Source organism: Rania fehmarnensis (genome assembly GCF_056494185.1).
This window is the reverse complement of sequence record NZ_CM151398.1, coordinates 2076174-2133844: the sequence shown is the minus strand read 5'-3', so window position 1 is coordinate 2133844 and position 57671 is coordinate 2076174. Positions and strand designations below refer to the sequence as shown.

General features: G+C 55.6%; 42 protein-coding genes (2 of these 42 cut by a window edge). 17 read left to right on the top strand and 25 right to left on the bottom strand.

Translation table 11 applies throughout. From position 1 onward, the window contains the following. Nucleotides 1-750: the 5' portion of a cupredoxin domain-containing protein gene (locus SH573x_RS06950; protein ID WP_479353622.1), read on the bottom strand. The gene continues 30 nt to the left of window position 1, outside the view; 750 of the gene's 780 nt are visible here — the first part of the coding sequence; the start codon lies at nt 748-750; its stop codon lies off the left edge, out of view. Between the two features lie 164 nt (nt 751-914). Between SH573x_RS06950 and SH573x_RS06945 the strand changes: the two genes are divergently transcribed. Further along, nucleotides 915-2180 (top strand): alkaline phosphatase family protein, encoded by a 1266-nt coding sequence (locus tag SH573x_RS06945; RefSeq protein ID WP_479353620.1) that lies wholly within the window; start codon nt 915-917, stop codon nt 2178-2180. Nucleotides 2181-2327: 147 nt separating this feature from the next. On the opposite strand, the gene SH573x_RS06940 is transcribed toward SH573x_RS06945, so the two are convergent. After that, the gene (locus SH573x_RS06940) at nt 2328-2639 is read right to left on the bottom strand and encodes a hypothetical protein (RefSeq protein ID WP_479353618.1); all 312 of its coding nucleotides are present in this window, start codon (nt 2637-2639) and stop codon (nt 2328-2330) included. Between the two features lie 148 nt (nt 2640-2787). On the opposite strand from SH573x_RS06940, the gene SH573x_RS06935 reads away from it, so the two are divergent. Continuing rightward, complete coding sequence (locus SH573x_RS06935; RefSeq protein ID WP_479353616.1) at nt 2788-4518, top strand: ATP-binding protein; 1731 nt, start codon at nt 2788-2790, stop codon at nt 4516-4518. Between the two features lie 58 nt (nt 4519-4576). On the opposite strand, the gene SH573x_RS06930 is transcribed toward SH573x_RS06935, so the two are convergent. The 4 genes from SH573x_RS06930 to SH573x_RS06915 all read right to left on the bottom strand — a co-directional run bounded on the left by SH573x_RS06930 (nt 4577) and on the right by SH573x_RS06915 (nt 13271). Continuing rightward, nucleotides 4577-6481: a sigma-54 interaction domain-containing protein gene (locus SH573x_RS06930; protein ID WP_479353614.1), complete on the bottom strand. Its 1905-nt coding sequence runs from the start codon at nt 6479-6481 to the stop codon at nt 4577-4579. Continuing rightward, a complete protein-coding gene (locus SH573x_RS06925) occupies nt 6481-7962 on the bottom strand; it encodes an MFS transporter (RefSeq protein WP_479353612.1) in 1482 nt (493 codons plus the stop codon). The genes SH573x_RS06930 and SH573x_RS06925 overlap by 1 nt, the downstream gene beginning before the upstream one ends. Nucleotides 7963-8655: 693 nt before the next feature. Beyond that, nucleotides 8656-10074 carry a DUF1501 domain-containing protein gene (locus SH573x_RS06920; RefSeq protein WP_479353610.1) on the bottom strand — a complete coding sequence of 473 codons (1419 nt, stop codon included), beginning with the start codon at nt 10072-10074 and terminating at the stop codon, nt 8656-8658. An 8-nt stretch (nt 10075-10082) separates the two neighbouring features. Beyond that, nucleotides 10083-13271: a PSD1 and planctomycete cytochrome C domain-containing protein gene (locus tag SH573x_RS06915; protein WP_479353609.1), complete on the bottom strand. Its 3189-nt coding sequence runs from the start codon at nt 13269-13271 to the stop codon at nt 10083-10085. A 402-nt stretch (nt 13272-13673) separates the two neighbouring features. Here SH573x_RS06915 and SH573x_RS06910 point away from each other — a divergent pair, with 402 nt between their 5' ends. The 6 genes from SH573x_RS06910 (at nt 13674) to SH573x_RS06885 (ending at nt 23285) form a co-directional block, all read left to right on the top strand. Further along, on the top strand, nt 13674-14657 hold the full coding sequence (locus SH573x_RS06910) for a glycosyltransferase family 2 protein (RefSeq protein ID WP_479353607.1): 984 nt from the start codon (nt 13674-13676) through the stop codon (nt 14655-14657). Nucleotides 14658-14926: 269 nt separating this feature from the next. Further along, entirely contained in the window at nt 14927-16543 is a 1617-nt protein-coding gene (locus SH573x_RS06905; RefSeq protein ID WP_479353606.1) for a hypothetical protein, read from the top strand. Nucleotides 16544-16626: 83 nt separating this feature from the next. Next, the gene (locus SH573x_RS06900) at nt 16627-17181 is read left to right on the top strand and encodes a GNAT family N-acetyltransferase (protein WP_479353604.1); all 555 of its coding nucleotides are present in this window, start codon (nt 16627-16629) and stop codon (nt 17179-17181) included. Between the two features lie 19 nt (nt 17182-17200). Next, nucleotides 17201-18727 (top strand): hypothetical protein, encoded by a 1527-nt coding sequence (locus SH573x_RS06895; RefSeq protein ID WP_479353602.1) that lies wholly within the window; start codon nt 17201-17203, stop codon nt 18725-18727. Nucleotides 18728-18904: 177 nt separating this feature from the next. Then, nucleotides 18905-19582: an ABC transporter ATP-binding protein gene (locus SH573x_RS06890; RefSeq protein WP_479353600.1), complete on the top strand. Its 678-nt coding sequence runs from the start codon at nt 18905-18907 to the stop codon at nt 19580-19582. 28 nt (nt 19583-19610) lie between these two features. Beyond that, nucleotides 19611-23285 carry an FtsX-like permease family protein gene (locus SH573x_RS06885; protein ID WP_479353599.1) on the top strand — a complete coding sequence of 1225 codons (3675 nt, stop codon included), beginning with the start codon at nt 19611-19613 and terminating at the stop codon, nt 23283-23285. Between the two features lie 6 nt (nt 23286-23291). Here the strand turns inward: SH573x_RS06885 and SH573x_RS06880 are convergent, their stop codons facing one another. Further along, on the bottom strand, nt 23292-24098 hold the full coding sequence (locus SH573x_RS06880) for a hypothetical protein (RefSeq protein WP_479353597.1): 807 nt from the start codon (nt 24096-24098) through the stop codon (nt 23292-23294). Between the two features lie 267 nt (nt 24099-24365). Here SH573x_RS06880 and SH573x_RS06875 point away from each other — a divergent pair, with 267 nt between their 5' ends. Next, entirely contained in the window at nt 24366-26936 is a 2571-nt protein-coding gene (locus SH573x_RS06875; protein WP_479353595.1) for a DEAD/DEAH box helicase, read from the top strand. A gap of 531 nt (nt 26937-27467) precedes the next feature. Further along, nucleotides 27468-29000: a trypsin-like peptidase domain-containing protein gene (locus tag SH573x_RS06870; protein WP_479353593.1), complete on the top strand. Its 1533-nt coding sequence runs from the start codon at nt 27468-27470 to the stop codon at nt 28998-29000. 167 nt (nt 29001-29167) lie between these two features. Here the strand turns inward: SH573x_RS06870 and SH573x_RS06865 are convergent, their stop codons facing one another. Together SH573x_RS06865 and larB are read right to left on the bottom strand one after the other, a co-directional pair. Next, nucleotides 29168-30019, bottom strand: coding sequence for an NAD(P)H-hydrate dehydratase (locus SH573x_RS06865; RefSeq protein ID WP_479353591.1), 852 nt, complete (start codon nt 30017-30019; stop codon nt 29168-29170). A gap of 414 nt (nt 30020-30433) precedes the next feature. Continuing rightward, on the bottom strand, nt 30434-31237 hold the full coding sequence (larB, locus tag SH573x_RS06860; protein WP_479353589.1) for a nickel pincer cofactor biosynthesis protein LarB: 804 nt from the start codon (nt 31235-31237) through the stop codon (nt 30434-30436). A 120-nt stretch (nt 31238-31357) separates the two neighbouring features. Here larB and SH573x_RS06855 point away from each other — a divergent pair, with 120 nt between their 5' ends. After that, nucleotides 31358-32596, top strand: a complete 1239-nt coding sequence (locus SH573x_RS06855) for an argininosuccinate synthase (RefSeq protein WP_479353587.1) — start codon at nt 31358-31360, stop codon at nt 32594-32596. Between the two features lie 276 nt (nt 32597-32872). Here the strand turns inward: SH573x_RS06855 and SH573x_RS06850 are convergent, their stop codons facing one another. Then, nucleotides 32873-34291, bottom strand: coding sequence for a transposase (locus tag SH573x_RS06850; RefSeq protein WP_479349103.1), 1419 nt, complete (start codon nt 34289-34291; stop codon nt 32873-32875). 457 nt (nt 34292-34748) lie between these two features. On the opposite strand from SH573x_RS06850, the gene SH573x_RS06845 reads away from it, so the two are divergent. Next, nucleotides 34749-37361 carry a hypothetical protein gene (locus SH573x_RS06845; protein ID WP_479353585.1) on the top strand — a complete coding sequence of 871 codons (2613 nt, stop codon included), beginning with the start codon at nt 34749-34751 and terminating at the stop codon, nt 37359-37361. 41 nt (nt 37362-37402) lie between these two features. On the opposite strand, the gene SH573x_RS06840 is transcribed toward SH573x_RS06845, so the two are convergent. The 15 genes from SH573x_RS06840 to SH573x_RS06770 all read right to left on the bottom strand — a co-directional run bounded on the left by SH573x_RS06840 (nt 37403) and on the right by SH573x_RS06770 (nt 52454). Then, nucleotides 37403-38572: a sulfotransferase family protein gene (locus SH573x_RS06840; protein WP_479353583.1), complete on the bottom strand. Its 1170-nt coding sequence runs from the start codon at nt 38570-38572 to the stop codon at nt 37403-37405. Between the two features lie 277 nt (nt 38573-38849). After that, a complete protein-coding gene (locus SH573x_RS06835; RefSeq protein WP_479353581.1) occupies nt 38850-40589 on the bottom strand; it encodes a flagellar hook-length control protein FliK in 1740 nt (579 codons plus the stop codon). Between the two features lie 50 nt (nt 40590-40639). Further along, entirely contained in the window at nt 40640-41308 is a 669-nt protein-coding gene (locus SH573x_RS06830; protein WP_479353580.1) for a hypothetical protein, read from the bottom strand. Between the two features lie 3 nt (nt 41309-41311). Beyond that, nucleotides 41312-41761, bottom strand: a complete 450-nt coding sequence (gene fliJ, locus SH573x_RS06825) for a flagellar export protein FliJ (RefSeq protein WP_479353579.1) — start codon at nt 41759-41761, stop codon at nt 41312-41314. 72 nt (nt 41762-41833) lie between these two features. Next, entirely contained in the window at nt 41834-43159 is a 1326-nt protein-coding gene (locus SH573x_RS06820) for a FliI/YscN family ATPase (RefSeq protein WP_479353578.1), read from the bottom strand. Continuing rightward, the gene (locus tag SH573x_RS06815) at nt 43156-43830 is read right to left on the bottom strand and encodes a FliH/SctL family protein (RefSeq protein WP_479353577.1); all 675 of its coding nucleotides are present in this window, start codon (nt 43828-43830) and stop codon (nt 43156-43158) included. Before SH573x_RS06815 ends, SH573x_RS06820 begins: the two co-directional genes overlap by 4 nt. Nucleotides 43831-43850: 20 nt before the next feature. After that, nucleotides 43851-45275 (bottom strand): FliG C-terminal domain-containing protein, encoded by a 1425-nt coding sequence (locus SH573x_RS06810; protein WP_479353576.1) that lies wholly within the window; start codon nt 45273-45275, stop codon nt 43851-43853. A gap of 180 nt (nt 45276-45455) precedes the next feature. Then, entirely contained in the window at nt 45456-46910 is a 1455-nt protein-coding gene (locus SH573x_RS06805; protein ID WP_479353575.1) for an MFS transporter, read from the bottom strand. Nucleotides 46911-47139: 229 nt separating this feature from the next. After that, nucleotides 47140-48213 carry an EscU/YscU/HrcU family type III secretion system export apparatus switch protein gene (locus SH573x_RS06800; protein WP_479353574.1) on the bottom strand — a complete coding sequence of 358 codons (1074 nt, stop codon included), beginning with the start codon at nt 48211-48213 and terminating at the stop codon, nt 47140-47142. A 92-nt stretch (nt 48214-48305) separates the two neighbouring features. After that, nucleotides 48306-49085, bottom strand: coding sequence for a flagellar biosynthetic protein FliR (locus tag SH573x_RS06795; protein ID WP_479353573.1), 780 nt, complete (start codon nt 49083-49085; stop codon nt 48306-48308). A 145-nt stretch (nt 49086-49230) separates the two neighbouring features. Further along, nucleotides 49231-49503: a flagellar biosynthesis protein FliQ gene (gene fliQ / locus SH573x_RS06790; RefSeq protein ID WP_479353572.1), complete on the bottom strand. Its 273-nt coding sequence runs from the start codon at nt 49501-49503 to the stop codon at nt 49231-49233. 15 nt (nt 49504-49518) lie between these two features. Next, the gene (gene fliP, locus SH573x_RS06785; RefSeq protein WP_479353571.1) at nt 49519-50463 is read right to left on the bottom strand and encodes a flagellar type III secretion system pore protein FliP; all 945 of its coding nucleotides are present in this window, start codon (nt 50461-50463) and stop codon (nt 49519-49521) included. After that, on the bottom strand, nt 50460-51323 hold the full coding sequence (locus SH573x_RS06780; protein ID WP_479353570.1) for a FliO/MopB family protein: 864 nt from the start codon (nt 51321-51323) through the stop codon (nt 50460-50462). The genes fliP and SH573x_RS06780 overlap by 4 nt, the downstream gene beginning before the upstream one ends. 116 nt (nt 51324-51439) lie before the next feature. Beyond that, a complete protein-coding gene (gene fliN / locus SH573x_RS06775) occupies nt 51440-51871 on the bottom strand; it encodes a flagellar motor switch protein FliN (protein WP_479353569.1) in 432 nt (143 codons plus the stop codon). A gap of 16 nt (nt 51872-51887) precedes the next feature. Then, a complete protein-coding gene (locus SH573x_RS06770; protein WP_479353568.1) occupies nt 51888-52454 on the bottom strand; it encodes a dihydrolipoamide acetyltransferase in 567 nt (188 codons plus the stop codon). A gap of 282 nt (nt 52455-52736) precedes the next feature. Between SH573x_RS06770 and SH573x_RS06765 the strand changes: the two genes are divergently transcribed. The 5 genes from SH573x_RS06765 to pepT form a co-directional block, all read left to right on the top strand. Beyond that, complete coding sequence (locus SH573x_RS06765; protein WP_479353567.1) at nt 52737-53114, top strand: hypothetical protein; 378 nt, start codon at nt 52737-52739, stop codon at nt 53112-53114. Nucleotides 53115-53260: 146 nt separating this feature from the next. Continuing rightward, complete coding sequence (locus SH573x_RS06760) at nt 53261-54079, top strand: class I SAM-dependent methyltransferase (RefSeq protein ID WP_479353566.1); 819 nt, start codon at nt 53261-53263, stop codon at nt 54077-54079. 67 nt (nt 54080-54146) lie between these two features. After that, entirely contained in the window at nt 54147-55967 is a 1821-nt protein-coding gene (locus SH573x_RS06755) for a SulP family inorganic anion transporter (RefSeq protein WP_479353565.1), read from the top strand. Nucleotides 55968-56100: 133 nt separating this feature from the next. Next, nucleotides 56101-56928 (top strand): 3'-5' exonuclease, encoded by an 828-nt coding sequence (locus SH573x_RS06750; protein WP_479353564.1) that lies wholly within the window; start codon nt 56101-56103, stop codon nt 56926-56928. Nucleotides 56929-56949: 21 nt separating this feature from the next. After that, nucleotides 56950-57671 carry the 5' portion of a peptidase T gene (gene pepT, locus SH573x_RS06745; protein WP_479353563.1) on the top strand. 529 nt of this gene lie beyond the right edge of the window, so 722 of the gene's 1251 nt are visible here — the first part of the coding sequence; its start codon is at nt 56950-56952; its stop codon lies beyond the right edge, outside the window.

The window sequence follows — 57671 nt, the reverse complement described above, 5'->3', positions numbered from 1 at the left end:
GACCGTGCCCAGATCATTGGCCCCGGCTTTCAGTTCAAGTTCGATGGCACCCTTCTTGACCGGATAGGCTTTGCCACCGATGGTCAGTTCTTTGAACTTGGCCGCTTCATGATTGATCTTCAACGTGATCGTGCCTACGGGCAGACCTTTAATCTCCAGCACACCATCTTCGTTGCTCACACCCACGAAAGGATGGTCTTGCACAACCACAAAGGCTTTCATCCATGTGTGGCTGCCACATGAAACCGGAATGGCGCTGGGCTCGGACTTCTTTACAGTGAATTTCTGCGAGCCACCGGCAGGGATCTGCTGGTTTTGAGCATCGTTATTGAAGAACGAGAAGGCGGCGTTGTGGCCAGTCTTGTCACTATTGGTGACGGTCAGAGTTTGACCGGTCTGAAGCACCACGACGTGTGGCGAAAATTGGCAGTTCTTGTTGTCCAGGACTGGGTTTTCGTTGGCGACCTTGACGGCCGGATCGGCTGCCTTGGCATCGAATTTTTTGGGATCCGGGAACATGATCACGTCGCGGATGCCGTTGTTCTTTGGATTGATCACCAAAGAATCGGATTCAATCTTCAAAGCCGCGCAAAATGGGTCGGCAACTGCGCCAATGGGTTTGGCAGCCGGTGCTTTGCCTTTATACACAAACGTCAACTTCAGATCAGCGAAATCAGCGCTGGCCGAAGAGGTGAAGCTGCTGGCGATCAACGCTACAGCGATAGCAGTCAGATTTACAAACGTTTTCATAGAAACTGTCTCTCCAGGATGGGGGATGTCCACAACCGCAGGCAGCCATAGATCTGCCTCGGCACATCGCCGTATCAGGTAGGATTGTTCCCTCCCAGGACTGGGGGGCAACGGTGCACATGATTATACTCGGCACTGCTCCAGCTGGTAAGTAAGGAATTGGTATGCTGTGCGTTCTCAATGTGGTGGGCTTGACCCCAAAACTTCTCGCTCATGCCCCGCGCCTGGCAAGCCTCGGACAAGCGCAGGCTTGGCGCAGTCCATTGCCGGCGGTCACTTGCACTTCCCAAGCCACCATGCTCACAGGTTTGGCTCCCAAAGACCACGGCATTGTCGCCAATGGCTGGTACTACCGCGACACTGCCGAGATTCGCTTTTGGCAACAATCCAATTCGCTGATCCAAGGTGAAAAATTTTACGAAGGCATTGAAACCGCCAAGTTGTTCTGGTGGTTTAATCAGCATGCACCCGTGAAATGGAGTGCCACTCCTAAACCCCATTACGGCTGCGACGGCTCCAAGGTTTTTGGTATTCTCGATCAGACCGACTGCCAGTTAGAGGAACGACTGGGCGCGTTTCCTTTCCATGCGTTTTGGGGTCCTAAAGCTGGGCTGCCTTCCAGCCAGTGGATTGCCAAAGCGGCCGCCAGAGTCCTGCGTCAAAACAGACCGCAACTAACACTCGTCTATCTGCCGCACCTGGATTACGACTTCCAACGCTTCACCGAACACGACGCCCAACGGGTCGCCGAAGTTGACGAATGTGCGGGGCACGTGATCGACGCAGCCGAAGAGGTTGGCGCCCGTACGATTGTGGTATCTGAATATGGCTTGGTGCCGGTATCGAATCCGGTATCGCTGAACGTGCACTTGCGCAAAGCCGGTTGGTTGGCCGTGCGTGATGGACCGTTTGGAGAACAGCTCTTACCGGGCGATTCAGCCGCCTTCGCCGTGGCCGATCACCAAGTGGCTCATATCTACGTCCGCGATCGAGCCATGATTGGCGAAGTTGCTGCATTGCTCGAGAGTATCGAAGGCGTCGCCCGCGTAGTTGATCCAGCCGAATTGGAGTTGGATCATCCGCGAAGCGGTGAGCTGATTGCGCTGGCTGCCCCCGATGCATGGTTCACTTATTACTATTGGCTCGACGCGACTCGTGCGCCCGACTTCGCCCCGACGGTCGACATACACCGCAAACCCGGCTATGACCCGGTTGAGCTGTTTATGACGTCGATGCCCAAAGCCATGCTGCGGCTGGCTCAAAAGAAGCTAGGTTTCCGATATCGCATGGACGTCATTCCTCTGGATGCCACGCTGGTACGCGGTAGCCATGGTTTGTATCCATCGCCGGAAGATGGCCCGCTGATCATCGGCCCCTCACCACCGACCGACATGCGCGATTTCAAACAATACGTAAGGGACCTGGTCTAAACCGTAGGCGTTAGCCTCGGTTTGTGACGTTCATGGCCGCTCGACGTAGGAACCGGGGCTAACTAACGCTCTCGGCGTTGGGTCCATTCGGTTTTCGAACGTTTGCGACCGTTGATTTAAATAACCGGGGCTACTAACGCCCTCGGCTTAGATGGCTGGCGTGGCTGTGCCGGGCGAATAACTGGGAGGGTCGCTGGCAGGGAATGATTCATCGATGGATTCATCGATAGCGTCGCGTGTGCCGGCTGGATGATATTCATCCATCTCTTGCCACATACAATTGGGGTCATCTGGGTCACATTGTCCCCATGGGAAACCGTGTTGGGCCATGCGGTAGACTAGATAGCCTACACCCAGTGGAATCAAAACGCGAAACGGTCGGGGAGCCAAAAAACAGGCGGCAGCAGTAGCGGCACTGGCACACCAGAACTGCTGGCCTGTATCGTATCGATTGCGCATGATTGTTCCTTTCAGGTGACTATGATTGGTGGAGGACTAACCCAGCAAACCTCAGGCCAAACCCTGGGCTGGCCAACCGCCTCGGGGCAGTTGACAATACGCACACACTCTTTCCAACTTCCAACTTCAAACTTCAAACTTCACTTCCATGGCATCGTTGTTCGTCATTCGTGGTCGAGATAGCGGGCAGCACTATGAACTGCTGAGCGTTTCGACGACGCTGGGACGCGAATCTACCAACCAGATCCAACTGCACGATACCGAAGTATCGCGTCATCACGCGCGCGTCGACCGCGGCACCGACGGTAGTTGGACGTTGGTCGATCTGGGCAGCAGCAACGGCAGCTTTATCAACAGCCAACGCATTAACTTGCACCCGCTGACCAGTGGCGATCGGGTACAACTGGGCAGCACACTGATGATCTTCAGTGCCACTAGCGATGCCATGACCAGTACGCAACCGGCTACGCATCACGGCGGAGCCCATGATGTGGCCATCGTACGCAACGATGATCGCGATGACCTCTCGCACATTCGCCACACCTTTGCCCCCGAATCGATGCCCGCGCCCCCATTGGTGCCCACGAAAGCAGAACTCGAATTGGACTGCGAAACCACGCCAGCCTTCAGCGGCTGGGACGTGATCTATCGCGTGGGCCAGGCAATCACGCGCACGCTGGATATCGACGAGATGATGCGCCAAGTGCTCGACATGGTCTTTCAATGGACTCAGTGCGACAATGCTTGCGTGCTGCTGATCGATGAAGTCACCAGCCACCTCACTCCCGCGTATCGTCGCAATCGCAAGAACTCGTCCAGTCCCCAGCGGCCACTGGAAATCAGCAAGACCATTGTCGATTACGTCGTCTCCCATCGCGAAGGCGTACTAACCAGCAACGCTCAAGATGACGAACGTTGGTCGGGAGCCGGTAGTATCGTATCGCTGGGAATTCACGAAGCGATGTGTGTACCGATGCAAGGTCGTTACGGAGTCGTCGGCGCCATCTACGTCGACACGACAACCAGCCCCGGCATGGCCGCCGAACGATTGCAAGACCGCGCACCGATTGAATCGTTTACCGATGAAAACTTGAAACTACTAACGGCCATCGCCAACCAGGCTGCTCTGGCCATCGAAGATACCCAGTTCTACCGCGCAACACTCCAAGCTGAACGCATGGCGGCGATGGGACAAACGATTGCCAACCTTTCCCATCACGTCAAGAATATTTTGCAAGGCGTGCGCGGCGGCAGTTACTTAATCGAAACCGGTTTGAACAATCAAGACTTCGAGGTGGCTCGCAAGGGCTGGCGAATGGTCGAGCGCAACCAGGAACGCATTAGTAACCTGGTGATGGACATGCTCTCGTTCAGCAAAGAACGCGTACCCGAACTGCGCGAAGGCGACGTTCGCCACACGATTACCGAAGTGGTTGAACTGATGCAGAGTCGCGCCGAGGAAGTTCATGCTCGCCTGGTCTGGGAACCTCCCACACACTTTCCTGCGGTACGTTTCGATCCCGACGCGCTGCACCGCGCGATTCTGAACGTCGTCACCAACGCCATCGATGCGGTCGAATCACGTGACGCCGGCCAGGTCCGCTTGCATTTGCAAATTGCGCCTGCGTCACAGCTAATCGAACTGGCCATCGAAGACAACGGCGAAGGCATCGCGCCAGAGAATCTCGAACGCATCTTCTCGGTGTTTGAATCTAAGAAAGGCGCGCGTGGTACCGGCCTGGGTCTACCCGTTAGCCGCAAGATCTTGCGCGAACACGGCGGCGATGTCTTAGTGGAAAGCGAACAAGGGCAGGGCACCAAGTTCACCCTGCGCTGGCCGGGCATTACCGAAGGTGTCGACCGCCCCACCATGATCTAGCACGCGCCAGGCAGAGCCTGGTAACCAGGCTGGGGCAACCGAGGCTAACGCCCTCGGTTTAGTCTTCTTCGGGTGTCATCCCTAGCTGGCGCATCTTGCGATAGAGATTGGATCGGTGTAGTCCGAGGCGCTCTGCGGCGTGCGCGATGTTGCCGCCGGCGGCTTCGAGGTGGCGGCGAATGTACTCGGACTGAAACATGTCGGTCGCATCGCCGAGCGTCATTTCGCTCGGCAAATTCTTGGGATCCACCGTGCGAGTCGGGGCCAATACAAAAGCCAGATCGCTTTCTTCGACCTCCGATTCGGCAGCCAGGTAGGCCACACGTTCCATCATGTTGCGCAACTCGCGCACGTTGCCCGGCCAGGCATGCACGCGCAAGCTCTCCTTGGCCTTCTTACTCAAGCTCATTGCTCTGCGGCCAATCTGGGAACCGAACTGTTGCAGGAAATGTTCAGCTAGTACCAAGACATCATCCCCGCGCTCGCGCAAGGGTGGCAGATGCAACGTGACTACATTTAATCGAAAGTACAAATCCTCACGAAACTTCTTTTGTCGCACGAGTTCGGCCAGGTTCTGATTGGTTGCCGCAATCACGCGCACGTCGGTGCGAATTGGCACCGATCCTCCCACGCGAACTACAATCTTTTCTTCAAGCACCCGCAACAGTTTGGCTTGCCCACCAGGACTCATCTCGCCGATTTCATCCAGGAACAGTGTACCGCTGCTTGCCAATTCGAACTTGCCAGCGCGGGCTGCAATGGCGTCGGTGAAAGCGCCTTTCTCGTGACCAAAGAGCTCACTCTCCAGCAGCGTCTCGGCAATCGCTGCACAGTTAACCGCCACAAATGGTTGAGCGTTGCGCTTGCTTTGCAGGTGCAAGCTCCGGCTGACGACCTCTTTGCCCGTGCCATTTTCACCGAGTATCAAGACCGCCAGATCCGTGGGCGCAACACGAGCGATGGTCTGCCGCATTGTTTCCACTGCCGGGCATTGACCCACCAGCGACAGTCCCGCCGAAGCAGATTGAACTAAGCGATCACGTGTGCGAACCAGGTCATCGATGCGCTGTGTGTTTTCTAAAGCCGCCGCAGCGTGTCGCCCTAGTTCAGCGAGGAACACTTCATCGTCGATGGAGAAGCGACCGTCGCGATGATTGAGCACTTCGAACACACCCATCGCGCGACCACGATTGTCCACCAGTTGCACAGCCATCAGCGAGCGCGTGAGATAGCCGAGCTGCTTGCCAACTTTGATGTTGATCGCGTTGGGATCATCGCTCGAATCCCAACGCAGCGGTTGACCATGCTTCAAGACTTGGCCAGCGATGCCTTGATCATCAGGTATCCGCAATGGTTGACCTTCGACGCCCAGCGCTGGATGGCCAACCAATTCCTTGGCGGCTCGATCCCACAGAAAGATACTCGCGCGATCGGCATGCAATACGCGGGCCGCAGCCTTGGCGATGTTATTCAGGAGCTCTGGCAGATCTTGCGTGCGGTGCCAGGTGATGGCCAGTTCCAACAGCGTCTGCAATTGCTCCAGCCTGAGGCTGGCGCGGTGATGCCGCCGCGTCACTATCACGCAAGTCTGGAGCATGCGCACCAGCATGCTCAAATCGTCTTCGTTCATCAGATCGCGAGGACTAATGACCAATGCTTCGGCTTGCTCGGCGCCAGGCAGGGCTTCTAAGCGATCACTGCTCAGCGGAGCAGCACACCATTCACCTTGACTGACAACTTGCCCGCGATCGCAAGCCGTGGCCGCCAGGTCAACGGGCACGCGAGCCAGGGCAGCAGTTGTACCGGCTAGTCCCCACTGCGAACCATTTTGACTGAGCCAGGCAATGCGCCCCTGTGGAAAGTGTCGCATGAGTAACTCAACGACACTCGAACGCAACGAAGCGACCGACGGTGATTCGGTCGTCGCACGCCACAACTCGCCCGCCAGTCGCAAACTGCTCACTATTCGGTGGTCTCCGCTTTCGGCTCAGGCAAAAACATGCCCACGGCCAAGGCAATCACCGCCATCGCAGTAGCCACAATACCTGCCGCTTGAGCCACGATATCGGGCGTTATGGGTTTATCACCCGCCAGCAGCGGCGCCACCGCGCTAGTGGTCACTACCGACATGCTCGTCCCGATCATGCGTCCTCCGACATTTGTTGCGAAACTGCCGCCCGTACCACGCAGGTGCAACGGAAAGACCTTGGGCAAGTATTCACCGAAGTAACTGAACTGGGCCACCGTCACCAGCCCACACACGCCATAGGCAAACATAAAGACGGGGCCGCCTTGGTTGTAGAGCATAAAGTAAGTGAGTGGCAACATGATAAGCGCCGGCACTTGAAAAAGCTTGAGCAGCGTAACACGACTAATGCCCACAATGATAAAGATGGCCAGCAGAATACGACCGATCAAACCACCCATTTCCTGGAACAACTGGACGGCTTCGCCTTTCTCTTTGATTTCACTATCCGGACCTTTTTGCTTGGCCGCCAAGGCTTTCAACTGCGTGACGACTGCGGCCTTCTCTTCTTTAGACGCAGCCTTGTCGAACTGTTCGTTCAGTTTCTTGGCTTCAACTCGCAGTGGTCGCAGTTCATCCGACGCATGTTTCATTTCCGGCAGGCCAGGAGTCACCAGGCGCGGTGTCAATTGCAAGGCACCAAAAGCGATGCCGTAAGCGCAAGCCGATAGCAGCGCGGTGACGATCGTCACGCGAATGTACTCAGGTGCAAAGAGCGCACTGATCTTGGGGCGTTTGAGCGTTCCAGCCGCCCGTCGTTCTTTCCACACACGTGACTCAGGCACGAAAGGTAACATCAGCGCAATGGGAATCGCCGGAAACAGTCCAGTGGCCAGGATGTATCGCCAGGTGCCAACTTCGCCATCGGTGGCTTTCGGAAAACCGATGTCAGGCAACAGTCCACGGTTTCTGCCGATGTAATATGCTACCAGCGTAACCAAAACGCCTCCCAACGAGGCAAAGGCTTGCGTAATACCTAACCACTTCTCGCGCTGCTTCTTGTCTTCAAAGACTTCGGCTAGCCAGGTGATGGCCGCGATGAACTCGACGCACACTCCAATAAAGGTTGTGCTGCGAAAAAAGATAAACCACGGCAACGTCGTGCTGAAGGCTGCCAGGAATGGCGAAAACGAATACAGAAAAATACTCGCCGCCATCACTGTCTTACGACCCAAGCGATCGATCAGCCAACCACCCCACAAACCGAACACCCCACCGCACAGCGCCGAGATCCACAGCAGATTACCCGTCCAGGTCGCCACCGATGGATGGCTAATCGGCACTTTTAGCAGTTCCGCGATCGCCGGCGGAGCCACCAGCGGAGTCATCAGCAGTTCGTAGGTGTCGAACAAAAAACCGATACTGGCGATCGCGATGATCAACCAAGTCTGCATGGAAAATTTGGCGGAAGAGTTCATGGATATGTCGTTCTGGGTGGGATAGGTAGAAGTGCTCGCCGCCAGCGATTGTAATCGAAATCACGCTGCCTGTGGCATAGGCTTCCAGCCTGTGTGTCTCCTACTCCTACTCCTACTCCTACTCCTATTCCTACTCCTATTCCTACGCGACTGTCCTCGTGATGCTCGAGTACGAGTAGGAGTACGAGTACGACTGCGTACTGCGAAATCGGTCAGCGGGTTCAGATTGACCTTGTGCGATCGTAACCACCGCCGCCAAGCGGTGGCTTTCGCTGCCAACCGAGTCTACCGTCTGGCGACCGTGGCTACACAGTGTGAGAACTCCTACTCCTACTCCTACTCCTACTCCTACTCCTACGCGACGGTCCTCGTGATGCTCGAGTACGAGTAGGAGTACGAGTACGACTGCGTACTGCGAAATCGGTCAGCGGGTTCAGATTGACCTTGTGCGATCGTAACCACCGCCGCCAAGCGGTGGCTTTCGCTGCCAACGGAGTCCACCGTCTGGCGACCGTGGCTACACAGTGTGAGAACTCCTACTCCTACTCCTACTCCTACTCCTACTCCAAAACCAATGCGAGTACGAGTAGGACTGCGTACAGCGAAATCGGTCAGCGGGTTCAGATTGAACTGCCACCGCTGCCAGCTGATTCCACCGTCTGGCGACGGTGGCTACACAGTAACGCTGTCCAACTACGCAATCACATCGTGCACAACATGTCCATGGACATCGGTCAAGCGATGATCGCGGCCGCCGAAGCGAAACGTCAAGCGTTCATGATCGATGCCCAGCAGATGTAAGATGGTGGCATGCAGGTCATGCATCTCCAGCGGTTTATCAACCACCTTGTAACCGAATTCATCGGTCTCACCATAAGTTGTTCCGCCACGCACGCCGCCGCCTGCCATCCAAATCGAAAAGGCAAACGGATTGTGATCGCGGCCGTCGGCACCTTGCGCAAACGGAGTGCGCCCAAACTCACCGGCCCATACAACTAGCGTTTCATCCAGCAAACCTCGCGCGGATAAATCTGAGATCAAGCCGGCGATCGGTTGATCGACCGCCACCGCGTTGTCCTGGTGACCCTTGCGCAAGTTGCTGTGCTGGTCCCAACGGTCATGACCCACCGACGGACAAGTTAATTCGATCATGCGAACACCACGTTCGATCAGTCGCCGGGCCATCAAACATTCGCGGCCGAAGGTAGCCGTCGCTCCGTTGGGACTATCGATACCGTAGAGCGCCAACGTGTTGTGACTTTCGCTGGCAAAGTCAGCCGCTTCGGGCACGCTGGCTTGCATCGCATAGGCGAGCTCAAAATTCGCGATCGCGCCTTCGACTTGATCGGCACCGCCAGTGCTGGCTAGATACTGCGCATCGAGCCGACTAAGCAGCCTGCGCTTTTGCAATGCTTGCTCGGCCGAAACGCTGTGCGGCGGAGCCAAATTGGCAATTGGCGTCGCGGTGGGCGAGAAGAGACTGGCCTGATGCGCAGCCGGCAAGAACCCACTGCCAAAGTTATCGAGCCCACCGGGCGGGGTCAGGCCACCATTGATCACGACGTAGTCGGGCAGGTTATCGCTCTCGCTACCTAAACCATACGACAACCACGCACCCATGCTCGGTCGGCCAGCGATACCCAGTCCCGTATGCAAGAAGTAGTTGGCGCTGGTGTGTTCGGAAAATTGACTAGTCATGCTTTTGACCACCGCTAGCCGATCTGCATGCCGTGACAAGTAAGGGAACAATGAACTAATCCACAAACCACTATCGCCAAAGCGCGAAAAGGTCCACGGCGATTGCAGCGTAAGTCCGTTGTTATCGAATTGCGTCGGCTCAGCTTTCATCGGAAAGGGTTGACCATGATACTTCGATAACATGGGCTTGGGGTCGAAGGTGTCCATCTGTGCCGGACCGCCATCCATGTACAAAAAAATCACGCGTTTGGCTTTGGCCGGATGATGCAATTCTGTTAGCAGTCCTGCATGTTTCGCATAGCCGGTCTTGTGCAACAGCGCAGCCAGCCCTAATGAACCAAAGCCGCATGCAGCCTGGCTGAGCCATTGACGGCGCGAGATACATGCGCGAGTGCGACCACACGGATAATTCATTTCACATCTCACTGCAGATATTGAAACTCTTTGGTACACACCAGCACATGGGCGAGCTCTTTGAACTTCTCTATCGTGCCATCGCTAACCAGTTCCGCACACTCCGCTAACTCGTCAGCGTCGGGCTGGCGTGCCAGGGCCGCTACATACATCGCGCGAATGCGATCTTCATTGGTTGAATGCTCCGTCCACAGACGTTGACTCCAACGCTTAGCCATCTCGTGCACCAGCGGCGCGTTCAGCAAGCTGAGAGCTTGCGCGGGCACGTTCGACATGTTGCGTTTACCAACTGTGGTCGCAGGTGGTGGTTGATCGAAGGCGACCAGAAACGGATCGAGAAAGTTACGACGCACTTCCACATAGACGGCGCGGCGACCGTTACCATCCAGTGGGCCACTCTTGCCGGGCCGACCGCGGCCAGTCATTTGATCGGTCAAGTAAACCGGCACACTCTCGCCGCCCTGTGCGTGATCCAGCGAACCACTGATCGCCAGCAACGCATCACGCAACTTCTCGCCGCTTAGACGGCGGACCTGGCGATGACTCAAGTAACGCGAGGTCGGATCCAATTGCTGGTGCGACTCCGATGGTCTACTCGATAGTCGATAGGCGCGACTGCTGCAGATCTCGCCAACCAACCACTTCAGCGACCAATCGTGCTCAATAAACTGCAGCGCGAGATAGTCCAGCAACTCCAAGTTGCTCGGCGCACCACCCAGCAGACCAAAGTTATCCGGTGATTCGACCAGGCCTTGACCAAACAGTTGCATCCACACGCGATTGACCATCACCCGGGCCGTCAGCGGATGGTTGGCGGAAGTTAACCAGCCAGCCAGCTCTACTCGCCCGCTCGAGGCCTGGTCGGTTACGCACTGACCACCCAGCGCTTGCAGGTCGCCGCGCTGAACAGCGGTGCCGCGTTTGTGTGGGTTACCCCGCATAAATTGCACCGCGTCGCGCGGTGTACCTTCATGAATCCCCAACAGTCGCGTTGGAGCCGGCGTACTGGCCGCCATGGCTTCGAGTGGGCTTCGATCCACGGTCGGCACTAGTCCTTGAGGCAAAGCCAACTGACAGCGCGTCGATTCTGCAATCGCACTGCGCATTAGTTCCAATCGTTGCCCAGCGGGTTGCTCCCGTTGCTCGAGCAGCAGCCTGGCCAGATTGTTAATCAGTTCACCGCCCGACTTGGCAGTCTCGGTCCACTCTAGCACGACTGGACCAATTTCGGCCGGTGGCCCCGAGCCGGCCAATCGTACTTGGCTCAGCTCAAACCAACTGTTCTCATCATCTTCGAGGGAGATATAGGCTGGGTGACCCAAGTACTTCTTCAAGTCACCGCCGTGCGTGACCCAGCCAGCATCCAGCGGTTGATCAATTGGCTTCTTCAAGTCGCCAAAGAGCAACGTGTGAAACTCGATCATGAAATAGTTATCTACCAGGATCGTCGATTGACCGCCTTTGCCACGCATGCGCAGGGCGACTACGGGATGCGTGACGTCGAAAGTCGGAGAACGCAAGGCGAGTTGTTGCTGCTTGCCCAACACGTGCGATGCAAACTGTCCAGGTCGCGCAGGCAGCACGCCTAGCGGATCCAGTGCCATCAGTTGCCCAGGTTGCGTACCACGCTCGCCGAGCGCCTCGTCGGCGCTTTCAACGTACCAGCCCGGCGGAAGCCCGTTCGCAAAATCCGCGAGCAGCACGCTCTCGGACTCCCACTTCAACCAGGCCGATCGCGCCTCGCGCAGTGCTTGAACCATCACCGCTTGTTTGGCAGCGAACTCTTGGTCGCTGCTGGCATCCAGCATTAATAGCAGCGGATACAACGGATGAGCGCTAGTAATTTCCTTGCGAGTTTCCTCGGGCTTGGCTTTCCATTGCTCGACCAGTTGCAACAACCACGCTGCCAGTTGGTCTTGCGTTAGCGTCGTGGATTGCCCCTGCACAGCGGTGCTGAGGGAGCGCTGCAATTGTGCGGCGAGTTGCTGATTGTGCTGGGCTATGCGGCCATGCGGATCATCGAGCGTGTAAGTTCGACGTGAACTCTGCAGCACGCCCATCAGGCTAGTGTAATCAGCGGCGCTGAGCGGATCGAATTTGTGATCGTGACAACGCGCACAGGCGACCGTCAGTCCCAAGAACGTTTTGGAATATACGTCGATCTGATTATCCAAACGTGTCGCTTCGTCGCCCCACACGTCCACCGGCGCGTGCAGCCCTTCGCCCATCCACCACCAACTGGTCATGGCCATCGATTGATTAATGTCACTGACGCGATGACGGCGAGGATCGACCAGTACATCGCCGGCCAAGTGTTCCATTACGAAGCGATCGTAAGGCAGATCATCGTTGAGCGCATCGATGACCGCATCGCGATAACGCCAGGCGTATCGAACTGGGTAATCGAATTCATGGCCCAACGTTTCGCAGTACCGCACCAGGTCGAACCAGTTGCGTCCCCAGGTGACTCCGAACTCAGGCGAAGCCAACATATCTTCCAAGACTTGCGCATAGAGCGCGTCAAACTGAGGCGAGCCGACCTTGGGTGCCTGGCTGAACTGTTGCCATTGCTCTTGCGACGGTGGCAGCCCGGTCAAATCATAGGCCACTCGTCGCAGCAGTTGCGTGGGCGTAGCATCATCTGCCGGCTGCAACTGGAGACTTTCCAGCTTGCTTAGTATGAATGCATCCAGCGGTCGCGCTGGCCAATCGGCTTGACGGACCGCGGGCGGAGTAGCTGGCCGCATACTCTGCCAGGCCCAATGCGATTGAGCCCGCTCCTTTAACCAATCGGGACCAACCGCAGGTGATGTCCCTTGGCGCTGCGGCCAGGGTGCACCGATGGCGATCCAACGTTCCAGTGTCGCAATCTCTGGTTTGCTCAACGGTCTGTCCGGCGGCATGCGGTTCATGCCGTCACCGCGCACAGCCATAATCAACAAGCTGTCGGCCGGTTTACCCGGTTCCATCGCGGGGCCACTATCACCGCCGGCCAAAGCCAATTCGCGTTTGTCGAGTTTCAGACTGGCTTTGGGGGCTTCGAGCGTCGAACTATGGCAACTTAAGCAGCGTTCGGCCAGCAGCGGACGCACTTCGCGCTCGAACCACTCGTCAACATCGGGCTCAGCCGCGCCGGCGACAGCCAGCAGGCACCAGCCAACCAAGCCAATCGCGGTGGAGGTGAGTAGATATTTCATTGCAGGCGGGGAGTTTATGGTGGGAATCGATCGAAAAGGGTCAATCGCTATATTCTAGTCGATCCCCCGGCCGCCGGCGCTAGCCTGGGAAGATTAAATGCTGCGGCCCGTCTGTGGCATAGGCTTGTGTGGCATAGGCTTCCAGCCTGTGTGCCATCTCCACTGGGCTAGAAAGCTTTTCGATACACAGGCTAGAAGCCTATGCCACATACAGGCTAGACGCCTATGCCACGTAAATAGATCAACTTTCAAGACGGAATACTTTACATATAAAGCAATTGCAGCAACGCCAGGAGCGGCCTCGCGGTTGAAATCGGGCTCAAACGTGTTACCCTTTTACTTCCTGAAGGTCACCAAAATCTGTTTTTCACTATTGTGCTCCTCGTGAATAAGTCGGGCTAAATGTTATTGTCGATCATCGTCCCGGTATACAACGAGCGCGATTCGTTGCAGGAACTGATCAACCGCATTGCGTCGGTTGCCCAAGAGCAACAGTATTCATTCGAAGTCTGGCTGGTCGACGATGGCTCGCGGGACGGCTCGTGGGAGCAAATCCAAGCTTTGTCCGCCGCCCACAACTATGTATCAGGCCTGAAACTGCGGCGCAATTTTGGCAAAGCCGCCGCGCTGTCGGCTGGGTTTGATCATGCGCAAGGCCAGCGACTGATCACGCTGGATGCGGATCTGCAAGATGACCCAGCTGAAATTCCTGCCCTGCTGAGCAAACTGGACGAAGGCTATGATGTGGTCACCGGTTGGAAGCAAGTCCGGCATGATCCCTGGCACAAGGTTGGCCCAAGTCGAATTTTCAATCGCTTGATCAGTTGGCTAACCGGCGTGCATCTGCACGATCACAACTGCGGCTTGAAAGCTTATCGCCGCGAAGTTATCGATGAAGTCAAGTTGTACGGCGAGATGCATCGCTTCGTGCCCGTGCTAGCCGCGGCCCGCGGGTTCCGCGTGGCCGAAATTCCCGTCAAACATCAAGCCCGCAAGCATGGAGTATCCAAGTATGGATTCGAGCGTTTCATCAAAGGGCTGCTGGATCTGTTTACAGTCTACTTTCTGACTGGATTTCGTAACCGCCCGCAGCATCTACTCGGATCGCTGGGGCTAGCAGCGCTGAGTTTTGGTTCGCTGGGGATCCTAGTACTGACCATCTTGTGGGCTTGGACGCGGATCGTCAATAACTTGCCCGAAGATGATCTGCATCTGCACGAGCGCGCGATCTTCTACTATTGCATCCTGGCTCTGCTGTTGGGCGCCCAACTGCTCTCGGTGGGTTTCATCGCCGAGTTGATCACTGCTCAGAACCGTCCCCACACCAAGCCGTACAGTTTGGCTGAGTCAACCAAACGCGAGTACGGAACCGTAAAAAATAAATGACCGGACTAACAGTGCTCACCAAGAGCGAATTTTCATCGCTAGTATGGACCGTATCGGATCAGGGCGAGACGATTGAAGGAACTGTAGGCCTGATGAGCTTGTAGTAAAATGAGTCGCGATTTAATCGATCGCTTCACAACTCCGGCTTGAAGAGTATTTTTTCGGATAACTATTTGCGTTAGCCGTGAACGTTCGATTTTGTAGGATTGAGATCAAACTAACCTGTTACGATAAGCCCGGTCATTTATTTTTTTACGGTTCCGAAGCCCATGTCCGAACAATCCTCCACAACTTCAACCTGGTGGATAGGCCTGCTGGTTGTGGTAGCCCTGGTGGCTCAAGCCGAGCGCATTCTCACGACGCGCTCGTCCACGGGCGAGACTCCTTTTCATAGCGCAAACGATCGCAGTCGTTGGTGCGGTGTAGCAGCCTTGGGCAACTATGGTCGCTTTGAGATCGACAATATTACCGATCGCAAAGATCCCAAGACGGGCAGAAGAACTTGGGGGACCATCGACAAGGTACGACATCGAGGCCGCGATGGTCGGCAACACTATTACAGTAGCAAGCCGCCACTACTGCTGGCCATGCACGCCAGCGTCTATGGTGTGGTGCGTTTGGCGACCGGTCTGAATATTCTCAACTACCCATTTACAGTGGCACGCATCGTCTTGTTGCTGGTCAACTGGTTGCCACTGGGCCTGTTTTGGTGGATGTGGGCCAGGTATTGGCAGCGACAATCCATGCATTGGTGGACCTTAACCGTCGTCATGCTGCTGATGCTGTGGGGCACTTTCGTCAGTACCTTTGCCAATACGCTGAACAATCATTTGCCCGGTGCACTAGCTGCCGGCGTATCGCTGTGGGCTGTGTTGCAGATCATCTATGAGGGCCAAACCAGCGCCCGCTACTTCGTTCTGGCTCTCTTTGCCGCCGGCATGTGCGCGGTCTGCGAATTGCCTGCCTTGGCCTGGGCTGCGGCCGTCGGCGCGCTGCTGATCCAAGTTGATTGGCGCAAAACGCTCATGGGCATAACCGTGGGCATGGTACCGCTGGCCGTGGCTTTTGCGCTCGTCAATTACTGGGCGCATGGCGATCTGCGGCCACCATATGCCCATCGCACAGTCGGACCATTGGTAACGCAATTGCCACTGGATGATTCTGTTAATGGCTTGTCCGAGATGGAGCGAGTCGCGCAGCAACGTTCGCAGATCGTTAGCATGCTGCAGACGAAGGATTTCAACTTGAGTCCGCAGGCTGAGTTGAAAGCGTCGCGGACCGCGGGAGTTTACGAGCTATGGGACAGCGCGACTCAATTCCGATTCGCGCTGACCATTGCGGACCAGTCGATCAACATCCACCACTGGGATGATTGGTACGATTATCCTAATTCCTACTGGTACCCAGAAAATAAAAAGGGTGTCGACCTGGGCGAGCCCAGTCGTGGGATGTATCTATTGCATGCAACCTTCGGCCATCACGGTTTGTTTTCGCTGACGCCCATGTGGCTGTTCATTCCGCTGGGCGTCGTGGCCATTTGGAAAACTTCCGCTCTGCCGTTTTGGCGACGACTTTTTGATTTGCGCATTCAAGTGATGTTGGCCATCGTCGCGACCAGCCTTGTTTGTTTTGCGTTCTACATGGCCAGGCCGTTGGAGGATCGCAACTACGGCGGAGTAAGCTGTGGATTCCGCTGGATGCATTGGTTCGCGCCGCTATGGTGCTGGTTGGTGGCTCATGGCCTGATGAGACTCCAACCGCGGATCAGCCTGGCGCAGATCATCGTGGTCCTGTGTTTGGTCATCAGTATCTATTCAGCCAATGTGCCTTGGCAGAATCCGTGGACCTCGCCCTGGTTGACTCGTTTTTGGGGTGGCCCGGGCTGAGCATCCGCTCTGCCCAGAGTGCAAACGAAGATCCAGAGCCCACAAAACTTGCCCAGGGGCTGTTTGGCGTGTAGAGTTACGGCATGGGATTGACCTACTTTAAACGTTATAAAATGGAAGCCCGCTTGGGGCAGGTTGAGCTAGACCAACCTGTGTTGGCCGAAGGTTTTGAGTTAAAGCCTTGGTCAGAGAGCCTGACCGGCGAGCATGCGCTGGTAAAGTGGGAAAGCTTTCGCTCAGAAATCGATTCTCACGTCTTTCCCTGTCTTGGCGAACGCGAAGGCTGTGCGCGGCTGATGCGCGAAATTTCTTCGCGTTCCAACTTTGTGCCCGAAGCAACTTGGCTGGCCTGCTACCAAACGCCGACATCATGGCAAGCTTGTGGAACTGTTCAAGGTTTGATGCTCTCGCCACGCGAAGGTGCGATCCAAAACTTGGGTGTGCATCCGGAGTTTCGCGATCGCGGCTTGGGGCGAGCGCTGCTGATTAACGCCTTGCTCGGCTTTCGCTCGGTAGGCTGCACTCATGTTCAATTAGAAGTAACCGTTCAAAATACGGCGGCTGTACGATTATATGAACGCATGGGCTTTCGCCGCATCGAAACGCTCTTCAAAGTCGCTGACGTCATCTACGCGTAAGCTGACCTCTTGTACAACCATGGCACTGCTGGTCTATGCGACTGGTGCCATCTTAGCGCAAGCTCAAGAGCCGGCGATTGCCAACCCGCCCAACCCAACTGTACTGTTCGATAGCTATCACGCCCACAACTTTCTCGATCGCGGCGTTATCCCCGGTGAGCACAGCTACCACCATCTGACCGGCCTGAAGCGCGCGGCGCAACTCCTGCGCGATCGCCAGGTGCCAGTTGGAGAGCTGATCATCGGACCGATCACGCCTCAGCGGCTGAGCGGTGTCAAGCTGGTCATCTTAAACTTGCCCAGTGCCGATCGTCCGCCCTGGTTGGTCAGCGAGATTGAAGCGGTCGTCGACTTCGTGCGTCAGGGTGGCGGAATCATTTTCATCACCGACCATTCGAATTGTTACTACCACCAGTATCACTTGTTGCCGCTGTGGGAACGACTGGGGCTGATCCCTACCTTCGAAACGGTGTGTGAACGCGAGCCCAATAGCCTGCTGACTCCTAGTGGTGAGGGTTGGTTGTTGGTCCGTCATTTCGAGCCGCATCCAGTAACCGAGTCGGTCAAATATCTGGCCATTCAAACCGGAGGTCGCGTCGTTGGGCCATCGATCGTGGCGCGAACGAGCCCGCAAGCCTGGGCCGATGCGGGCGCAACGCCCATGTATGCCGAAGGCCCCATCGGACTATTCGGTGATATGAAGTATTCAGCCAGCGAAGAACAAGGCGCGCAAGGAATCGTACTGGCCAAGCAAGTTGGACAAGGTCGCGTGGTGATCATCAGCGATCAAAATGCGATGGGCGATCTGCTAATCAGCTACGCTGACAATTGGCGACTGTGGTTGAACGCTTGTAGTTGGGCAGGCGGAATAAAGCTGGATCACGTGCTCACATCGCGCTTACCCCGCACAACCACTGCCTCCACAGTTGCCCTCGACCAGCAATCCATCTTTGATCAGATCACTTCCCAGCAGCCCGATCGCAATGCACAGCCCCAGCTGCCACCGGGCACCTGGCAAGTTCAGTGCTGGGAACCATTAACGCGTGGTCAATTTCATTGGGGTGGTACTGACGCAATTCAATATTATTACTTCTGGTGCTGGCTGAATCGTTGGACTTGGATCAGCGCGCATGAAGAAGCTTCGCACCCAGAACCGATGGGTCGCCAATTGCTGCTTGCTGCAGACAACGACATACAAGATCCCCGCCTGATCCAGCGGCAACGCGAGATTCTCTCCAGCGGTGGCAAAATAATTTTGCTGCCTTCCGTGGATCAATCCAGCCCATCAACCGAGCCTACGGAGGTTCAAATTGCCTGGCGCGATCGATGTTTACAACAGTTGAATATCGACGCAGAGCAGCAAGTGCTTTGGCGAAACCAGCCGCTTAACCATTGGCAATTAACTTCGGGACATGGGACGCTTGTGCTGATCCCAGATGCAATTCGCTTGCGCAATGCTGCTTTCGAGCGTCCTGAACGCACGCCCACTGCGCCGCACGCCAAATGGCTGGGCCTTCTTTACCAGTGGTTGTTTGAACAGCCGTAAAGGGTGAAAATAGCGTAGCTCGGTTTTTCTGAAATCGACACGCAGGCTGGCTAACTCTCAGCGGCGAAGGTGGCGCAGCAGTTGCCCTCGTCACCCACGTGAACCGCTGCGGTCAAGTCATCGCCCTATCGAATTCGGAAAGGTCGGCTCTACACCGACTACTACTTAGGAACAAACATGCCACGTCTGGTTGTACAGGACTTGAAGAAACAATTCGTAACCGAAGCGGAAACGTTGGACGTGCTGGATGGAGTGAACTTGACACTCGACGCGGGTGAGAACCTGGCGATCGTAGGGGCCAGTGGATCGGGCAAGTCGACGCTGCTATACATCTTGGGAACGCTCGACACGCCGACCAGCGGGTTAGTTGAAATCGATAACGTCAATCCTTTTGCATTGAGCGCTGCCGGGCTGGCAGATTTTCGCAATCGATCGATTGGGTTTGTCTTTCAGGATCATCACCTGCTACCTCAACTGAGCGTGTTTGAAAATGTTTTGCTGCCAGCGATCGCTCAAGGTCGTCCCAGTCAGGAACTGGCGCAGCGAGCCGAACGCTTGATCGATGAAGTTGGGCTCAGCGGACGCATTAGCCACGTTCCTGGTCGTCTCAGTGGCGGCGAACGACAACGCGTGGCAGTAGCCCGCGCATTGCTCCATCAACCGAAACTCTTACTGGCTGATGAGCCCACAGGCAACCTGGATGCCGACACGGCCGATCGCATTGCAGATCTGCTCTTGGATCTGCCGCGCCGCGAAGGTGCAGCTCTGATCATGGTGACCCACAGTGAGTCGCTCTCGTCGCGCGCAGCACGTTGTTTGAAATTAGTCGACCATCGCCTGGCCACCGTCGCTTGACGAATCCGTAAAAGGGAAGATACGCAGGGTGAGTACCATTTCGTCTGACGATACTAAGAGACAAGTCGCAAGTTTGCGATCACTGCCGGACTTGCAAACGTTGGTATGGAGATCGCTCTCCGCTTTTCGCGCGTTGCATTTGGCACTGGCCTTAGGCATAGCGGCGGCGACGGCAGTGATTCTCGGTGCGCTGGTTGTGGGCGATTCGGTGCGCGGCAGTTTGCAAGACATCATCGTCCAGCGCTGGGGCAATCTTCATAGCGTCATGCTGGCACAACGATTCTTCTCCGATCAATTGCTCGCACCGGAGTCAACCAAACCGCTACCTGGCTACCAATTACTGCCTGCGATTATTCTACCCAGTTCGGCTGCCGAATTGAAACATGCTAGCGGCATGCGCCGCGCAGCCAATGTTCAGGTCTTGGGCGTTACCGACCAGTTCTGGCAATTGGTAGGCAACGACCAGCAGCTCAAATCCATAAAACTCGGGCCCGACGAAGTGGCCCTGAGTGCGGCGTTGGCCGGTGAGTTGGATGCCAAGGTCGGCGACGAACTAACCATTCGCTTACCCAAAGGCACGGGTGTACCAGCCGATAGTCCACTTGGCCGTCGCGACGATGCCTCGGCCAGTCTGCCTCGACAACGCGTGGCCTCTATTCTGCCTGCCCAGACAGTGGCTGACCTCGATTTCCGCGCCAGTCAGCAACCGACGCGTAATATCTTTGTACATATCCCTAGTTTGCAAGATGCGCTCGAACAACCTGAGCGCGTCAACGCTGGTTTGCTGGTCGCCACCGAAAATCTATCACGGCTCAGCAGGCAATCGGTTAGCGATGCCCATCGCGTGTGCGATCAACTGAACGCGCGCATCACGCCCAGCATTAGCGACTATGGCCTCAAACTGACGCGACATACGCGAGTCTTTCCCGACGAATCCATCGGCGAAACTTTTGCACCCGGCGCAGATCCCAAACCGCAAACGATCTTTGATCATTACCAGATCTCGAGCGATCAATTGATCATGGACAACTTGACGATGTCCGTGTTAATGCGCGAATTGCAGATGCCTTCGTACAATCTCAATCCGGCTCGAGTGTTGAGCTACCTGGTCAATGAAATTCGAACCGTAGTTGGACAGAATGCCGAGTCTTCCAAGATGGTTACCTATTCGATCGTCACGGGCCTGGAAGACTGGGAACGTACATTGCCCGTGGTCGATCATGTGAGCGAATTCTGGAAAGAGATGCCCAACGCATGCGCCGTCAGTCCTTGGCTGGCCGAACAACTAGATATCAAACCCGGTAGCACAATTCGGCTGAAATTCTTTGAACCCGAAACAGTCGAAGGTCGCGAAATCGAAACCAGCGTTGACTTGACCGTCAACGCCATTGTCGACATGACCGCGCCTGACAAAGGTTACGTGCGCAATCGTCCGGCAACCTTCGCCCGAGCGCCCACCAAGACAAATGATCCTGGCTTTACGCCGATCGTGCCTGGTATCACGGACCAAGATACGATTTCCGATTGGGACCTGCCGTTTAAACTCACGCGCGAGATTCCCAAAGCGGATGACGATTACTGGCGTGACTATCGACTGACTCCCAAAATTTTCATGCGTTACCCGCAGGCCGTAAGAAGCTTTGGTAGTCGGTTCGGAAACGCCACCGGTATTCGCTTGGAAGTCGATCAGTTGGCCGCCAGTGGATTGGACGAAGCCGAACTGCGCAAGATCATTCAATACTCCATGTTGCGGGCCAAGGCCGGACTAGGCATGCAACTGTTGCCGATGCGGGCCATGCAACTGAAAGCCGCGTCGGGCACAACTCCGTTTGATGGTTTGTTTCTTGCTCTAAGCTTCTTCGTAATCGTATCGGCGCTAATGCTGGTGGCGCTGCTGTTTCGCTTAAGCATCGAGCAGCGTTCGAACCAATGGGGTTTGTTGTTGGCGGTGGGGTTTGAACAATCGCGAGTCAGAGAGCTCTTACTGATTGAATCGGGTTGGGTTATGGCCCTGGGTCTTGTGCTGGGCGCCATGGGCGGATTGGGTTACGCCTGGCTAATGATTGCCGGTCTGCAGAGTTGGTGGGCGGGGGCCATCAGCGGTTCCTTCTTGACTTATCATGTGACGATCAAGAGTCTATTGCTGGGAGCGGCCATTGGCGGCGCGACATCGCTAGCGACGATTTGGTGGAGCCTGCGCCGACTAAAAAGCTCGACGCCTCTAGGCCTGTTGCGTGGACAGTGGGATGCCTTAAGTCTATCCAACGATGCGACGGCCAAAGCAGCGATGGCGCTGGCTGGATTCTTGTTCTTCGGCGCGTTTGGACTGTTAGCCCTGGGCTTTACTTTAACTGGCATGGCGCAAGCCGGCGCGTTCTTTGGCTGCGGGATGTTGATGGTTTGCGCGGCCTTGGCGGCCACCGTTTTTCTGCTGAAAATTCCCGAACCCAAATTGTCGCCTGCGAGCTCTTCTGCTGATCATTCTTCGTCCGCCCAGGCAGCTCGACTCCCGTTTCATGCAGGCTTATGGTCCCTGGCCTGGTCGGCCCTGCGTCGCAATTTGTGGCGCAGCATCTTGACGATTGGACTTCTGGCAGTCGCTAGTTTCTTGATTGCTTCGATGAGTGTCTTTCAGATCGCCCCGACGCTCCAAGGCAGCGGTGGATTTCAATTGATTGGCGAAAGTTCGCTGCCCATCTATCGCGACCCGGGTGCGGTAGTAGCCCGCGAAGAGGTTCTCAGTGCAAATGACTTTAACACCTTGCGCACGGCCACAATCTTGTCGTTTCGCGAGCGTCCGGGCGAAGACGCCAGTTGCAACAACTTGTTCCAAGTTGGCCAACCTACGATCCTGGGCGTGCCAAATGCGCTACATCAACATCAACTTATATTGCCTGAGAGTCAGCGGTTCCAATGGGCTGCTGCCAACACGACCTACGAAAGTCCCTGGCAAGCCCTCAATCAAGTAGGCACTGGTTCAGAGACCGACCCGATTCCCGTGATTCTCGATATGAACACGGCTGCGTGGAGTTTGCATCAAGGTGCATCGCTGGATGCCATCACACGTATTCAGTTGGATGATCGCGTACTGCATTTCCGCACAGTAGGCCTGTTATCCAACAGCATCATGCAAGGCAAACTGCTGATCAGCGATTACAACTTCTCGCTTGTGTTTCCTGAAATCAGCGGCTTCCGATACTTTTTAATTCAAGATGACCAGCAGGATCAACAGCCCGTGGCTACCGCCATCGAGAACGGTTGGAGCGACCAAGGGTTGGACGTAACCTCATCAGCCGAGGTCCTCACGAAGCTGTTGGCCGTGCAGAACACCTACATCTCAGCCTTTCAAGCCATCGGCGCGTTGGGCTTGCTACTGGGCACGATGGGACTGGCCATCGTGCAGATTCGCAGTGTCATTGAACGTCGACGCGAATTAGCCCTGATGCAAGCCATCGGTTTTTCGCGCTGGCGGTTGGCTGCGCTGTTGATGACCGAATCCAGCTTGTTGCTAATCGGCGGTTTGATCATCGGTGTGGGCGCAGCTTTAGTGGCACTGGTGCCGTACATGCTTAGCAATAGTGGCTCGGCCAGTATCGGCCAGCCGCTAATCATGCTCGCGATCGTCCTGGCCGTGGGCTCCACCGCCAGTCTGATCGCCGTCGTAGTTGCGCTCAGGCAACCACTGCTGAAGAATATTCAGTAAACGCGATCACTTCCATTGACTCTGAGTTCCGTAAGGTGGTGGATAGATATCGCGATAGCTGGTTTGCGCGGAATGAATGGGGGCCCAGTTGTTGTAATTCAGCGGTGGCACAGGCGATTGATTGGCTGAAGCAATGTTCCACTGATTGGGCGCTAACTGGGTTGATGGCTCCTGCGTTAATTGGTCCCGTGTTGCTGCATGTTGGAGCGATGGAACTGCTGGGTGGCTACGCACTGGGGATAGTTGGTAAGTGGGCATTGAGTAGGTCGACACCGGTTGAACTGGTTCAGTTCGAGTTGGCTGTGAGTGAACTGGTTGTGGCGAAGTCGAAGGCACGCTAATGCGAAATGACTCGTACTGCTCCAGCGGCGCATAGCGTGTGACGCGTTGACTAGCATCGACTTGGGGTGGTAACTGGGCTGAGGTCATCTGGGCTGAGGTCATCTGGGCTGAGGTCATCTGGGCTGAGGTCAACTGGGCTGAGGTGCTGGGCAAGGGCAGTCCGACCACGTTGGCGATCTGATTTAGATTTTCGTCAGCCAATTGTTCTTCGACGGCTTTACCGAACGCTTGGCCTACTGGGCTATTAAGTACTGCGTGTACAGTGCGTTCGAGGTTGTTGACGCTCAAGGCTGTCGGCAAGGCCTCGCCTTTAACCGCGGTCGTGGTGGGCACCGAGCCTGGGTTGATCAATTCGAACAGCGCATCGCGAAGCTGGGGTTGTGCCAGGATTACGAATAGTCCCATGATGGAGACTTCGAGCATTGCGGCCGAGATGGTATTGAAAACGCTACGGCGTTTGCGAGCTCGCATGTTGGGCACCTCCGTGCTAGCGAGAATCCTGTAAACTGTCTGCAGCAGGTGTTTGCAAACGCAGTGCCAAACTGCTCACATGCCATTTGGGCATCTACCTCTATTATGGACCGCACCGATAAATCGCTTGGAAAAACCGCGGCAAAACACGCGTATATTCCAGGAAATCGCTGGCCGGACACCCTAGAGTGAACGCCAATTCGCCTTGGGCTAGCAAATTTCAGATTGACTCAAACTTTCCCAACTTTGAAGAAACTACCGTCCCCAATGGCCAGCCGCGACGAAATCGCCTACGAGTATTTTGAACAACTGCCATTTCCTCCGTATCCGGTACAGGAGGAAGCCATCGTCGCCTGGTTCTCCGCCGAGCAAGGTGTACTGGTGTGCGCTCCGACCGGGACCGGCAAGACACTGATCGCCGAAGCAGCCATCTATGAAGCGCTGAAAACTGGCAAACGTACGTACTACACGACACCTCTGATCGCTTTGACCGATCAGAAGTTCGATGAACTGAAACAAACCGCCGTGCGGTGGGGTTACTCTGAAAACGATGTCGGGTTGGTAACTGGCAATCGCCGAGTCAATGGCGATGCCCCAGTGCTGGTCGTGGTCGCTGAAATCTTGCTCAATCGTTTGCTCCAACCCGAATCGTTCGACTTTGCGGATGTGGCCTCGGTGGTCATGGATGAATTTCACAGCTTCAACGATCCTGAGCGGGGCATCGTGTGGGAGTTGTCTTTAGGTCTGTTGCCCTCGCATGTTAGAACCCTGCTGCTAAGCGCGACCGTTGGCAATAGCGTCGAGTTCACCTCCTGGCTGACACGTAGTTGCAATCGCCGTCTGCAACTGGTGCAAAGCACCGATCGCAAAGTGCCGCTGAGTTTTCAATGGGTCGGTGACCATACGCTCGACGAGTGGATCGAGAAGATGGTCGAAGGCAGCCTGGAAGCTCGACGCACACCGGCCCTGATCTTCTGTTTCAATCGTGATGAGTGTTGGCAAGTTGCCGAACTGCTCAAAGGCAAGAAGGTCGTCGACAAAGCTCAGCAGGCCGCCTTGGCCACCGAGTTGGAGAAGTACGATTGGTCTCAAGGCGCTGGACCGAAGCTGAAACAAATCTTGCAGCGTGGCGTCGGCGTGCATCACGCTGGCGTTTTACCCAAATATCGACGCATCGTTGAACAACTATTTCAAGCCAAGTTGCTGAGCGTGTGCGTCTGCACCGAAACACTCTCGGCAGGTATTAACTTGCCAGCCCGCTCGGTCGTGCTGCCGACCATTCTCAAAGGCCCGCGCGATAAACGTAAAGTCATCGAACCCAGCGCGGCGCATCAAATCTTCGGCCGCGCTGGCCGGCCCCAGTTCGACAAAGAAGGTTTCGTCTACGCGCTGGCCCACGAAGACGACGTCAAACTGCTCAGATGGCGCGAGAAATATGATTCGATCCCGGAAGACACCAAAGATCCCGGACTGATGAAAGCCAAGAAGGCACTCAAGAAGAAGATGCCCAAACGCCGCGACGGCGAAACCTATTGGACCGAAGATCAATTCAACAAACTGCGAGCCGCACCTTCGGCGAAGTTGGCCAGCCGTGGTCAATTGCCCTGGCGCTTGTTGGCCTACCTGCTGCTCAAGTCGCCGCAAGTCGAGCCACTTCGACAACTGGTTGGCCGTCGACTGCTAGATGGTCCGATGATGATTCAAGCTCATAAGCAGCTCAATCAAATGTTGATTACGCTCTGGACCGCCGGCTACGTCGAACTATCTCCTAAACCGGTTCCCAAGCGCCGTGAGCCCGCATCCAATACGAATCCATCGGCAGGACAAGGAGCGTCAGGGCAAAATTCGGCAGGGCAGGGGGCAACGTTACCTCCGCCAGCTCCGCGCGGTCTATTGGCCTCGGCCGGGTTAGGCGACTTGGTCAGTGGCGCAGCCGCGGCTCGCGCTCAAGAATCGAAAGGCTCGGCTGCCGATGCCAGCGCTAACTCTGGAGACATTAGTCCAGATGACAGCGATGATGAAGCTCACGATAGCGGCACGGAGTCGCTGGCCAAACTGCGTGAGCGCGAAGAGGAAGCCAGTCGTGGATACGATCTGGATGACTATCGCCCGGAACTAGCCACACCCACCGAACGACTCGACTTGCTCGTACATCTGCGCACGATCAATCCTTTGTATGGCGTCTTCTTGGCTGGGCACCTGGCGATTGCGGATGATGCCGAACGCCTGGCCGCTCTCGAGAGCGCGCTGGAGGTCCCCGGCAATGTTGCTCGACTAGTGCGCGTGCCACCGCTGGAAGAACTGCCGGCTGGTCCACTAGCCACCACGCGGCTGGACAATCAACTCTTGGAATTGGGATTGGCCACGCAAGAAGAATTGGTTGGGGTCAATCCCGATGATGAAGAGGAGGAGCGCCGCCGCGGCGGTTTCGCTCCCCTGCCACCGCGCATCCTGACGATCGGTGAAAAACTTCGTCGCCTGTTCAACTACGACTTCCCTCGTGTGCACGATGTCTTTACGCAACCGGTTTGGATCGCGGGCGAAGTGCTGCTGTTCGACGGCAACTTCAACAAGTACATTTTGGCCTACGGGCTTCAAAAGCAAGAAGGCATTTTGCTGCGACACTTGTTGCGATTGATCTTGCTCCTAGAAGAGATGGCAGCGATCCCGCCGATCGAGAGCACACCCGAAGAATGGGAAGATCGGCTGGATGATTTGATTGCCAAGTTGACCGATTGCTGTCGCGGAGTAGATCCCGAAAGCACCGACGAAATTCTCGATATTGCTCATCAAGACGATGAACTGACGCGCAGCCTGAGAACGCTGCGCCGAACCTAGCTCCACACTAAAGAAGTAGGGCGCAGATGGGGCTATTTTGAAGGGTGCCTGCGATAGGACGCGGAAAATGCATCTTCGAAGCCGAGATTCGATGCGATCGCAAGTCGCGTTACTTACACATAAAGTAATGGCTAACCGTAGGGCCCCCCTTCTCTCTCAATGTACTCATTGGGGGAGAAGGGGAGACCCTTCGATTAGATCCACCCGTGACGGTTGACGATATCTTGTTTGCGTTTGGTCCAATCGGCATGGAGTGGTTTGCGCAAGTCGTCATCTGCTTTCCGTCACCGCGTTGATCGGAACATTGATCTTGTAGTATCTCACAAGTCCTGACACACTCCGGCCGACAAGCGCGCAGTCGCCCGGATGCTAGCGTTAGGTTACTCAGCCGAGTCCACCGTCTGGCGACGGTGGCTACCGCGCCGTCGGCACAGCATGACAATGGATTGTCAATGCTAGCACTTGTTGAGATATAGTACAGATCAAGCATCGAGCCGCTCGCGTGCTCATGCTGCCATCGGAAGGGATACCATGGCTCAGATTCGCATGGCTACTTTTGTAGCCTTATCGATGGGCGTTCTCGCAGCGTGTGATTGTTCAGCCCAAACGGCCGACAGTCGGTTGCAGATCGTTAGTTTCACTTCGGCCAGTTGCCAACCGTGCAAGAGCATGCAACCGGTGCTGGAACAGTTGGCCAGTGAAGGTTGGCAGCTTCAACAAGTCGATGTGCAGCAGCATCCCGAGCTAGTCAAGCCGTTCGGCGTAACTTCCTTGCCGACACTGGTTGTGCTTCAGGACCGGCGCATCGTCCATCGCATCGTCGGTACACTGGGCCATGCCAAGCTGGTTGCGCAACTGCAACAAGTCTCACAAAACCAGACCAGCCCGATCAAACCGGCCAATTCGCAAGAACTGCTGGCCATGGCGGGCTCGGCCCCCGAACGTAACGAGCGCAGCGCCCACAACGATCGGCTGCGAACAGCTGAACCGATGGCTGTGCGCGGCCAATCGCCCACCGCAGATAGTGGTGCGCTGGCGATTAACGACGCGCGTGGATCCACGCTGGAGATGACGGAGTTCGATGCGCCAGCTGCGCGGGCTGCAACTGGTCGCGGTGCACCGCAGCCATCGGTATCTGCAACGCTGGCCAGCATGTCATCCAAGGCTCCCGTGCGCTCGGGACTATCGACCGATGAGCGAGCCCAACGAGCTACTGTACGCATTAAGATCGAAGATGCCAACTCCATCGCTTATGGCACCGGAACGGTGATCAATGTGCATGGCGATCAAGCTCTGGTGCTGACATGCGGTCACATCTTTCGTGGTATCGGTCAGGACGCCCAGCTGACGGTCGATGTTTTCGATCGCGGTCGCACGCTGAACGTGCCCGCATTGGCTGTGTCGCATACGACGGAACAAGGAGACATCGGTCTAATTGAGTTTCGATGCCCAATCGCCATCGAACCGGTGCCGATCGCGGATGCCAATAACATTCCGGAAATCGGCGCTCAAGCCTTCAGCTTTGGTTGCGACCAAGGAGCCGATCCCACGCGCCGCGACACGCAGATCAAACGTATCAACCGCTATCTCGGACCAGCTAATATCGAAATCGCCGGCGCGCCGGTGTTGGGACGCAGTGGCGGCGGGCTGTTCAATGCTCGTGGACAATTGATCGGAGTATGCAACGCAGCCGACAACGAAGACGATGAAGGCATCTATGCATCGCTGCCCGTGATCCATCAACATGTGGCGGCCCTCAAGCTAGATTCGCTGCCACGCGATCCGGCTGATTCACCTTCACAACAATCCCCACAGACTGCTCAAGTCCAACTGGCATCGGCCAATCAACCACGTTCAGCATCAAATGATTACTGGCCCGATCAAAAGTTTGCTCAGGGGCCACAGTCAGCCGCACCACAGTCCGCCGCACTACAGCCACGAGCGCCAGCCGCTGCCGCTCAAGTGCACTGCGTCATTCGCGATGCCAGTGGCCATGAGACGACTGTCACGATCGATCGCGCCAGCGAAGAGTTGGTGGCCATGCTGAAGAGCCACGCACGATAGGCAGCCATCGTCGCCAGACGGTGAACTCTTCGTAGCCATCGTCGCCAGACGGTGGACCCTTCGTAGCCATCGTCGCCAGACGGTGAACTCTTCGTAGCCACCGTCGCCAGACGGTGGACTCTTCGTAGGCGACAAAATCCACCGCTTGGCAGCGGTGGCTACGACTTTCAGACTTGGATAAACTCAATCAATCTCTCTGCCAAGACCACGCGCTGCCCGGTAGCGGCTTCTGCTCTTTGACCGGCTTGGCCATGCGCATGAACACCCAAGTGAGCGGCATCCAGTGGCGAGAGACCTTGGCACAAAAGCGCCGTGATCATACCGGTCAGCACATCACCACTGCCGCCGGTGGCCATGGCGGGCGTGCCGGTTGCATTTAAGTGGGCGCTGCGGCCATCCGTCACCAGCGTTTGATGGCCTTTGAGCACTACGATAACGTTATGCTGCCTGGCAAATTCAATGGCCGCACGGCGCTGCGCGTCGGTGTCTTTGACGGCGACTTGCGATAGTCGCGCCCATTCGCCAGGATGAGGCGTAATGATCCTTACAGCGGCAGTCGTGGCTGGCCATGCACCGCTATCGACCAGGTTGTTCAGCCCGTCGGCATCGACCACCATCGGCAACGGTGCATCTTCAATTAACTGCCGCGTGAACAGTTGCAAGAGTTGACTGCGCCCCAGTCCAGGCCCCAGGGCGATAGCGGTAGTACGACTAAAGCGTTCAGCCAGTTGCCAATAAGCTGCATCCACGATGCGACCATCTTTATCTTCGGCCAAAGACAAAGTCATGGCACATGGATTGAGGACAGCCACAGTGTCGACAATGCGATCGGGTACTGCTTGAGTTACCAGGCCTGCACCGGTTTGCAGTGCAGCTCGCGCAGTCAGTGAAATGGAACCGGCCATGCCTCGCGAACCGCCCACGACCAAGGCATGACCATACGAACCCTTGTGCCCATCAGCCGCTCTGGGCGGTAGGCTCGGTAACGGATGTGTAGGCAGACCCAAGGTTGTTGACATGCAAAACGTTTCTGAAGTGGGAACACAGGTGACGTCCACCAGAAGCGCTGGCGAGGGCTATCACATAAACTGGTGCAGCTGAATTACTTTATACATAAACTATTATTGTCTTCGAAATGCTTGACGCATTCCGCTCCTACTCCTACTCCTACTCCTACTCCTACTCCTACTCCTACTCCTACTCCTACTCCTACTCCTACTCCTACTCCTACTCGACTGTCCTCGTGATGCTCGAGTACGAGTAGGAGTACGAGTACGACATCGTACAGCGAAATCGGTCAGCGCGTTCAGATTGACCTAGTGCGATCGTAACCACCGCCGCCAAACAGTGGCTTTCGCTGCCAACCCCGAGTCCACCGTCTGGCGACGGTGGCTACGCAGTGTGAGAACTCCTACTCCCCTTACTCCTTACTCCTACTCCTTACTAGAGGCTTGCGCGATCAAGCCGGCTACGTAACCGCCTTTGAAACCCGCGTCGATGTTAACGACGGTAACGCCGGCGGCACAACTGCTGAGCATGCTCAGCAAAGTGGTGATGCCTTGCAAGTTGGCGCCGTAGCCTACGCTTGTGGGAACAGCGATGACCGCACAAGGCACGAGGCCACCCATCACACTGGCCAAAGCACCTTCCATGCCGGCAACTACGACGATGGCTACGCATCGACGCAGCTGATCGATATGCGCCAGGAGTCGATAAGGCCCCGCCACACCGACGTCGACGATGCTGGTTGCAGCGATGCCCATCCAGGCCAATGTTTCGAGCGCTTCACGAGCTACCGGTAAGTCGGTACTGCCGGCACAAACCACCGCCACCCGCGTATCGACTGGCCTCGGGGTTTGAAACTCATCGCGCCGCAAACGCAGAGTTCGTCCCAGCATGTCGTACCGCGAGAACGCGAAATTCTTGCAGACCGCACGAACCGCAGTGGGCTCGACACGTGTAACCAAAACCTCTGGTTGGCCAGAGTGCAGCAGTCGATCGGCGATCTTGGCGATCAGTTCGGCCGATTTACCTTGTCCGAAGATGACTTCTCCGTGGCCGCAGCGCCGCTGTCGGTCGGTGTCGGCCTCGTAGGCTTGGCCGCCTGGATGCTGCAGCTGCAAAATGCGTTCGGCCAAAGCGGAATACGAAGTTCGGCCCGCCTCGAGCTCCGGGAGCCAGCGATTCTTGATCTCTTCCAAAATGGGGTCGGTCACCGAGACATCTGCTTTCGTCATGGACGGGTGGTCATTTTGCCTAAGGCCTTCTGAACTTCGGCAAGTCCGGCTACTATATTGACACAGGCTAGCCGCCTCTGCCACCGCGGGCTGGGCGGCTACATCACGCTTATTTTTTCGATGAAACTGAAGGTTGAACAGGCTATGACGGTATGTGTGTTGGCTTATTCGGGCGGTTTGGACACTTCGACCATGCTCGGTTGGCTCATCGACCGAGGGCTGGAAGTCCATGCCGTGTACGTTGACCTGGGTCAACCAGGCGAAGACCGGAAAGTCATGAAGGACAAGGCCGTCAAGCTCGGGGCCAAGTCGGTACACATGATCGATGCCCGCGAAGAACTCTGCCGCGATTTCGCTTTTCCCGTCTTGATGTGGCAAGCCAAGTATGAAGGCCCATACTTGATGGGCACCAGTATCGCTCGACCACTCATCTCCAAAGTTTGCCTGGACGTGGCCAAGGAGGTTGGGGCCAACATGTATGTCCACGGGGCAACTGGCAAAGGCAATGATCAATGCCGCTTTCAATTGGCCGCCGAAGCCCTGCGACCGGATATCGAAGTCTACGCTCCGTGGCGCACCTCCGAGTGGCGAGATGCCTTCGGTGGTCGCACGGAAATGATCGACTACTGCCAATCCAAAGGCATCCCGATCAAAGCCACTGCCAAGAAGCCGTATAGCTCGGATGAGAACGTATTGCATATCAGCTACGAAGCTGGCGAACTGGAACGCTTGGACGTGTGCGGTGTTGAACTGGTCGAATTCGAAATGACGGTCAGTCCCAAAGAGGCACCCGATAAACCTGAAGACGTCACCATCGGATTCGAAAAAGGCGTACCCGTCTCGGTCAATGGCCAGCGCGCCAGTGCACTGGCGATCGTTGAGCAGCTAAACGAAATCGGCGGCCGCAACGGCGTGGGCCGCATCGACATGATCGAGAATCGCTTTGTAGGCATGAAGAGCCGTGGTGTTTATGAAGCGCCTGGGATGACGCTGCTGTATGAAGCTGCCGCGCAGCTGGAACAATTGACGCTCGATCGCGACCTGGTTCACCTCCGCAATACGCTCAGCCCGATTGTCGCCGAGATGGTCTACTACGGCTTTTGGTACTCGGCCAAGTTCGATGCCTTGATGGCCTTCATTCGCAATTCCCATCAAGTCGTCACGGGCGAAGTTGGATTGAGACTGTACAAGGGCAACGTGATGGTCGTTAGCCGCAAGAGTCCCAACAGCTTGTACGACGAAGGTATCGCCACCATGGAAGCGGGCGGCAGTTACAACCAAACCGACGCCGAAGGCTTCATTCGGATCCAGGGTCTACCCTATCGTCTGCAAGGCAAACTGCGAAAGTTCGGCGTTTAATAGCGAGTCAAATTGATACGTTTGTCGTGGATTTGAGACGGTATTCACCTCCACCGCGCAGCCACCTCCACCGCGCAGCGGGGGAGGTCGCAGACGAGGCGTTAGCCGAAGTCTGCGGGAGGGGGCAAGGCACCAGGCAATACTCCTGCGGTGCTAACCACCTCCATCGCCCAGGCCCCTCCCGAATCTCGCAAAGCCTCGATTCGACCTCCCCAAGGCGAAGCCTTGGAGAGGTGACAGTCACCTCCCCCGCGCAGCGCAACGCTGTGAAGCATTTTATGCGGCGTTTTTGAGTTCGAGTTCCGTTAATTTCTTCCGTTCCCGAGAAGTCAATTTGAGAATGGTTGGTTCACCCAGCGATTTCTTTTCAGCGTCTTTGGGTCTATGGCGCGCGCGTTTGTCGGTGGTGTTGTTATATCGTTGTACTACTGCGTTGATCAGATCCAGCGTTAGCTGGTTTGGTTGGCTACTCTCATTCAAGTTACGCATGTATTTGCGCAATACTCGTAGCGTGTTTGCCAGACTGCGGTCATTGGGGGTATAGTCTCGATTCTTCTCCTTCTTGTCTTTTTTCTTTTTCTTTTCTTTCGTCGCTGCTGATATTTGGGCTCGCATTGCAAACAGTTCCGCCAATGCCATCGCGTTTAAAGACCACTCGACTTCAACCAATGATCGTTCGGGATTGCGGCAACGAAGTTTTTGTTTGTCGACCGTTTGCTTCAGCCCACGAAACTCGACCTCGATCAACCACCGTTGCTTGTAGAAGTTTGCAATCTGTTCGATGGTTAGTTCGTCCTCATTCAACACACTGGTCAGCATCCACATTTTCGTTTTTCCAACCGTTACGCGAACCAAGCGAAGTCGCAGTGGCGGAACTCCTTTATCCATTTGGTCTTTAGGCCAGCACAGAACCGTTCCATCATCCTGCGTTCTAAAATCCGTGTTTTGACTGAGCAATTTTACATTGCCCCCGACTCGTACTAGGAAGTCATGCCCCGCTTCCACAATCGACTTCCACAATTGAAAACCAACGAAACCTGCATCGCCAGTGAATAGGGTGCCTGTCGGAAATTCCTCTTGCTCAACTATGTCGCGAACGTGGTGACGCTCACTGGAGTTAGAAGGCCCGAACCGCCAGGTCCATGGCAATCGCATAGTCATGTGCCACACCATTGTCATCCAAATTTGCGGTTCTGGCGGTGCAGGCTTTTCGGCTCTCTTGCGTGGCTTGTTCTTCGACGTGGAGTTCTTGTTCTGCCTCTGCGCTTTGTTGTCGTTGTAACGGGCTTTTTTTCCCTTACCGTAGTTAGGCGCACAGAATGCCTCTTCATTTGAAACCGAACGTGGTACCGTCGCTCTAGAACCGTCAAAGCCCATTAGTACCCAGCCATCGGTGCGGTAAAAACGATCTCCCCACAGTTTCGCCAGCAAATGAAGGCGAGCGCGAATGCCAATTCGGAGAACTTCCTGGTTGTTGGTCAATACGTTCATCATCCCAGTGTAAGACCGGGCAATTTTCGTGAGTCCCAAGCCATGACAAGTCTCAATCGACTGGGCAAATGAATCGGTCACATTCTTACACTCTTGCCATGTCCAAATCAAAGCTTGTGCGGCTAACTGTTCTCCCTGCCAAGTGGCATTGCCATGGAACTGGCCTTTGGCAAATAATGCTCCTGAGGGAAGGATGAGCTCCACGAGCTCCTTGAACAATGCACGATTCTTGACCAGCTCGAGTTTGGCCCTACGTTTGATAACTCGTGATCTATTCTTTGCTCGTTGCTTGCGACTCACGGCCAGATTCCTTTCTGACTGATAGGTTTCAGTTAGTGCTTGGGGGAATCTGGCCTTTTTTCATCCTTTGGCAATTTATGGAAGCCCAGTTTTTGCAAGTTAAAATGCTTCACAGCGTTGCGCGCAGCGGGGGAGGTCGCCGACGCGGCGTTCAGCCGTCGTCGGCGGGAGGGGGCCCAGCGCTACGTTGGACTCAAGCGTCATGGACTCGTCCCTCCCGAATCTCGCAAAGCCTCGATTCGACCTCCCCGAGGCGAAGCCTTGGAGAGGTGACTTTCGGTATAACATTTGCGTTCGTATCTTTGGTCAGTATTTTCTGATCGCTAGAATACGCTGCTCGTCGTTTGCCGGGGGAACTGCCATGACTCGCCTTAGCTTATCCGCCTTTTTTATGTTCAGCCTGTGTGGCTGGGTGGGTGTTGCTCAAGCTCAGCAGCTGGAATTGAGTGGTCCCAATCTGCCACCAGTACCGCAAGCTGCAATCATGGATGATTTGCCACCGGAAGCCGATCGCTTGCCTGATGGGGCTGAAGTATTGGTAACCGGTCCTCTGCACGAAGCTTATGCAGAACAGTTTACGGGTGAAGCAACTGCTGGCCTGATCGTTACCCAAGCTCCACCAGAAGCAATCGACGAGGTACCACCCGAGTATCGGCCTGATGGCTACGATATCATGTGGATCCCAGGTTATTGGGGTTGGGATCCGGATCGCGATGACTTCATATGGATCACGGGCATCTGGCGCCAAGCTCCGCCTGATCGCAATTGGATTCCAGGCTATTGGGCTCAAGTACCCGAAGGCTTTCAGTGGATTTCAGGCTTCTGGGCACTGACTGCCAGTAACGAGATTGCCTACCTGCCCGTCCCCCCAGAACCACTCAACGCACAACCGAGCACACCGGCGCCAGGTGACGATTACTTCTGGATCCCTGGGCAATGGAACTACGCCAACAATGATTATCAATGGCGAGCCGGCTATTGGGCGGTATCGTATCCTGACTGGGTGTGGGTGGCCGAACGTTATGTATGGACCCCACGGGGCTGTATCTACCGCGCTGGTTATTGGGACTACCAGATTGCCGATCGTGGCACAGTCTTTTGTCCAGTCTATTGGTCGCGACCGGCACCCAGCTATCGATTCCGCCCCTGGTACGTGGTATCCACAGGACCTAGTCTGCTGGCCAGCCTGTTCGTATACCCGCGCTATAACCACTACTACTACGGGAACTACTACAGCAGCCGATTTCTCGGTCGATCGATGTATCCGTGGGTGACCTTTACCCAGCAATCGCGACTGTATGATCCGCTGTATGGTTACTATCGTACGCAGCGACGCGATGCAGATTACTTGAATCGACTGTCGCGTATGCACAGCTACTACGCGAGCAATCCCGACTTCCAGCCGCCACGCACCCTGGCTTTGCAGCAGAAAAACTGGAATCGCCAACAGCATCGCAACCGTGACAACATCGCCGTGCAGGCTTTGGGACTGTCCGCGCTGGTCAAGAACAACCAATTCCACAATCAATCTTACCAGCTAATTCGCTTGCAAGATAACGAGCGTGAGCGCCTGCAAAAGGGACTGGACCCTGCGCGTCAACTGCGCCGCGATCGGGCTGACATCGAATCGGGCAAACGACCCGGCGGAGGATGGCCCGGAGACCGCAACGGTAACGGCCCTGACAACGTCGGCCGTGATCGTGATCGTGATCGTGATCGCAACGATGGCAATCGCAACAACGGCAATCGCGATCGAGACAGTATCCCAGACGGAAGCCGTGATGGAAATCGTGATGGAAATCGTGACGGCAATCGTGACGGCAATCGTGACGGCAATCGTGACGATAGCAATCGTGGCGATAGCAACCGTGATGGCAACCGTGATGGAAGCCGTGATGGAAATCGTGACGATGGCAACCGCGATCGAGAGGGCCAGCCCAATGATGATCGACCAGGTAGCGGGCAACCCAATCGTGCTTGGAAGTTGCCGCAAACTGACTTGAGTACCAGGTTAGGTTCTGTAACGTCTGGTAAGCAAAACAAACAAGCAGCTGCTGATCAGAACAAATCGGCTGTCGACCAAAACAAATCCTCAGGCAGTCGGGGTGGATCAGCCGGTAACCGTAACAGTGCCGGCAGCAATCCAGACAACAAGCCTGGACAAACCGGCGGCCGTGAACCAGGCAATTCCGATTTCCGTCGCGATATACAACCTCGGAGCAACAGGCTACCTGGATTGGCTAATCCGCTGGACAATCAAACAGATACCGATCGAAAACCCGACACCAATCGCCAACGCGATCGTTTACCTACCGATCGTTTACCTACCGATCGTTTACCTACCGATCGGTCAGCTCCCAATCGATCAGGCACAGATCGCGACATGAACGTTCCTGGCAATCGATCGGGAGGTAGAGGGCGAGATGCTCAACCTGGTCCTTCCACTCCGGGAGCGATACCTGGCAATGTCAAGCGACCGACAATCCCGAACTTCGATCCCAACACGGGCTTTCCAAATACGCCCAATTCCAATACGCCCAAGATCTTACCTGGAGTGAAAACGCCTGGCCTCAATGCACCTCAGAATGGGGCGCCAAAATTGAACGTGCCCGGGGTAAACGTACCGAGGAGCAATCCCAACGTGAACGTGCCCAGGAGCAATCCGAATGTGAACGTTCCCAAGAACGATATTGCACCCAGGGTTCCTGCCCCCAGAACCAATGCTCCCAAGGTGGATGTGCCCAAGGCCAACGATAGTAGAACGCCGCGAATTCTGCCTAAAGTTGGAGGCGGTAATCCGATTCAAGCGGACCTAAATAAGATGCGCGACATGTCTCAGCGTCAAACCGCCAGACGACCTGAAGCCAGCCGCACACCGCAGCCAGCCGCCCGGGCTCCGGCGCCAAACACGCCACGAGTAGGGGCTGGAGGCCGAGAGAACCGAGGCAAAGAAGGTAAAGGCAAAGACAAATAGAAGTCGTCCGTCAACCAACTTCCAACCACGCCCTTCAATCTTCAATCTTCGCCATAGCCGTACTTGGTGGCGTAGTCACCCCAATGCGCGAGCACCGCAGCTTCCAGTTCTGGATCGATGCGGTGCTCGTTTACTTTGTACTCTTTATCATTGGCGAAGCGCTCGGTAATTAGTGGCCGAACTTTCGCATAGTCGCCTAACTGCAGTTGCTGATAGACTTGTGACATGGTCTGGTCAGGCTGAGCGATCAACTGTTCATAGTGCACGTCAATCAAATGTCCGGCAGGCACTTGTGAGCGGGCCGCTTCGAACGAGGCGTACATGCGCTGCAAACAATCCCAGATGTAGGCTCGCAGTTTGGCATTATCTTCCAAAGGTTGCATACCTTGAACGTCGGCCAGCGACAGCCATAGCTTCAAGGTCGAGGCGAACAGCTTACGGGGATCGCGCACCATATGAATGAACTTGTCGCGGGGAAACATTTTTAGAATCTCTTCTAGTCGGCCGGTGTGCGGCGGACTTTTCAACACCAGCTGTTTCTGGTGCTTGAAAGTCAACGCTTTGATAAACCAGTTGAAAGCCCGCTGCCATCGAGCCAAGTCTTTCGGTTCTACACCCCGCATGTCGATGAAGTTGGCCCATGGCGGTTCCGCTTGCGGAAAGGCGATCAACAAATACGGCGTGGGGGCTCCGAGGTTCATCAGCGCGAATTCGTCCTCTTGCGGCAATTGCCACCCGGCGCGCATGTTGTCCATCGGCCGTTTATCGGGTATCAACCAACTACCGAACTTGACCATCATCGCTTCGCTAACCAGGAAATGCCAAGGCGCGAAACAGGCGTAAGTCGACGGCGAGGCGAATTGATCGTCCAGCACCAAAAGCTCATGCATGAGCGTCGTGCCACTACGCCAATGACCCAGGACAAATACCGGGTCCGCCGCCAGCTCAGTACGTTCAATGCGACTGCCGTAGGCCACATGTTGAACCAGCCCCAGCAAGTCATTGAATGGCGTAAACACGCTGCATCCAAAGGCCAAATGCAGTCGACTGGGTGAAACGCGAAACCCGTTGCGAGCCAACATGGACCACCACAATCCGGCTCGCATACCATGCCAAAACCGAGGAGCCCGCAGTGGATACTGATTCGATTGCTTAGTCTTTTTGGCAGCGGATGTTGCCGGCTGGTCGGAGACGTTTAACGGGGTCGGCATGAATCAATCTAGTCAGCAAACAGAAATCAGGAATCAGGAATCCGGCCCACAACGCACAACGCTCGCCATTGTAGCACCTTGGAGTGCGGCGGCCATAGCCGTAGCTTCGACCCCTTGGAGTGCTGCGGCGCAGCCGTAGCTTTGATGTGATAACCCAACTGTTCCGCAGCCTGCGCGAACTAGGTGACACCAAACTTTCAGGGCGACTCAGGCTGCGGCTGGAGACTACGCTTACATCAAAGCGGTGCCAGATGGCACCGCACTCCAAAGTACCGACTTACGCTTTAACATCCAGCGACTTATCGGGCCAGCCGGTTAGTCGGGCCTGTTCAATGAGGCTACGTTCCGGAAGCGGTTGGGATATCGGGTCGCGACGGAGGCGTCGATAGTCGATTGGATCGGTAGATGAATCGTGGCGTCCGCCGTTGGGGCCACCACTGGAAGCATCGTTCCATTGACCTTGTTGGCTCGAAGAAGATTCTTGACTATCAGCCACTTCGACTTGAAACTTCTCAACCTCAATACCTTGCTCGCTTAAGCGCTCGCGCAGCACGGGCAGGTTATCGAGAATCGTATCGCGTGCAGCGCTGGTCTCGGTCTGCATGCGGGCGGTCATCGTTTGACCTTCGATCTTGATCGAAACGGTCAGCACTCCCAGTTGCGGTGGACTTAGTTTCAAAGTCACCTGACCGCCGTCAGGCCCCAGTCGCGAAAAACTGCGTGCCACTCGTTGGACCAATCGCACACGCTCTTGTTGCGATAGCTGATTCGACTCGATATCTTCGCGCGTGCCTGCCGTCGACGAAGTTGAACTAGCGCTCGTCGATGTTCCGTTACTGAGGGAGCGCGAGGGCGTAACGCCTGATTGCCCACCAACCGATGATACTTGGCCTGTCCGACCATTCGCGCCCCGGTCGACAGAACCGCTGGTGTCACCAGTGGCACTCGCGTTTGGGGCACTAGCTGCCGAGGCAACGCTGGTCGAATCGAGCACCGACACTCCTTGAGTTACAGCGTTAGCATCGAGGGCCACCGTTTGCGCATCCAAGCTTGTACTTGCATCTGCAACCGTCGCCTGATTTTGGTCGATCAACTCCTGAAAGTCTGGCTGATCTGCCAACTGCCCATCATTGGATTGCGAGTTGGCATCTTGATCCGCAGCCAGCAGGTCGTTGATCTGTGTCCGCGCATCACCATCTTTGGCTTGATACCATTTTTCTCGCTGTGGATTACGATGATCGTCATTGGCCTCGCGTGGAGCCTCATCGCTCACAAGTGGTTGATCGTAGGCTACCTGTTCTACCGGCGCAGCTTGCTCGGGCTGGCTTACTGACTCTGGTGACTGCGATTTATCTTGGCTCGCAGGTGATGGATCACTTTGCAGTTGATGTTGCGGAGGAGCGATTGGTTGGCTGGACTTCTCGTCGCGAGGCCGGGAGCGACGCGGGTCCCGGGCGATGGTCATTTGATTGAGATCGTTGCCTGCCTGAGCACCAATTGGCTCAATCGGCTCGGGGGCAGGCGCATTTGCTTCTGGTTCGCGAAGAGCCTCTTGAGTAGGGGCTGTTACTTCGGGTTGCACAAACACATCGTTAGCACTGGATGGCTGTGCATGGGCCTCCGAATTTGCCCCTTGAGGAATCGGAACCGATGGCACCGGCTCATCGGGCAACGGGTCGGTCGGAGGAGGTACGTTTTGTACTGGCGTCCCCGGCGCATAGCAAGCAGCAACTAGCGGCTGCGCAGGCTGATCGGCTACCGGTTCGTCATCGACCACTTCATCGGCGGTAGATTGGTCAGTAGCGGAGCCGGAGGTTTGCGTGTCCAAACCGAACAAGTCGGAAGGCTCTGCCTGCGCAGAGGCATCCTGATCTTCGACATCCACCGTCGAGGCGACGGGCAGACGTAAGAGTTCTTCAAAGAAATCGTTGGCTGTTGAGCTAGCGGCAGGCTGATAAGCTCGCGTTAGCCCACTGCGCATGCGCAGCATGGTCGAATCGGCAATCGAACCATCCATCGCGCGTCCCCCCTCGGATGCGAATGTAGCTTCGGCGTCGTAACGAAATTTTACGGGGAGGTCGGCTGCGATCCAGTACGCGCTTCGTCTATGACGCTAGCTTGTGGTTCACCCAAACGCAGTTGATTGAAAACTTCGGCGACCTGGGTAATCTCTTTCTCGCTGGTAAACTCTCCCAGTATCTTCTTTCGTTTATCCAGGGCCATGCCTTTAATGATTGCCACCACATCGGGCATTTGTTGGGCTTCCAGCATCTTAATTAGCAAAGCCTTAGCCTGTTCGGGGGCCAACGCTTCTAACGTTCGTTGTATCTCACCCAGGTTTTCAGTCTTACCCTTTTTCGACATTTCATCCAGCAAGCCATAAAATGCTTCCTTGCGACGATCGAAATCGGCTTGCTGCCGCTTGAGCTCGGCTTGCATGGTTTCAAGTTGCTCGTTGAAGCGTTGAATCGAGCGTTCGCGCATCTCAAGGTTGAGATTCATTTGAGCGCGCTCTGCTAGCACTTCGTCGTACGTGGGCGTCGGTACATTGCGAGCATTATCAAAAGCTTTTTGCAACTGCACGCCGGAAATATCGATGCCATTAAACAAGGCGATGACTTTGGTAATCGATTGGGCATGCAAGTTTCCCTTGGCCGCCACTAGGCCCAGAATCAGCAACTGAGCAATCACGGTAGCTACGCAGAAGGCCGCGAACATTCGGATTAAGAAACGCATCGATTAAGACTCCGTGTGACGCTGGAAGTGCTGGTAGCTGGCCCACTCGTCCAGTCGCGATTGGCTGCGGGTGGCCTGGTCGGCATTCCAGGCTTCACGCTGCTGATCTTGCAGTTTTTCCAACACCTTGACGCCCTGTTCACATACGACAAGCTTAGCTCGCCGTTTCTCAATCTCTTGATCGATTACAGCGATATTAACTTCTGTACCGCGGATCGTTTCGAGCAAGTTCAGCTGGTAACGCTGAGCGTCCAGGACCTGCCGCACATCGACCTGACCATGGCTGGCTGCCGCCCGCATCTGCACCAGCCGATTTCCCTCGGCTTCCAGTTCCGTCAACTGATCGACCAACTTCTGCCGAGCCAGTTGCGCTTGCTGCAGCGACTGAGTTGCCTTGTCACGCTCGCGCATGCGCATCGTGAGAATGCTCTGTAGTCGAAATCGATAACTCATAAAAGGGCTGCTTGAGCGCTGGGACCAATGCAAGTATTCAATGAACTAATTTGTTCGATGGCCGATGGCGGTTCACAAAGCTAATTTCTTGATGCCTTCAATGGCTTCAGCCCAAGGTGCGATCTTATCTCGGTTTTGAGACAGAAAGCTATCGATGGCCGGCTTGGCAGCGATCGCATGATCGATCTGCGGGTTGACGCCACGCTGATACGCACCAATTGCGATCAGATCTTCATTCTCTTTATAGGTGGCCAGTAGCGCCCGGACTTTGGATGCCGCAGTTTGATGATCTTGAGCAGCCAAGTGATTCTGCAAGCGACTTAGGCTGACCAGCACATCGATGGCCGGGTAGCGACCTTGCTGGGCGATCTTGCGATTGAGCACAATGTGGCCATCTAACAAACCCCGCAGCGTATCGCTGATGGGTTCATTGGTGTCATCGCCTTCCACCAGCACGGTATAGATACCAGTGATCGAGCCCGTGGTGCTATTGCCCGCTCGCTCAACCAGGCGTGGCAACATCGAGAAGACACTGGGTGGATAACCGCGCGTCGTCGGCGCTTCGCCGGCAGCCAGGCCAATCTCGCGCTGCGCCATGGCAAAGCGGGTTACGGAGTCCATCATCAGCAACACATGTTTGCCGCTGTCGCGAAAGTATTCGGCAATCGCTGTGGCCGTCATGGCCGCTTGCACGCGACGGAGAGCGGGCTGATCGCTGGTGGCGACAACCGTGATACACTTGCGACGTCCCTCTTCACCCAGTTCACGCTGCAAGAACTCTTGTACTTCACGACCGCGTTCGCCGATCAGTCCGATGACCACGACTTCGGCATCGGTGCCCCGCGCCATCATGGCCAACAAAGTGCTCTTGCCTACACCGCTACCGGCAAAGATGCCCATCCGTTGACCACGACCAAGTGTCAGGAGCGAATCAATGGTACGAATGCCGGTGGTCAGAACGTGATCGATAGGTGGCCGCTGCATGGCCGGTACGGGATCATTGTCTAAAGGCACGCGAGCTGTACCGACGATTGGTCCCAAATCATCCATGGGCCGAGCGGCTGCGTCCATGACGCGGCCAATGATCTCAGGACCAACCATGGCCTGCGCGGCGCTGTGAATCAGACGCACTTGATCGCCAGGCGAAATCCCATCCGCACCATCCAGTGGAGCCAGCAAAGTCTTCGAACCTTCAAAGCCGATGACTTCAGCCACTAGCGGTTCACCATATCGCCGTTGTATTCGACATACCGATCCCATAGGAACCGGCAAGCATACCGCTTCCAGCGCGTTGCGTCCGACCGAGTAAATTGTGCCCGTCACTCCCGCCGTGGCAGCCCGCGCGAGCGACTTACTCAAACTGATTCGATCAGGGAGCGTCGGAAACTTTGAATTCATCGCAACTGTTCTCCCAGACGAGCCAATTGCGTCTCCAGTTGTTTATCGATCTCGCCATGCTGGCAGCGAACAATACAACCACCGCGGCTGACTTCTGGGTCAGGCAGGATCTCGGCGGTACCCGCATGGGGAACGTGTTTGGCCATTTGCTGCAAGTATCTACCAGCGATCGTGAAATCATCGGGATGCACCAAGATATGCACATCGCGAGCTTCGCGCATCATCATGAGTGCTTCTTCCAACCACACACGAAGTGGTTCGAGACCTTGCTCCATCGATTGACGCATCAACTTTTCTGCCATGGCAATTGCCAGGTCGATCGTCACGTCGCGCCACTCTTGCAACCACTGCGTCGTATCTTTTGACAAGCTCTCGACAGCTTGTTGCGAGGCGGCCACGGCCAGCTTGATACGCTCTTCGGTCAGTTGCCGAGTTCGCTGCTCGACCTGGTTTTCAAATTCTTTTTGCGCCTGGCTCAGGCCACTTGCATGAGCAGCCTGACGAATCACATCAGCTTCGCTGTGTGCTTTGGCAACCACCTCTGCGGCCTGGCGACGAACTTCTTCTAAATATGCTTGCGCGCGTACCTGCACATCATCGATGTTGAAGGCGACTAGCTGCGATGCTTGCCCTGATTGCTTGAGTTCAGATTCTTTGAGGATCGTGGCCATCAGTTTAGCTGCATGCTTAGTTAGGCGGCGGCGGTTTGCGGTTGAGGGCTTTCATTCCTGATCAGGTTGGTCGCTAGTTGGCAGAGACGCCGCTGAGCTTCGTCGACATCTTGCAAGTTAATCGATCGCATTTCGCGCAGCCGACTTTCCAAAGCCCGTGCGTCGCGTTTCTCCAGCATGGCGATAAAACGTTTCATGAACGATGGCGATGCGCCAGCCAGGGCCAACAGAATCACTTCGGTCGGGGCTGCGGCCAGGACCTGTCCGATTTGCTCGGCAGGCAAATCCAGGATGTCATCGAAGCGCATGGCTGGCTGCGCAGCCGCAGATTTCTTAGCGCCTGGAAATGGCAGTATTGTGGGTGATTGATCAAACTCCTCATCGCTAGCCGATGCTTGTGCCTGCGCCGCCGACAAGGTTGTGCCTCGCGCATTGGCAGGGGGCGAACCAGCGACCTGCGAGTTGTGTGTATCTACCGTGGTGACAATATTACTACTGAGCAACTCGAGCAGATTAGCTGCACCATCGGCGGGCTGAGTAATCTTAGTGGCAGCACGTTGACTGATCGCAGGCTGGCTCGGTGCAGGCTGAGCAGTTGTGGTTTTGCGAGTTGGCGGAGCAGGGGGCGGCGCTTGAATGCCCATGCGCTGGGCCATCTGAAGGTCGGTTTGATGAATGATCGATTGCCACTGGCTGCGAGATTCAGGTGAAGCCGCCGAGATCAGGCTTTGCATGCGTCCCAAGGATTCAGATTCACTCTCTCGGCGATGATGATAGTCGGCGATGCGACCTGCCAGATGTTCATCGATAGCCGTCATGGCTTCGGGATCGATGCTGCCCAGTTTCGAAAGCGTGGCGATGACTTCGCGCTGCTGCTCGCGCGAGAGTTGTTCCAGTAGTCGGGCTGCGCGCTGCGGTTCGAGTTGGCTGAGCACTACCGCAATAACCGGGGCGCGCTCGGCGCGCAGCAATTCAAACAGACCATCAATATCCAAGCGGTGCCACGGTCGCTCGTGACCTTGTTGTTGATGATGATGTTGATGTTGAGTGAATTGGCCGTCTTGATTGTTATGGGCGCTGGGCCGCACCTGCGACAGCACCGCGTCCGGATGGTCATCGGCTCGCGAGTCCTGAACGTTTGCCTGGCGCGTGGTCTGATCGAGTGTGCCACCACCACCGCTGGGCGTGGCCAGCTTGGTTGGCTCCGGTTGGTCCGCGATCATCGCCTGCGTGCGAAACTCGGCCAGGATCTGCCGCTGCTCGGCCGGATCGATCGAACCCAACTGCGTCATCGCTCGGCGCACTTGTCGCGCCAATTCCATAGGCATGGCCGAAAGCAATTGGCGACCAGCTGTCGCATCCAAACTGGTTACCAGTATGGCAATGCGCCGAACTTTGTCGCTACTGCCGCCGATCGTCACCACCGCACCTCGTCGCGTTATCAACCCAATATAACTGAGGCATAGGCAACCATAGCCAATGCCTCAGAAGTCTAGTCCAAACAGGCTGCAAGGCTGTACCAGTCACAGGCTGGAAGCCTATGCCACATACAGGCTGGAAGCCTATGCCACTTGGAGCCACAAGGGGATATAGCAAAGATAGGCAGATCGTGTCGAGTGCGGTTTTCACTCGTCGTCGGGTAGTGGTTTGCCCTTGGTTTCAGGAATGAAGATCACCACGACGATGCCGACTAGAAAGATCAGCGTCATCCACAGGGCCGCGCTGCGAAAGGCTTCCAGCTTGGCCGCTGTCTGGGCAACCACGTCGGTTTTGGGGATATTGGCCGTGGCTGCATCGCTCAAATTCTTTTGCAGCATGCCCAGCGTAAACGGGCCGGTCGCCGCCAGAAACCGTCCGACGTTGTAACAGAAACTGGTACCCGTACTGCGCAGTCGCGTGGGAAACAGCTCCGGCAAATAAATGGCAAAGCCGGCAAAGAGGGCTAATTGGAAAAAGCCCATCAGGCCGCTCATCCACATTTCATCCATGCGATCAAACATGCCGAAGAACATGGCCGTCGTGCAAAAGGCTCCCAAAAATGCAACCACAAACGCGGGGCGGCGACCGGTGCGCTGCGCCATCCAGGCAAAAGCCAACATGCCAAAGAAAGCACCTGCGTTTTGAATGATTCCATTTAGTCCTCGGTAGAACGCGGCCTGGCTGGCAATCTCCGCTTCACCCACTCCGCGGGCCTTGAGCGATTGATTGATCACTGCTCCCACCAGTTCTGGCGCAAAGAAACCGATGCCCCACAAACCCACGACACCCGTAATCGATAACATCATGCCCAGTAGAGCAGGCTTGCGCCAGCGACCTGGCCCCAACAGTTCGACATACGATCCCAGCTTGGTGCCAGTTATCAGCCCAGCCTCTTTGGCTCGCACCCACTTCTCGGGTTCTTTCAACTTCAATTGAATAAAGACGCAAAGGAAAGCGGGAATGGCACCGATCATGAATGCATAACGCCAGGCACCACCCGCTTCGATTGTCTTCAAATCAATCAACCTCGCCATATACATGCTGACCAACCCGGCCGAGATATTGCCAACGGCCGAAAGAGCTTGCAACATGCCCAGCGCTCCAGGCCGAGATCGATCGGGCAGAGTATCAGCAATCAACGCCACGGCCAAACCGAACACGCCTCCAACACCCAGGCCCGTAATGAATCGATAGATGGCAAAATCGAGCCAGGAGGTGGCTAGGGCCGACAGCCCAGTAAAGAGCGAGTAGAGCAACACAGTGATGGTCAGCGTTTTCGCGCGTCCAATTCGGTCACCAACCGAACCAAAGATCAAACCACCCGTCGCCCAGCCAGCGATAAAGATGGCTGTAGCATAACCGGCGTACTGTTTGGCATCTGCACCTTCGGGCAGTTTCAACTGCTTGAGCGCGCTTTCGCGAAACAGAATGAATATCTGCTGATCAAAGCAATCAAACAACCAGGCCAACGCTGCCATACCAAAGACAAACCAGTGGTACGAAGTCAAATCACTGTACCAGGCCTGCTTCTTATTCAGGCCAGAGTCGGAGCCTGAGGTGTTGGGCGAGCGATAAGGCGAATCCGGTGATGATGAACTCATGATTGGGGGCAGGCATTCTAGTGGGGAGGAGCGTTGCCGAGACCGTACGAGAGCGCCCATGATAGTCCAATCGCAGCTGCTTTTGGAGTGTGGGGCTGCAGTAGCGGAATGCATCAAGCATCTCGAGCATTTTTAGGTAGCGGAATGCGTCAAGCATTCCGAACGCGCCCATCACGCGACTCAATGACCGACTCGAAACGCTTGACGCGTTCCGCTACGGCGCAGTTCATCACGCAGCGTCGGGTATCTTCTTGCCTTGCAACTGATAGACATATCGCAGCACTTCGGCCACGGCCGCATATTGGTCCAGCGGAATGACCTGTCCAATTTCGACTAGCTTGTAGAGAGCTTGAGCCAAAGGTTTGCGTTCGAGCACCGGCACGCCATGTTCGAGTGCAATTTTACGAATGCGTGCTGCCACGTTGCCCGAACCTTTGGCAACCACAATTGGCGCAGGCATGGTTTGCGGATCAAAGCGAATGGCAATGGCCAGTTCAGTTGGGTTGGTAATGACCACGTCGGCTTTGGGAATCTCGGCCACCATGCGATTGGCCAGCAATTGTCGATGCACGGCTTTGCGTCGAGCAGCAATCTGCGGATCGCCATTCATCATCTTCATCTCTTCGCGCATCTCTTCATCGGTCATGCGCAAGTCTTGCTCGAAGCGCCAGCGTTGGAAACCGTAGTCGAGCACTGCCAAGACCAACAGCACCAGCGCGGTACGAAAACACATGTCAATGGTGGTTGACCAGACGAGGCTACCCACTTCGACAGCTTCCAACCCGGCCGCGTTCATGATCGTATCCCAGCGGCCCCACAATCCTATGCAAACTACCACCGTAACCAATGCAATCTTGGCAATCCCAAAAGCCAGACGCGTTACGTTCTTAATCGAGAATATGCGTTGCAAGCCGGAGAGCGGATTGACATACGACCAATTGACTTGCAGTTTGTTAGGCAGCCACAAGAAACCAATTTGAGCAAAGCTGCCCAGCCAGGCTATGGCTACCGCAGCCATAAAGATTGGCATCATCACGAGTATGCCACTCCATAAAGCGCCGGCTACCCAGCTGACCGATTTTTGCGTCGAATGGTCCCAGTAGTCAGTGCCTGTAAAACTACGCGTCATGAACCCTGAGAGAAAACCGAAGACATCAGGCCCCCAGGTCATCAGCGTTCCGATCGCGCCCAAGAGCACAACCGCAGAACCCAAATCCTGGCTGCGCGCAAGGTTCCCCTCCTCGCGCGCTTTTTGGCGGCGATGGGGCGTCGCGTCGTGTTTCTTCTCGCCACCTTCAGCCATCGAACTTCTTTATGGAACCGCAAAAAACAAATGACTGGACATCGATCCCTGAACGTTACCAGTATGAATCGAGGTCAAGCAATCCTGATGGATCATCCGTGTCCTGCAATCTGCCGACAACTGTCCAGCCAGATCGCCAGTTCGTCTTGAAACACCCAAGCCATCCCGCCTATCGACAGGATCATCAGCATCAACATCACAAACGCATTGATATTGAACCCCACAGCCAACACGCTCAACTGCGGTAGCGTTCGGGCAATCAGCGCCGTGAGTAAGTTGGCCATCAGCAGCGCGGTGCCCACCGGAGCCGCTGCTCGCACACCTACCCGCAAGGTGTGCTGCATCAGATCATCGAGCTCGGATAGCCAATGCTCATCTGGCTGGACACCGCCAGCCGGATAGACCGTACAGCTTTCAAGGCAACTATCGATCACTTGTCGATGTCCGCCCATGGTCAACACTATCGCAATAGCCAACCAACCCATGATACTGGCCAGGATCGACATGTTCTCTTCGGTCGACGGATCCACCGCTTCAGCTACATCGAATCCCGCCAAGTGACCGATGGCTTGACCTGCCAACTGAAGCGCACTGACGGCCAGCAAAACCACGCTACCGATGACTAAACCCAGCAGGGCTTCGGCGGCTAAACGAATAATGATGTTAAGCATATCGCCGGGCATGGCCGTTGCGTATGGCATGGCGATGGGCGTCAGCATGGCTGCTATCGCAATGGCCAGACCAGCCCGCACTCGAGCCGGCACGCCGCTGGAGCGCGTCGGTGGCGCTAACATGAGGACCGGGCTGATTCGAGCCAAAATCGCCATGAATACCCACAGCGGCGCAGTCAGCAAACCGGTTAAGGCATCCATAACAATGTTCGACTCTCGCTACAAATATACAGTTCTTTTTTGATCCCGTAGCCACCGTCGCCAGACGGTGGAATTGCCTGGTCGTTGCTTCCACCGCTTGGCAGCGGTGGCTACCCAGCGGTGGCTACCCAGCGGCGCTGTCCGACTAGCGACTAACCACCACCGGAATGTTTTCATACACACCGCGGGAATAATTGATCATGCGATCGGCAATCCATGGCAGACAAAAGACCAACGCCACCACCATAGCAATGATCTTGGGCACAGCATTGAGCGTTTGATCTTGGATCTGCGTCAAGGCTTGAATCAGACTTACCACTAGTCCCACGACCATGCCGACCAGTAACAAGGGCGCGCCGATCAAGGTGGCGGTCAGCACTGCGTTTCGAACCAGTTCCACTGCGTCGTCCGGTTGCATACGAGTTCTCTCTTTTTAAGTCACAGTTCCGAAACTGGCCAACAACATCTCAACTACCAGGTGCCATCCATCGATCAGTACAAATAGCAGTAGTTTAAAAGGCAACGAGATCATGGCCGGCGGCAGCATCATCATGCCCATCGAGATCGTGATCGCAGCCACAACTAAATCGATCAACAAGAACGGCAGAAAAATCTGAAAGCCCATCAAGAACGAAGTCTTCAGTTCACTCAACATATACGCAGGCAAGAGCACGCGCAGCGGCACATCATCGAAGAACTGTGGCTGCGATGCATCGGGCGCATAGTAGCGGTAGAACAAGTACACATCGTCGTGATTGCCAGCCATATCGATCTGGCGACTCATAAATTCACGAATAGGTTTGACGCCGATGTTCCATGCGTCTTCCAGAGGCATCTGCGAGCCTGGCGCCGTGTAAGGCACGATGGCCGTCGTATAAACTTCGTTCCAGACCGGCGCCATCACAAACATGGTCATGAACAGCGCGATCGAGGTCACCACCTGGCTAGGAGGCAACTGTCCTGTACCGAGCGCCTGACGCAGCAAACCAAAGACTACGATGATCCGTACATAGCAGGTCGTCATGAGCAGAATGGCTGGCGCCAGACTGATGACGGTCAACAACAGAATGATCTGTAAACTGCTGGACAAGCCTTCGCGACTGGTCCACTTTTCAGGTCCGGACAAAAGAAAATTCTGCGGAGAATTGCCGCCCTCAGTTGCTTGTCCGCTGGCAGTATCGGCTGGCGTACTAGTACTGGCACTGGTATTGGCACCTGCCACCCCGGACAAGAGATCCCGCATACCGCGATCAAGCGAATTGCCCGGTGAATCCTGAGATTGATTGGTGGGGGAGTTTTGTGCTGACGCCTGCTGGGATGAAAGGGCCAGGGCTACGATGCACAAACTGATTCGACAGATTAATTGGCTGGTGTTCATGTTCCGCTCCTGCCCATGTTGTGGAGCACGGAACGAAACGATTCGGAGATGCTGCCCGGTTGAGCACTCTCACACAGGCCGGCGATTTGATCAACTTCCAGCGGATCGGTCATCTCGCTGATCGTACGCACTTCGCCTTGCAAGTTACTGACGAGAATCAACTTGGAACCAAAGCGAATCAGCACCAGTTGTTGACGCGGTGCCAATTGAGTGCGTCCCAAGATGTTGATGACTTGTTTGGGAAGCGACCCGGTCAACTTGGGAGCAGCCTTTCGATAACACCAGCCAGCGCCCACGATTAAGGCGATGACGATGCTCAAGCTGGAGATCACGCTGATCAACATCTGCAAGGTGCCCGTGCCACCTTTGCGCGAGGCTGGATCGACGGCCGCCGTGGGAGGCTTCAAAGGCCGAGGCTGAGTTGAAGTTGAACCATTGGAATTGGGCGTTAACGCAACCGAAGGTCCAGGAGGCTCGCTGCTCGTGTATTGAGCTTGAACTACAGGCGCTGATGGATCGCTTAATCGACTTTGTGCTTGAGGCAGTCGGGCAGGGCTGGGATTGGACTGAGGCGCTGACTGATTGAACGATGGTTGGGGTGATTGACCGCGCAATTGCGAGTTGCTGGGGGTGCTGGTCCAGGCTGCATCGCCCAGGCCGGCGCCAGAGGCTGGCAGACGACTGGCATTGACGTCGGACTCGACGTTTGGCGAAGTGGCTCGCGTGATCAAGCCAGGTTGCGCAGTACTGGTTTGAGAGTCGCGTAGCTGCGCTGCGCGTTGACCAACTTGAGCATGGGCGCGCGAGCTCAAAACGCTGGCCAGTGCCAGCATGATGACGGGAAGAAATTTGGGTCTCATGAACCGACGTCCTTGTCGTTTACCCCCAATCGGCTGCGAGAGCCTTTTGGCTCGCGGCTGTTGAGCGGGTTTTCATCAGCCACGTGCGGAAGGGGTGATATCTAAATCATGGCGAACTAAGTTTTTTCATTGAGGGCATCCGATCCCAGCAGTTGAGCCACGCGTACGCAGAAGTTATCGTTCAGCACCAAGACTTCACCCCGGGCGACCATGCGACCATTGACGTAGATATCAACCGGATCGCCGGCAAGTTTGTCGAGCGTGATAACCGATCCGCGACGCAGCTTGAGCACTTCTTCCAGTTGCATGTGCGTGCGCCCCAGTTCGATCTTCAGATCCAGATCCACATCGCTTAGCAGATCGATCGAACACTTCTCGGGCGGGCCGCCTGAACCGACTAGCTCTTCCAGCTGAAAGGGCTTGGGCTGTGGCCGATCCAGACCGTGCAATGCCTTTTCGGCTTCATCGAGCAGACGAGCCGCATTGGCTTCGGTTGCTCCACTAGCGGTACTGGCTTGTCCAATTGCATCCGTGCTTGGATCACTCATCTTCGGAATCCTGCGACTACTCTTCAATAACCTGGTAATCCTGGAAACCGACTGCCAGCAGAATAGGTTCTTCCAGAATTTCGTTACTTGTCGCAAGAATGCGCCGCTGAATCAAGCCCAACTGGTTTTCGTTCAGTTCGTCCATAGTAGCATTGCGAATTTCGAGCATCATCCGATTACGGAATCGCATTTCACGTTCGGCGAACAGTCCTTCCAAGAGTTCCAGGTCCTTGGCTTTGACGGTACCGAAGAGCCGAAATTCCACGCGATACGTGCGATCGGCACCCGGCGGTGTAAAGGTGGCCGAGTGATCACCCAAGGGAAATTCGACCGCCTTGTTTTCGTCTTCGACCGTCGGTTCGCCCTCTTCCTCCATGTTGGCCTGGACCTTCTTGATCAAGTTGGCCTCGGCCAGTGCCGCCACATCGTCGGCCGAAGGCACAAACAAGAAAAAGAGCACGGTTTCTACGATAATCACGGAAGCAATGAACCCGCTGACCAATATCTTGGGCAGCATCGAACTCTTGGGAGCTTCGTTGCCATGAGCATCGGCGGCTGGAGCTGGCGCTGCATGATCCGACATGACTGCTGATAACCTCTGACGCAATGGGACATAGCAAAAAACAATCTTTGGCTATAGAAATCATAGGTCACGTCCCGTGCGCGCTAGAGGGAAAATATGCCTGAATAATTGTCACAGCCCCTACCGCACGAGCGCCTGTAGCGGAAGCCGTCAAGGCTTTCGAGCGTAGCGGAAGCTGTCAAGGCTTTCGAACGCGCGAACTCCACGAAATGCTTGACGCATTCCGCTACTACGAAATTCACGAAATGCTTGACGCATTCCGTTACCAGTTTGGATCCCATCATGCAGCAACTTCGAATGCGACTTTATGGACGTCAGACAGGACGAGGGCCGGAGGCTGGGGTGCCATTGCCCGTTTCCTGGGAGGCGGCTTTTGAACAGCTGGAACGCTTGCCACGCATGTACGCCGAGCCGGATGGCTCGTTCTTGTGGAGCGGCGACGATCCGGTCGCTGGCCCTTGGCAACTGGAGGGCACAGTCTTCGACGCCGGTCAATTTGTGCGGAGAGTTGAATTAGTTGGCAATTGCAGCCAAGCTAACTGGTCGCGTCTCCTGATCTGTTTTCAGAGCAATTGGGATAGCATCAGCGTTGAGGATCTGACTAAAAATCAAGTCGTCGATGGCCAGTGGCTGCAGGCCGCTGCCCAACCTGGACCGTAGCCGAAGTCGCCAGACTTTGGACGATGGCTTTGTAGCCGAAGTCGCCAGACTTTGGACGATGGCTTTGTAGCCGAAGTCGCCAGACTTTGGACGCGCAACTTTCGACTCATCCAAGCTCTGGCGAGATCGGCTAAGAGAGGTTACCTATGGATTACGAATCACCTGGCCAACCGCTGGATACAGTTCGACAGAACAATCAACAAGCCTGGGATCGCATGGCTCGGTCTGGTCACAAGCTGACTCAGCCAGCGACGGCTCGCGAGTTGGAGAATTCGCTGAAGGTGATTGATTCATCGGGCTGGCTGGCCGGGGGCATTCGCGGTTGGAAGGTACTGTGCCTGGCTGCCGGTGGCGGGCGGCATGGTCCGCTGTATGCCGCCGCAGGTGCTTCGGTAACAGTGGTCGACTTGAGTCCGGCGATGCTTGAGCGCGATCGCGAAGTGGCTGCTCAATACGGCTTGCAGGTGCATACCTTGCAAACCAGCATGGACCAACTCGACATGTTGCCCGAGGGGCACTTTGATTTAGTGGTACACCCAGTTAGCACTTGTTATCTGCCCAGTCTGGCAAAGCTCTTTCCAGCCGTGGCTCGCGTCACCAAACCGCAAGGTTTATACATCAGTCAGCACAAGCAGCCGATCAATTTACAAGCGTCGCTGGACAGTTTTACTGGGCACTACACGATTGAGCATGCTTATTACGATGCGCGGCCGGTGCCGCCGGCGGCTACGCCTAGTTTGCTCCGCGAACCTGGGACGCAAGAATTTGTCCATAGTTGGACTGACCTTCTGGGCGGAATTTGTCGAGCGGGCTTCGTTATCGAAGATGTTTCCGAACCGGATCATGCCAAGCCCGATGCGCTGCCCGGTAGCTTTGGCCATCGATGTTACTATATTGCTCCATATATTCGCTTGAAGGCCCGCCGACTGGGCACTAGTTCAGCCCCTCGATTGATCACGCTCTAAGACTCAATGCCAAACACAACTATTCTCGATTCGTGTGTTGCCCTCATCCCGAATTGGACGTGTCGACGTGCTTAGTTCACCAGCCGATTCCAGCGACAAGCGACCCGGGCTGGCACGCGTATTGAGATTGGTTCCAGCGTTTCATTCTCTGCTCCATTACTCGCCAGAGTTTTTCCGTCGCGACTTGTTGGCTGGACTAACCGTGGCGGCGGTAGCCGTACCGCAGGCCATGGCCTACGCCAGCATCTTCGGCATGCCCGTCGAACTGGGGCTGTATACCGCGATCGTGATGACCGCCGTGGGTGCTTTGTTCGCTTCGAGCAAGCAGTTGATCAACGGCCCGACCAATGCCATATCAATTGCCATGCTCAGCGCCCTGGCCTCGGTACCGGCCGAGCTGCGCATCAATGCCGCGATCATGATGGCGGCACTCATCGGTATCATTCAAACTGGTATCACCCTCTTGCGATTGGGAGATCTATCGCGATTCATTTCGCACGCGGTGGTGGTGGGCTTTACGGTGGGCGCCAGCATCTTGCTGGTGCTCGATCAACTCAAAAATGTGTTGGGACTCAAAGCCGTTGGCAGTCATCACGATCATTTCTTGACGCGTTTCTATCTGACACTAACCGAAGGTGGACCACTTCACTGGCCAACAATTGCGGTGGCCGTGGGCACAGTAATTGTCGCCATATTGGTACGACTGCTCAGCAAACGTTTGGAGATCCGGTTACCCGAATTGCTGATGGCTATCGTTGCGGCCGGGCTGGCGACTTGGTGGCTGGACCTGGGCAATCAGGCGTGGGGTGTAAAGTTAGTAGAGAAGATCCCACGCACGCTACCGACGTTTCAAACACCGTATTGGGATTGGTCGCTTGTGCGTGAACTGGCTCCGTCGGCGCTGGCTATCGCGCTATTAGGTTTGCTGGAAGCGATTGCGATGGCCAAGTCCATTGCGATCAAGACCCGACAGAAACTGGATATCAATCAACAATGCCTCAGCGAAGGCTTGGCGAATCTGGCAGGCAGTTTCTTTCGATGTTTTCCTGGATCAGGTTCCTTGACTCGATCCTATATCAACTATCAAGCCGGCGCGGCTACCGAATGGTCGGGGATTTTTGCGGCCGGTGCCGTGGCGCTCACTGTACTGCTGTTCGCACCTTTGGCTCAATACATCCCGCGGCCCGCGCTGGCCGGTGTGTTGATGCTGACGGCCATTCGCATGACTGACCCCGAAGCCCTGCGTTACCATTTCAAAGCCACGCGTTTCGATGCGATGATCGTGTCAGCTACCGCGCTGGCGGCGATTGTGGTCTCGGTTGAGTTCTGCATCCTGGTGGGCGTGCTGTTGTCGTTTATGTTTTATGTTCCCAAGGCCGCGCGATTGGAAGTCACTCAACTGTCGGTCAACAAACAGGGCATGGTTCGCGAGCGACGTCAGGAGGATGTGCCTTGTCAGCGCCTGCATATCGTCAACTTCGAAGGCGAACTGTTCTTTGGTGCCTCACCTATTTTCGAAGAGGCACTGGAGCTCATCGAAGAAGAGACCAGCGCTCAGCAGATCATCATTCTGCGCCTGCGTTATGTGCGCAATTGGGATGCCGTCTGCCTGCACGTGCTGCACGAATTCATCGAACGCATGCAAGCCGAGCAGCGCATGGTTCTGCTCAGCGGCGTGCGCAACGAAGCGTACACCGCCTTGAAGAATGTGGGACTGGTCGATCAACTGGGTGAACAGCATATATTCCGCGAAGTGCCACAACTTTGGTCGAGCACTTCCAAGGCAATCCAATATGCTTATGAGCAGATCGGCGAAAACCGCTGTGCCCATTGCCCCCGGGCCAGTGTTACCGCTGGCGCGACAGACGACTGGGCCTTTGAAATTTGATTGCCTCGTTTCTTCCAGGCTGCCTGTGGTATACACTACCAGCCTATTTTGGGCGACCACTGGGATACCAAGAATGAGACAGTGTTTTTATGGACATTCGCTGATGGACTTTGAGCGAATCTAGAGAAGGTTAATGGCCACAGTCACACGTGAAGTTCAATACTTGCTGTTCGATGTCGAAAGCGTCGCGGATGGGGCGCTGGTGGCGGGTTCGCGTTATCCCAGCGACAAGCTATCCCCTGAAGAGGCGCTGGCCAAGTTTCGCCAAGAACTAGTCATTTCCAGCGGCAAAGACTTTATTCCGTACACCTATCACTTTCCGGTAGCGATCGTTATCGCCAAGATTCGCTCGGACTTCTCGCTGATAGAAATCGTTTCGCTCGACCAGCCGCAACATCGTCCGCATGTGATGACCAAACATTTCTGGACCGGCTGGGAAGGCTATCAACGACCAACGTGGGTAACCTTCAACGGCCGCGGCTTCGATCTGCCCCTGATGGAACAATCGGCCTTTCGATATGGCGTCAGCGTGCCCAATTGGTTCAATCTCAGCGAACGCTCGTATCAACAGTATCGCAACCGGTACAACATCCAAGCTCATTTGGATCTCCACGAGTTCTTGACCAACTTTGGCAGCACCTGGTTTCGTGGTGGTTTGAACCTGGCAGCTCAATTGCTGGGCAAACCCGGCAAGATGATGGTGCAAGGCGATATGGTGCATGATTTGTATGCAGCCGGCAAACTTTCCGAGATCAATGAATATTGCCGCTGTGACGTCTTGGATACCTACTTCGTGTTTCTGCGCGTGGCCTTGCTCATGGGACAGATCACTTTGGAACGTGAGCAAGAACTGGTCAAGCAAACCAAGACGATGCTGGAAGCCGATGTGGAAAAACATCCGGCTTACGCGCAGTACTTGGAGCAGTGGGGAGATTGGCGAAATCCGTGGTCCGCTTCCTGAACTATTTACTTGAAACATCCCATGCACCCGATGATCAACCGCCAACGACTGCTCGATCGCTTCTTGAAGTATGTGCAAGTTGGCACTTCTGCCGATCCAGAATCGCTGACTTATCCGAGCTCGGAGGGCCAATTGGTTCTGGGCAACCTGCTAGTCGAAGAGCTGCAGGCCATGGGGCTGAGCGAAGCCCGCCAGGACTCCAATGGTTTGGTATGGGCACTGCTGCCCGGTAATGTCGAAGGCGCCGCCGCAATTATGCTCAACGCGCACTTGGATACGTCGCCCGAAGCGCCGGGCGATAACGTCAAGCCGCGCATTGTCGAAAATTACGCTGGCGGTGATATTCCTCTAGGCAACTCGGGACAAGTCATTCGCGTCAGCGGTTGTCCGGCACTGGAGGGGCTGGTTGGTCACACGTTGGTGACTACCGATGGTCACACGCTACTAGGCGGAGATGACAAAGCGGGTGTAGCCGCGATTATGGAACTGGCCGAGCATCTGCTCGAACATCCACACTTGCCTCACGGTCCGATTCAGATCCTGTTCACCTGCGATGAAGAAATCGGCCAAGGCGTATCGAAAGTGCCCGTCGATCAAATATGCGCCGTGGGCGGTTATACGCTCGACGGCAGTGGAGCAGGGGAGTTAGAAGACGAAAATTTTTCGGCCGACTTTCTAATCGTCAAAGCTGTAGGCCACAACATCCATCCCTCGATAGGCAAGGGCCGCATGGTCAACGCGGT

Excerpts from the sequence above, each read along its gene's own strand:
- SH573x_RS06895 (WP_479353602.1), top strand. The coding sequence starts at position 17,201 with ATGGCACTGCTGGTCTATGCGACTGGTGCCATCTTAGCGCAAGCTCAA.
- SH573x_RS06905 (WP_479353606.1), top strand. The coding sequence starts at position 14,927 with ATGTCCGAACAATCCTCCACAACTTCAACCTGGTGGATAGGCCTGCTG.
- SH573x_RS06820 (WP_479353578.1), bottom strand. The coding sequence starts at position 43,159 with ATGAATTCAAAGTTTCCGACGCTCCCTGATCGAATCAGTTTGAGTAAG.
- fliJ (WP_479353579.1), bottom strand. The coding sequence starts at position 41,761 with ATGAGTTATCGATTTCGACTACAGAGCATTCTCACGATGCGCATGCGC.
- SH573x_RS06780 (WP_479353570.1), bottom strand. The coding sequence starts at position 51,323 with ATGAGACCCAAATTTCTTCCCGTCATCATGCTGGCACTGGCCAGCGTT.
- SH573x_RS06795 (WP_479353573.1), bottom strand. The coding sequence starts at position 49,085 with ATGGATGCCTTAACCGGTTTGCTGACTGCGCCGCTGTGGGTATTCATG.
- SH573x_RS06840 (WP_479353583.1), bottom strand. The coding sequence starts at position 38,572 with ATGCCGACCCCGTTAAACGTCTCCGACCAGCCGGCAACATCCGCTGCC.
- SH573x_RS06915 (WP_479353609.1), bottom strand. The coding sequence starts at position 13,271 with ATGAAATATCTACTCACCTCCACCGCGATTGGCTTGGTTGGCTGGTGC.
- SH573x_RS06875 (WP_479353595.1), top strand. The coding sequence starts at position 24,366 with ATGGCCAGCCGCGACGAAATCGCCTACGAGTATTTTGAACAACTGCCA.
- SH573x_RS06805 (WP_479353575.1), bottom strand. The coding sequence starts at position 46,910 with ATGAGTTCATCATCACCGGATTCGCCTTATCGCTCGCCCAACACCTCA.
- SH573x_RS06760 (WP_479353566.1), top strand. The coding sequence starts at position 53,261 with ATGGATTACGAATCACCTGGCCAACCGCTGGATACAGTTCGACAGAAC.
- SH573x_RS06830 (WP_479353580.1), bottom strand. The coding sequence starts at position 41,308 with ATGCGTTTCTTAATCCGAATGTTCGCGGCCTTCTGCGTAGCTACCGTG.
- SH573x_RS06920 (WP_479353610.1), bottom strand. The coding sequence starts at position 10,074 with ATGAATTATCCGTGTGGTCGCACTCGCGCATGTATCTCGCGCCGTCAA.
- SH573x_RS06770 (WP_479353568.1), bottom strand. The coding sequence starts at position 52,454 with ATGTCGGATCATGCAGCGCCAGCTCCAGCCGCCGATGCTCATGGCAAC.
- SH573x_RS06750 (WP_479353564.1), top strand. The coding sequence starts at position 56,101 with ATGGCCACAGTCACACGTGAAGTTCAATACTTGCTGTTCGATGTCGAA.
- SH573x_RS06900 (WP_479353604.1), top strand. The coding sequence starts at position 16,627 with ATGGGATTGACCTACTTTAAACGTTATAAAATGGAAGCCCGCTTGGGG.
- SH573x_RS06855 (WP_479353587.1), top strand. The coding sequence starts at position 31,358 with ATGAAACTGAAGGTTGAACAGGCTATGACGGTATGTGTGTTGGCTTAT.
- SH573x_RS06765 (WP_479353567.1), top strand. The coding sequence starts at position 52,737 with ATGCAGCAACTTCGAATGCGACTTTATGGACGTCAGACAGGACGAGGG.
- SH573x_RS06945 (WP_479353620.1), top strand. The coding sequence starts at position 915 with ATGCTGTGCGTTCTCAATGTGGTGGGCTTGACCCCAAAACTTCTCGCT.
- SH573x_RS06815 (WP_479353577.1), bottom strand. The coding sequence starts at position 43,830 with ATGGCCACGATCCTCAAAGAATCTGAACTCAAGCAATCAGGGCAAGCA.
- SH573x_RS06890 (WP_479353600.1), top strand. The coding sequence starts at position 18,905 with ATGCCACGTCTGGTTGTACAGGACTTGAAGAAACAATTCGTAACCGAA.
- SH573x_RS06845 (WP_479353585.1), top strand. The coding sequence starts at position 34,749 with ATGACTCGCCTTAGCTTATCCGCCTTTTTTATGTTCAGCCTGTGTGGC.
- fliP (WP_479353571.1), bottom strand. The coding sequence starts at position 50,463 with ATGAACACCAGCCAATTAATCTGTCGAATCAGTTTGTGCATCGTAGCC.
- SH573x_RS06870 (WP_479353593.1), top strand. The coding sequence starts at position 27,468 with ATGGCTCAGATTCGCATGGCTACTTTTGTAGCCTTATCGATGGGCGTT.
- SH573x_RS06880 (WP_479353597.1), bottom strand. The coding sequence starts at position 24,098 with ATGCGAGCTCGCAAACGCCGTAGCGTTTTCAATACCATCTCGGCCGCA.
- SH573x_RS06800 (WP_479353574.1), bottom strand. The coding sequence starts at position 48,213 with ATGGCTGAAGGTGGCGAGAAGAAACACGACGCGACGCCCCATCGCCGC.
- SH573x_RS06835 (WP_479353581.1), bottom strand. The coding sequence starts at position 40,589 with ATGGATGGTTCGATTGCCGATTCGACCATGCTGCGCATGCGCAGTGGG.
- fliQ (WP_479353572.1), bottom strand. The coding sequence starts at position 49,503 with ATGCAACCGGACGACGCAGTGGAACTGGTTCGAAACGCAGTGCTGACC.
- fliN (WP_479353569.1), bottom strand. The coding sequence starts at position 51,871 with ATGAGTGATCCAAGCACGGATGCAATTGGACAAGCCAGTACCGCTAGT.
- SH573x_RS06925 (WP_479353612.1), bottom strand. The coding sequence starts at position 7,962 with ATGAACTCTTCCGCCAAATTTTCCATGCAGACTTGGTTGATCATCGCG.
- SH573x_RS06865 (WP_479353591.1), bottom strand. The coding sequence starts at position 30,019 with ATGTCAACAACCTTGGGTCTGCCTACACATCCGTTACCGAGCCTACCG.
- SH573x_RS06935 (WP_479353616.1), top strand. The coding sequence starts at position 2,788 with ATGGCATCGTTGTTCGTCATTCGTGGTCGAGATAGCGGGCAGCACTAT.
- larB (WP_479353589.1), bottom strand. The coding sequence starts at position 31,237 with ATGACGAAAGCAGATGTCTCGGTGACCGACCCCATTTTGGAAGAGATC.
- SH573x_RS06910 (WP_479353607.1), top strand. The coding sequence starts at position 13,674 with ATGTTATTGTCGATCATCGTCCCGGTATACAACGAGCGCGATTCGTTG.
- SH573x_RS06940 (WP_479353618.1), bottom strand. The coding sequence starts at position 2,639 with ATGCGCAATCGATACGATACAGGCCAGCAGTTCTGGTGTGCCAGTGCC.